This window comes from Halomonas terrestris, from assembly GCF_049166755.1.
In the GTDB taxonomy this organism is placed as follows: domain Bacteria; phylum Pseudomonadota; class Gammaproteobacteria; order Pseudomonadales; family Halomonadaceae; genus Halomonas.
Map to the genome: position 1 here is coordinate 56,993 of NZ_JBMHFZ010000012.1, position 53,527 is coordinate 110,519.

Here is a 53,527-nt window from a genome sequence, read left to right on the forward strand (position 1 = left end):
TGCCCTACTGCCTGCGGGTCACCGAGGAGATCAACATCTACAAGAAGCTCCTCGAGCACTCCTCGCTGGCCGAGGCCCCCTGTGCGCCGGACACCCTGCGCATGCTGGCGCAGTTCTCGGTGCTCTCGCGGCTCAAGGAGCCGGAGAACTCCAGCATCTACTCCAAGATGCGGGTCTACGACGGCGAGAACCTCAAGGACACCGATCCCAAGGCGAAGTCGATCCAGGAGTATCGTGACGCCGCCGGGGTCGACGAGGGCATGGACGGGCTGTCGACGCGTTTCGCCTTCAAGATCCTCTCCAAGGTGTTCAACTTCGACAATCACGAGATCGCCGCCAACCCGGTGCACCTGCTCTACGTGCTCGAGCAGCGCCTGGAGCAGGAGCAGCTGCCCAAGGAGACCTTCGAGCGTTACCTGCGATTCATCAAGGAGTTCCTGGCGCCGCGCTACGTGGACTTCATCGGCAAGGAGATCCAGACCGCCTACCTGGAGTCCTATTCCGAATACGGCCAGAACATCTTCGACCGCTACGTGACCTATGCCGACTTCTGGATCCAGGACCAGGAGTACCGCGACCCCGAGACCGGCGAATTCCTCAATCGCCAGTCCCTCAACGAGGAGCTGGAGAAGATCGAGAAGCCGGCCGGCATCTCCAATCCCAAGGACTTCCGCCACGAGGTGGTCAACTTCGTGCTGCGGGCCCGGGCACAGAACAACGGCATGAACCCGAGCTGGCAGTCCTACGAGAAGCTCAAGGGGGTGATCGAGCAGAAGATGTTCGCCAACACCGAGGAGCTGCTGCCGGTGATCTCCTTCAACGCCAAGGCGTCGACGGCAGACCAGAAGAAGCACGAGGACTTCGTGGCACGCATGGTCGACCGCGGGTACACCGAGAAGCAGGTGCGCCTGCTCTCCGAGTGGTACCTGCGGGTGCGCAAGTCGCAGTAGGCGCGAGCGCCTGGCGCTCCGCCAGGCGAGCCATGGGTCGCACGGGGGCCGGCGCCCCCGGCGGCCGCGACCCGCGTCAAAGAGGAGGTCATCATGACCTATTTCATCGATCGACGGGCCAACGCCAAGCACAAGAGCGCGGTCAACCGGCAGCGCTTCCTCGATCGCTACCGCACCCATATCAAGCGCTCGGTGGAGGAGGCGGTGAACCGCCGCTCCATCACCGACATGGAGCGTGGCGAGAAGGTGTCGATCCCCGCTCGTGACATCTCCGAGCCGGTGTTCCAGCACGGTCCCGGGGGCAAGCGTACCATCGTCACCCCCGGCAACAAGGAGTTCGTCGAGGGCGATCGTCTGCGGCGCCCCGGTGGCGGTGGCGGCGGCGGTACCGGCGAGGGGGGTGCCTCGAACCAGGGCGAGGGGATGGACGAGTTCGCCTTCACGCTCTCCCGCGAGGAGTTCCTCGACTTCGTCTTCGACGGCCTGGAGCTTCCCCACCTGGAACGCAAGTCGCTGGTGGACCTCGACGAGGTGCGCCCGGTGCGGGCCGGGGTGTCGAAGGAGGGGGTGCCGGCGCGCATCAACATCGTGCGCTCCATGCGCGAGGCGCATGCCCGGCGCATCGCCATGCGGGCGCCTATCCGGCGTGCCCTGCGTGAGGCCCGGGAGGCGCTGGAGGAGGAGGAGACCAAGGACCCGGTACTGCGCAACCCGGCGCGGATCAATGAACTCAAGACCGAGATCGAGCGCCTCGAGAAGCGGCTGGAGTCGGTGCCCTTCATCGATACCTACGACCTGCGCTACAACAACCTGATCAACCAGCCGCAGCCCTCGAGCAAGGCGGTGATGTTCTGTGTGATGGACGTCTCGGGCTCCATGACCCAGGCCCACAAGGACATCGCCAAGCGCTTCTTCCTGCTGCTCTACCTGTTCCTCGAGCGTAACTACGAGAAGGTCGAGCTGGTCTTCGTTCGCCACCATACCGCGGCCAAGGAGGTCGACGAGGAGGAGTTCTTCTACTCCCGCGAGACCGGCGGCACCATCGTCTCCAGTGCCCTGACCCTGGTCGACGAGATCATTACCCGGCGCTACCCGCCGGGGCAGTGGAACCTCTACGTCGCCCAGGCCTCGGACGGCGACAACTGGGACGACGACTCGGTCACCTGCAGCGACCTGCTGATGAAGACCCTGATGCCGCGGCTGCAGTACTTCACCTATGTCGAGATCACGCCGCACGCCCACCAGGCGCTGTGGGAGGAGTACGAGTATGTGGCCGCGGAATTCCCCGAGCGCTTCGCCATGCGCCAGATCGTCGAGGCCGGCGACATCTATCCCGTGTTCCGTGAGCTGTTTCGGCGCCGTGTCGTTCAGTGAGACGTTCCAGGAGGCATCATGATCCGACGCAAGCCGATCGCCACCGGCTCCGACTGGAGCTTCGACATTCTCACCGAATTCGAGAGCGAGATCGCGCGTCTCGCCGACGAATATCGCCTGGACACCTACCCGAACCAGATCGAGATCATCACCACCGAGCAGATGATGGACGCCTACGCCAGCGTGGGCATGCCGGTGGGCTACCACCACTGGTCGTTCGGCAAGCAGTTCCTCGCCGTGGAGCAGGCCTACCGCCGGGGCCAGATGGGCCTGGCCTACGAACTGGTCATCAACTCCGACCCCTGCATCGCCTACCTGATGGAGGAGAACACCCTGATGATGCAGGTGCTGGTGATGGCCCATGCCTGCTACGGGCACAACTCCTTCTTCAAGGGCAACTACCTGTTCCGCACCTGGACCGATGCCAGCTCGATCATCGACTACCTGGTGTTTGCCAGGAAGTACATCGCCGAATGCGAGGAGCGCCACGGCGTCACGGCGGTGGAGCAGCTGCTCGACGCCTGCCACGCGCTGCAGAACTACGGGGTCGATCGCTACAAGCGGCCCTCGCCCATTTCCGCCGCCGAGGAGGCCCAGCGGCAGAAGGAGCGAGAGGAGTACCTGCAGGCGCAGGTCAATACCCTGTGGCGGACCATTCCCGGGCGCGAGCCCCTCGATACCCTGACCGGCGACGCCGACGAAGAGGATCCCCTGGGGCTGCACGAGGGAGGGCGCTACCCGGCCGAGCCCCAGGAAAACCTGCTCTACTTCATCGAGAAGAATGCCCCGCTGCTGGCACCCTGGCAGCGCGAGGTGGTGCGCATCGTTCGCAAGCTGGCGCAGTACTTCTATCCCCAGCGCCAGACCCAGGTGATGAACGAGGGCTGGGCGACCTTCTGGCACTACACCCTGATGAATCGGCTCTATGAGGAGGGCCTGGTGGACGAGGGGCTGATCCTGGAGTTCCTGCAGTCCCACACCGCGGTGGTCAGCCAGCCTGCCTTCGACAGCCCCTACTACGGGGGGATCAACCCCTATGCGCTGGGCTTTGCCATCTTCACCGATCTCAAGCGGATCTGCGAGGCGCCTACCGCCGAGGATCGCGAGTGGTTCCCCGATACGGCCGGCAGCGACTGGCGGGAGACCCTGGACTTCGCCATGCGCAACTTCAAGGACGAGTCCTTCATCCAGCAGTTCCTGTCGCCGAAGGTGATCCGCGACCTCAAGCTGTTCATGGTGGTGGACGATGACCAGGAGGAGATGCTGGAGGTGGCGGCGATCCACGACGAGCGCGGTTATCGACGCATCCGCGAGTCCCTCGCCACCCAGTATGCGCTCTCGGTGCGCGAGCCCAACATCCAGGTCTATTCCGCGGATATCCGCGGTGATCGCTCACTGACCCTGCGCCACGTGCAGGATAGCCGACGACCGCTGGCGCGCAGCGTCTATCCGGTGATCCGGCACCTCCACCAGTTGTGGGGCTTCCCGGTGAAGCTGGAGTCGGTGGAGGGTGATGAGGTGGTGCGACGCTACCACTGGCCCCTGCCCGACGAGGCGCGGCAGGAGTAGGCGAAAGGCGGTGGCCGAAATGACGGGACCCGCGCCGGTGCGCGGGTCCCGAGCCTGGAGGCCGGGCAGGGCCTCGCGGGGCGGATCAGCCCTGGGCAGTCCAGGACTGGCACCAGCCGGCCGGTTCCACGCTGTTCTGCGGGAAGAGCTGGCAGCCTTCGGTGTCGGCCTGGAAGAACATGCAGTTGTCGCAGCGCTCGCCTTCCTCGTAGGCCGGGTGATCGCTGGCGTCAGCCGCGTCCTCGACATAGTTCAGGGCCTGGGCCTGGTCGGCAGACGGGTCGAGACGGGGCAGGTCCTGGGCGAAAGCGGACTTGGACAGGATCCCGGCGCCCAGAGGCAGGGCGGTGAGCCCCAGCAGGCTGTTGCGCATGAAATCACGACGGCTTTGATTGGCCATGGTATCTCCTTGTCATCACGGTGTGGCGTCTTGTCACGGCAGGGCATGCGAGGATGCCCCTGTCCTTCATCGGGTGGTGGACCACCTCTTCACGGGTGGTGAGCCACCCTTGATCCGACAGAACCTGCGCTGCAGAGTTCGACTGCACCATGGTAGTGAAGTGCCCGACCCGGCGCTAACCCGGACATCGCCAGTGCGGCAATCGGTCGCGCCACCGGCAGACCGCTCAGAGGAGCCCTCCATGACCTTCACCCGCTTCGCCTCCCCCCTCGGTGAGATCCTGATCTGTGGCGACGAGCAGGGCCTGCGACGATTGGTGCTGGCCGCCGAGGAGGTTCCCGATCCCGTGGGGGCGCAGCGCGACGATGACGCCTTCCTCGATGCTCGGCAGCAGGTGCTGGCCTACCTGGATGGGCGGCGCCGCCACTTCAGCCTGACCCTGGCTCCGGGTGGCAGTGCGTTCCAGCGCCAGGTCTGGGCGGCGCTGCTGCGCATTCCCTACGGCGAGACCCGTACCTATGGTGATCTGGCGCGCCGGCTCGATCGCGAGGGCGCGGCTCGCGCCATCGGCGCGGCCAATGGCGCCAACCCCTTGCCCTTGCTGATCCCCTGTCATCGAGTGGTGGCGGCCGATGGCCTGGGTGGCTACAGTGGCGGACCGGCCCTCAAGCGTCGGCTCCTGACACTGGAAGCCGGGGCATGAGGGTTGGCGGATGCCGCCCGGGGGGGTGCCCTGCTATACTCGCGCCAGGTCCGGCGGCATCGCGGTCGACCGGGAAGCCTTTCTTGAGCAGGGGAGTGCCCGATGCAGAATGCCGTGATTCTGATCAACACCGACAAGGGGCAGGTCAAGTCGGTGGCCGAGCGGTTGGCCGATGTCGAGGGGATCAGCGAGGTCTATTCCACCTGCGGGCGCTACGACCTGGTGGCCATCGCCCGTACCCGTGACTTCGAGACGCTGGCCGAGCTGGTCACCGAGCGACTCAATGCCGTAGAGGGCATCCGTGACACCGAGACCCTCAATGCCATGCAGGTGCATTCGCGCCACGATCTGGAGACGATGTTCTCGCTCGGCTGGTAGCGGGGCACTTCCGCCTCGCCTGGCATCGGGTGTTCCCCCCCCCTTTCCATCGACTGGATGCGACACGCTCAAGGATGACACGCCGCCGAGTCCCCGTTCGTTCCCGCTGGCGCCGGCAGGTACGCCGCTTCGGCATCACGGCGCTGTTCGTGGTGGTCGCCGGCGGTCTCTGGTATTCCCAGGAGCGTGACCAGCGCGACAGGCTGGCGTGGATGGGAGTGCCCGAGTGGCAGACCCTCACCCCGACCAGTTTCCACCGCGTGCTGCGCAACGACGGCTTCCTGGTCGGCTGGTCCGACGTGCGGGTCAACCCGCTGTGGGTCAGCTACCTGCTGCACGAGGTGGACGAGCCACGGGCCGGGCAGCGGCCCGACTTTCGCCAGGACTGGCGCACCCTCTGGCCGATCGCCGCCGACAGCTATTTCGGCAGCGGCTACGATCGTGGCCATCTGGCCCCCAACTACGCCATTGCCGTGGTGCATGGGCCCGAGGCTCAGCAGCAGACCTTCCAGATGAGCAACATCTCCCCCCAGCGACCGGATCTCAACCGCCGCCTGTGGCAGCGTCTCGAGGAGGTGGTGATCGATCACTTCGTGCCGCGCTTCGGGGTGGTGCAGGTGATCACCGGGCCGGTGTTTCCCGAGCGCTTCCTCGACAACGTCACCAACCGGGTGGGGCTGGTGGAGATCCCCGCGGCCTTCTACAAGATCATCGTGGTGCCGGCCGAGACGCCCATGGCGCTGGCCTTCATCATGCCCCAGGAGGTGCGCGGTGACGAACCGCTCGACGATTACCTGGTGAGCATCGACGAGGTGGAGGCGCGCACCGGCCTGGACTTCTTTCCGCGGTTGCCCGAGGAGGTGGCCGAGGCCCTGGAGGGGAGTGTGGCGACCGAGGGCTGGGCGCTCGAGGAAGTGGCGCGGCTACCGGGCAGGTTCCAGTAGGCGTCGGGCAGGCACAAAAAAACCGCGATCCCTGTCGCGGTTTCCGCTATCTGGCGCCTGGCCATTCTCGCTCTGCATGACGCGGACACTGAAGTGTGGTGCCCAGGAGAGGACTTGAACCTCCACATCCGTAAGGATACTAGCACCTGAAGCTAGCGCGTCTACCAATTCCGCCACCTGGGCGCATCATGCTGTCGTCGTGTTCGCGGCATCCTCGAGGGATGGTGCCCAGGAGAGGACTTGAACCTCCACGTCCGTAAGGACACTAGCACCTGAAGCTAGCGCGTCTACCAATTCCGCCACCTGGGCGAACACGAGACTGTCGAGCTGACAAAGAGCGTGGGAGCGAACTCCCCGATACCTCGTCGACGTTCGGCGGGATATCGTTGGTGCCCAGAAGAGGACTTGAACCTCCACGTCCGTAAGGACACTAGCACCTGAAGCTAGCGCGTCTACCAATTCCGCCATCTGGGCAGGCGAGGCGTATGGTACCGAATTCTACGGCCAATGCAAGAGTGCCTGGACCATCGAAACGATTTAATGCTGGCAGGGCGCTGCTCGAATGCGTGCCCGAGGTTGGGTCGTGTCGCTGCCGGCGCTATACTGCGGCCATGACAATAGACCTCACCAGCAAGACCCCACGCCCGCGGCGCTGCTCAAGTGCCTTCACGAGGACGCTGCTCCCGATGCTGTCAAGGATGCCCTTCGCATGACCCACTGGACGCTCAGCGACGACCCCCACGCCAGCCGCGAGGCCCACAAGTACGACAACCCCGCTCCCAGTCGAGAGTATCTGCTGGCCCGGCTGGAGGAGGCCGGCAAGCCGATCACCCACGAGGCCATGAGCCGAATGCTGGGCCTGGAGGACGAGGAGCTGCAGGAGGCCGTGCGGCGACGGCTGGCGGCCATGGAGCGCGACGGCCAGGTGCTGCGTAACCGCCGGAGTGCCTATGCGCTGATCGACAAGCTCGACCTGGTCAAGGGCAAGGTGCTGGGCCATCGCGACGGCTTCGGCTTCCTGCTGCGCGAGGACGGCAAGAAGCCGGACCTGGTGCTGCCGCCGCGACAGATGCGGCGCGTCTTCCACGGCGACTACGTGCTGGCGCGCATCAGCGGCCGCGACCGCCGAGGTCGTGACGAGGCGACCATCGCCGAGGTGCTCTCCCACAACACCCAGACCATCGTCGGCGTCTACCGCGAGAACACCCCCGAGTTCGGGGTGCTGATCCCCGAGAATCCGCGCATCACCCAGGAGGTGATCATCCCGCACAGCGCCTGCGGCGGGGCGAAGGATGGCCAGGTGATCTCGGCGAAGATCGTCCAGCAGCCCGAGACCCGGGTACAGCCGGTGGGCGAGGTGGTCGAGGTGCTGGGCGAACGCATGGATCCCGGGATGGAGATCGATATCGCCATCCGCAGCTACGAGATCCCCGCCGAGTTTCCGCCGGAGGTCCACGACCAGATCGCCGGCATGTCCGCCGCGGTGGCCGAGGACGACAAGCACCGTCGCATCGACCTGCGCGACGTGCCGCTGGTGACCATCGACGACGAGAGCGCCAAGGACTTCGACGATGCGGTCTGTGCCTGGAAGACCCGGTCCGGCAGCTGGAAGCTGCTGGTGGCCATCGCCGACGTCTCCCACTACGTGCGGCCGGGCAGTGCCCTGGACCAGGAGGCGATCCGCCGCGGCAACTCGGTCTACTTCCCCGGGCAGGTGGTGCCGATGCTGCCGGAGCTGCTCTCCAACGGGCTCTGCTCCCTGAACCCGGCCGTCGACCGGCTGGCCCTGGTCTGCGAGATGAACATCTCCCAGAGTGGCGCCATCAGCCGCTACCGCTTCTACGAGGCGGTGTTCCAGTCCCATGCGCGCCTCACCTACAACAAGGTGGCGGCGATCCTCGACGAGGACGACCCGGCCGGCGATGCGCTGCGCGAGGAGCATCGCGAGCTGGTGCCCTCGTTGAAGAACCTGCATGCCCTCTATCGGGTGCTGCGCGAGGCTCGGGAGGCGCGTGGCGCCATCGACTTCGAGACCACCGAGACCGCCATCGTCTTCAACGACGAGCGCAAGATCGAGCAGATCGTCCCGCGCAGCCGCAACGATGCCCACAAGATCATCGAGGAGTGCATGCTGGCGGCCAACGTCGCCACGGCTCGCTTCCTCGACAAGCACGACCTGCCGGCGCTCTACCGGATCCACGAGCGACCCTCGCCGGAGCGGCTGGACAAGCTGCGGCTGTTCCTGGCCGAACTGGGCCTGTCGGTGGGCGGCGGAGACGAGCCCACCCCCCAGCACTACCAGGAACTGGCCGAGGTGATCCGCGACCGTCCGGACGCCGACGTCATCCAGACGGTGATGCTGCGCTCCATGAGCCAGGCAGTCTACTCGCCCCATAACGAGGGCCACTTCGGCCTGGCCTATCCGGCCTACGCCCACTTCACCTCGCCGATCCGCCGCTATCCGGACCTGCTGGTGCACCGCGCCATCCGCTCGGTGATTCGCGGACCGCGCAAGACCAATACCGTGCTGCGCGCCGACGACGCCAAGGTGGAGCCGCCCAGCAAGTGGTGCCCCTACACCTTCGAGCAGATGCTCGAGCTCGGCGAGCACTGCTCGATGACCGAGCGGCGTGCCGACGACGCCACCCGCGACGTGGAGGACTGGCTCAAGTGCGAGTTCATGTCCGACAAGCTGGGCGAGGTCTATGACGGCTCCATCGCCTCGGTGACCCAGTTCGGCATCTTCGTGCGCCTCGACGAGGTCTATGTGGAAGGGCTGGTGCATGTCACCTCGCTGCCCTCCGACTACTACCACTACGAGCCGGAGAAGCACCGCCTCAAGGGCGAGCGCTCGGGCATGAGCTACCGGCTGGGGGATGGCGTCACCGTCCAGGTGGCCCGCGTCGACCTCAATGACCGCAAGATCGATTTCGAACTGGCCGACGACAAGCCGCGCCCGAAGCGCCAGCCCCGCAAGCGCCGCGCTGCCGGCGAGGGTGCCTCCGCCTCCCCGGAGGTCGCCGGTGCCGGCAAGGATGACAAGGGGGGCAAGGGCAGCAGGCGTCGCCGCGGGTCGCGCAAGCCCCGTGCCCGCAGCCGATGACGACGGGACGCAAGGGGCGGCATCGTGACATGAAGCGGGGGGCGGCTCGCCGCTCCCCGTCGGTGCCGGGTGGTCTCGAGGCCGTGTTCGGCGTGCATGCAGTGCGCGCCCTGATGGACCGTGGCGAGATGCCGCGGACGCTGTGGGTCCAGGAGGGGGACGCCGGCCAGCGCCTGGCCGAGCTGGTCGAGGCGGCGCGCCGGGGCGGTGCCCGTGTTCAGGTGCTGCCCCGCGACGAGCTTGACCGGCTGGCCCAGGGGGCGGCCCATCAGGGGGTCGTCGCCTTCTGCCCGCCGCTCTCGCCCGAGGGTGAGGCATCGCTGTGGCTGAAGCTCGAGGCCTGGCCCGGTGACGCCTCGCCGCCGCTGCTGCTGGTGCTCGACGGGGTCACCGACGTGCACAACTTCGGCGCCTGCCTGCGCTCCGCCGATGCCGCCGGCGCCCACGGGGTGATCGTGCCCCGGGACAAGGCCGCGCCCCTCAATGCCACGGTGCGCAAGGTGGCCTGCGGGGCCGCCGAGAGCATGCCCGTCTACCAGGTCACCAACCTGGCCCGCGCCATGGCCAGGCTCAAGGCGCTCGGTGTCTGGATCACCGGTACCGCCGGCGAGGCCGAGGCGATGCTCTACGAGGCCGACCTCACCGGCCCCACGGCACTGGTCATGGGCGCCGAGGGCAAGGGCATGCGCCGCCTGACCCGCGAGGCCTGCGACCAGCTGGTCAAGCTGCCCATGGCCGGCAGCGTCTCCAGCCTCAATGTCTCGGTGGCGACCGGCATCTGCCTGTTCGAGGCGGTGCGGCAGCGCCGCGGCTGAGGCGCTTGCCAGGTGCGCTGCTAATCTATAACATGTCCGCGCCCGTTCGTCCGTCGAGCGGGCATCGGCTGTTGCAGTCGATACCCTGTGTGGTCAAGAGTCTTTGACAATCACTCCTTGCTTCCCCGGAGCTCAGGCCTCCCGCGGAAGCTGCCAAACCGCAAGGAGATCCCATGCGTCACTACGAAATCGTGTTCATGGTCCACCCGGACCAGAGCGAGCAGGTACCGGCGATGGTCGAGCGCTACACCAGCCTCGTCACCGAGAACGGTGGTACCGTGCATCGCCTCGAGGATTGGGGCCGCCGCCACCTGGCCTACCCGATCAACAAGATCCACAAGGCTCACTACGTGCTGATGAACGTCGAGTGCGCGGGCGAGACCCTCGATGAGATCGAGAACATCTTCCGCTTCAACGACGCCATCATTCGCAGCCTGGTGGTGCGTTGCAAGGAAGCTGTCACCGAGGCTTCGCCGATGATGAAGCCGGCGGAAGAGAAGCGTGCCCGTCGCGACGAAAAGCCGCGCAGCGCCGAAACCGCCTGAGCCCACCCATCGCACGTTTGAAGGAGTCTTTCCATGGCACGCTTTTTCCGTCGCCGCAAGTTCTGCCGTTTCACCGCTGAAGGCGTGAAGCAGATCGATTACAAGGACCTGGACACGCTCAAGGCCTATATCACCGAGACCGGCAAGATCGTTCCCAGCCGTATCACCGGGACCAAGGCCCGTTACCAGCGCCAGCTGTCCACCGCCATCAAGCGGGCCCGCTACCTGGCGCTGCTGCCCTACACCGACAGCCACCAGTAAGAACGCGACGTGATGCTGCCGATCGCCCGCTGGATGATGCGGGGCACACCCCATGCCGTTGGCGGGGCGGCCCTGGCGTCATTCATCCCCTGGCTGTTCTGGCTGGGGGCCGCCATCGCGGCACTGGTCACCCTGCGGCGCGGCCTGGCTCCGGCCATGCCGGTGATCGTCGCCGCCGCGGTTCCGGCCGGCTGGTGGTGGACCCAGGGTGACGCCATTCCGCTGGCCAGCATCCTGCTGGTCACCCTGATGGCGGTGGTGCTGCGCTCCCGCATGCGCTGGAGCGAGGCATTGATCGCTGGCGTGCTGGCCGGGGCGGCCATGATCCAGCTGGGCGTCTTCCTGCCGCCCGGCGGGGCCGGCCCCATGCTGGAACAACTGCGCCAGGGCTCGGCCGAGGTCGATGGCCTGCTTCGCGAACTCGCCGCCCAGGGGTTCGACACCGACCAGCTGGCGGCACTGCTGATCAGCGGTGTCACCGGCCTGGTCGTGCTGCTGGCGGCCGTGGCATGCCTGGCGCTGGCACGCGGCTGGCAGGCGGGGCTCTACAACCCCGGCGGTTTTCGCGAGGAGTTCCACGGCCTGCGCCTGGCGACCCGGGAGCTCGCCATACTGGTGGTGCTCGGGGTGGTGGGCATGGTGCTGGGAATCCCGGCGCTGGGCCTGCTGGCCTGGGTGCCGCTGCTGGTGACAGGCATCGCGCTGGTTCACGGTTTCATCGGATTGAAGGGAATGAACGGGCTGTGGCTGGTAGCCTTCTATGTGCTGCTGATCACTACCTGGCCCATGATTCTCATCGTGCTGCTGCTGGCCTTCATCGATACGTTCGCGGATTTCCGCGCACGACTGGCCAGAAGCGACTGACAAGAGGTTAACGAGATGGAAGTCATTCTGCTCGACAAGATTGGCAAGCTGGGCGGTCTGGGTGACAAGGTCACCGTCAAGCCCGGTTATGGCCGCAACTACCTGGTGCCCTACGGCCTGGCCGTGCCGGCCACCAGGGACAACGTGGCGGCCTTCGAGGCCCAGCGTTCCGAGCTCGAGGCCCAGGCCGCCGAGCGCAAGGCCGTCGCCGAGGCTCGCGCCGCCCAGCTGGGCGAGATCGAGCTGTCGCTGGTGGCCAAGGCCGGTGACGAGGGCAAGCTGTTCGGCTCCATCGGCCCGCGTGATCTGGCCGAGGCCATCGCCTCCGCCGGCATCGACGTCGCCAAGAGCGAAGTCCGCATGCCGGAAGGCCCGATCCGCGCCACCGGCGAGTACGACATCGATCTGCACCTGCATGCCGAAGTCGACGCCACCGTGCGCGTGGTGGTCGTGGCCGAGTAAGCCTGCCTCCATCACCAGCACCCCCGGGGGCGCGAGGGAATCTTCCTCGCGCCCCTTTTTGATGGGCGCGGCGCTGGACTCGCGGTCCGGAGGGGGCAACCACGAGCCTGGCCGGCCAGTTAGACATTGGTAGTAATATTACATTTTCTTTTTTGCATCATCGGACTTAAACGATTAAGTTTGCGTCATGGCCTGTCGCACGTCCCGGAGCGACGGGTCGGTCGAGAGGGTTGCGGGTGGTGTGTGCCGCCAGGAAACTTAAACGATACAGTTTCCGGCTCCCCCCCTTTCCCTGCGAAAACAACCATAAAAGGATTCGCTTCGATGAAGACTGCCATGCTCAGATCCCCCCTCGTCGCCGCCGTCGCCGTGGCCAGCCTCGGCATGACTGGAGTCGCCGGCGCCGACACCCACCTCGGCCTGGAGGAGCGTCTGGCCGAGCTGGAAACCCGCATTGCCGCCGCCGAGCGGCGCGCCGATAACGCCGAACAGCGAGCGGAACTGGCCGAGGCCCAGGCCGAGGGGCGGCTGTCCGCCGACGAGGTCGAGGCGCGCCTCGCCAGGGTCGAGCGCCAGGCCAGCGGCGAGGAGGGCTTCTCCTTCAACGCTTATGCCCGCTCGGGGCTGCTGCTGGGCGAGGATGGCAAGAGTATTTCCGGCGGCCCCTACGTCACTCCCGCCGGCTCGCTGGGCGGCGCCGTGGGACGCCTGGGCAACGAGGGGGACACCTATGTCGAGGGCATCTTCAACTACCGGATGCGCTACGACAACGGCGCCCGGGCCCACTACCGGATGATGCTGGCCGACTCCGTCAGTACCAGCAACGACTGGACCGCCGACGAGTCGAACCTCAACGTGCGCCAGGTCTATGCCGAGTTCAGCGACCTGCCGAGCTTCACCGGGGCCTTCGAGAACGCCTCGATCTGGGCCGGCAAGCGCTTCGATCGCGACAACTTCGACATCCACTGGATCGACAGCGACTTCACCTTCCTGGCCGGTACCGGCGCGGGCATCTACGACATGCAGCTGGCCGATAACTGGACCTCCAACCTGTCGCTCTACGGCCGCAGCTTCAGCGACTTCGACATCGTCGGCAGCGAGGACCCGGGCAGTACCGACAGCCTGATCCTCACCTCGAACAACTACGTCGGCAACTGGCAGTTCATGGTCAGCGGCCTCTCCGCCGCCGACAACGACGAGCGTGCGCTCGAGAGCGGCGACAGTGCCGCCGACAGCGGCTTCCATACCATGGTGGCCTACCACGGCGACAGCTTCTTCGGCCTGGGTGAGGGCAACTTCAAGGCGGCACTGATCCACGGCCAGGGCCTGGGTGCCGAGGCCAAGGTGCTGGGTGCCGACGGCAGCCTCACCGAGGACGCCCAGGCGACCCGCCTCGGTATCTACGGCACCACCTACCTGGCACCCAGCTGGCGCGTGGCGCCCTCGATCCTCGCCGAGGCGAGCAAGGACCGCTACGTCGCCGGCGACGACTACAAGTGGGCCGGCCTCAACGTGCGCCTGGCCAACGAGCTGACCCGGAACTTCGAGATGCAGTACGAGGCCAGCTACCAGTTCATGGACCTCGACCCCCAGGGCTTCGACGGCCGCAATGCCGTCAGCGGTGACTTCGGCAAGCTGACCGTGGCGCCCACCTTCAAGCCCCAGGTCGGCGGCTTCTGGCAGCGCCCCGAGGTCCGCCTCTTCGCCTCCTATACGGACTGGTCGGACGAGCTCAACGACTATGGCGCCAGCTCCTTCGGCAGCGATGGCTTCATGGGCGGGCAGTGGAGTTTCGGCGTCCAGACCGAAGTCTGGTTCTGACGGCACCGGCCCGGCGCCTGCCGGGCCGCTGCCGGGCCTGCTGTTTCGATCCTTTCCCGCGCCCGATCACGGGCGCGGGCTTTTGCCGACCTGCGGGAGTGGGGTGGACCCCGCCCTTCGGGTAGAATGGCTTCGCCCGTTCCCCTGCAGGTTGCCAAGTGATGACCGACACCCTCGAGCTCGACAAGGAAACCGCCGCCCTCAAGGTGCCACCCCACTCCCTGGAGGCCGAGCAGTCGGTGCTCGGTGGCCTGATGCTCGACAACGCCGCCTGGGACAACGTTGCCGACCGCCTGGTATCGGATGACTTCTACCGCTACGAGCACCGCCTGATCTTCAACGTCATGGCGGGGCTCGCCGAGGGGGCGCGTCCACTGGACGTGGTGACGCTCTCCGAGGCGCTGGAGGGGCGCGACCAGCTCGATACCGTGGGCGGGCTGGCCTACCTGGCCGAGCTGGCCCGCAACACCCCCTCGGCGAGCAACATCCGCGCCTACGCCGATATCGTTCGCGAGCGGGCCACGCTGCGCAAGTTGATCCGCGCCGCCAGCCAGATCGCCGACGGCGCCTTCAGCCCCCAGGGGCGGCCGGCCGACGAGCTGGTCGACGAGGCCGAGCGGCTGGTCTTCCAGATCAGCGAGGAGCGCCCCAAGTCGGGCGGCCCCATCGGCATGAGCGAGCTGCTGGCCAAGGCGGTGGACCGCATCGACGAGCTGTTCAACATGCAGGGGGAGTTCACCGGTCTCTCCACCGGCTTCCGCGACCTGGACGAGATGACCTCCGGCCTGCAGCCCTCGGACCTGGTGATCATTGCCGGGCGCCCCTCCATGGGCAAGACCACCTTCGCCATGAACCTGGTGGAGCATGCGGTGATCGCCAGTGACAAGCCGGTGATCGTCTTCTCCATGGAGATGCCCGCCGATGCGCTGATGCTGCGCATGCTCTCCTCGCTGGGGCGCATCGACCAGACCCGGGTGCGTACCGGCCAGCTGGAGGACGAGGACTGGCCGCGTCTCACCTCGGCGGTCAACCTGCTCAAGGACAAGCAGCTGTTCATCGACGACACCGCGGCGCTGTCGCCCAACGAGATGCGCTCGCGGGTCCGGCGGCTGGTCCGCGAGCACGGCAACGTCGGCCTGATCATGATCGACTACCTGCAGCTGATGCAGATTCCGGGGTTCTCGGAGAACCGCACCGGCGAGATCTCCGAGATCTCGCGCTCGATGAAGGGGCTGGCCAAGGAGTTCGGCTGTCCGGTGATCTGTCTTTCCCAGCTCAACCGCTCCCTGGAGCAGCGCCCCAACAAGCGCCCGGTGATGTCTGACCTGCGCGAGTCCGGCGCCATCGAGCAGGATGCCGACGTGATCGCCTTCGTCTATCGCGACGAGGTCTACAATCCGGATAACCCGGACAACCAGGGGCTGGCCGAGCTGATCATCGGCAAGCAGCGTAACGGTCCCATCGGCACCGTGCACATGGCCTTCATCGGCAAGTACACGCGCTTCGAGGACCTGGCGCCGGACAGCTACGGCGGCGGCTTCGGCGAGTAGGCGCGCCCTTGAGTCCGGCCGCCGGCCCCGTATAATGCCCACCCCCCCGACACAGCAGCTTGACCCACAGGAAGGAGGCAGCATGGCAGGCGGATTCCGACGCGGCAATCGCCGTCGTACCCCGAAACTCGAGGCCCGCGGCGAGCTCCAGGCCCTGGAGCGCGAAGGCCCCTTCAAGGAGTGGCTGGGCATGCCGGACCTCTACCGTTACCACCTCGTGGTGGACGGCGAGAGCTACAGCTACCAGACCGAGGATGCCGAGTTGCCGGTGCAGGTCGGTGACCGGGTGGTGTTCCGCTACAAGGAGACCAAGGCCGGTAACTGGGTCGACCGCAATTCCCTGGGCAAGGCCATCGATCCCGCCGATTACCAGTGAGTCCGGAACCTGACGCATCGGTCAGGGTCACAGTACGATAACGTCGGGTACGCGACACCGTCATCGGGCGCAGCCATGCTGTGCCCTGTTCGTATCCTGTATCCGTCACCGTGATGCGACGTCCGAGCACGTCGCCTGTGACCCTGGAGGGAACCATGGATTTCAACGACCTCAAGGCCTTCGTGGCCAGCCGTGACAACTTCGAGATCCGCGTGATCGGCCACGCCGGCAGCCATGTCTACCAGGTGGAACTGGAGGACGTGGAGGGGGGCCGCCATATGCTGACCCGTTCCGGCAAGCCGGTGCTGTTCCGCAACCTCGAGGATGTCTACCTGGAGCTCAAGCGGGCCGGCATTCACCGCGCCTACCTGGTTCAGCAGGTGCCCCATGACGAGGTGATCGGCCGCGAGGCCCACTATCAGGACCCGCTGACCTCGCGCATGCCGCTGGTGTTCTGAAGCGGCGCCCTCGTCCCTCATCCCTTCCGCCGCCTCTCGAGCCAGCGCCCCAGGCGCAGCCGGCGGCGGGCGAACCATCCATAGCCCGCATCCATCAGCGGCGCGATCCCCGGCAGGCAGCTCAGCCACACCAGCCGACGATGGCCGAGCACGGCATAGAGCGCGCGGCTGGCGTCCATGCCGATGAACCAGCGCCCATCGGCGTCGCTCAGGTGCAGCCGGCCCATCATCCCCTCGAAGGTCTTCCCCAGCGCCTCGGCATCGAAGCCGGGCGCCTGGATATCCACCAGCACGACCCGCTCACGGCGCGGATGGCGTGACAGCCAGGCCACTTCCCGCCGGCAGAGGGGGCAGTGGCCGTCGTGGTAGAGGGTCACGGGCGCCCTGGCGCCCAGGGTGTCACGTCGGTTCATGCGCTGTTCTCCTGTCGATACCCGGCCAGATGGCGGGCCCTCTCCTCGTCGGCCTGCCAGGCGCTCGGCCTCGGGGATCAGCGCCTGGGTGTTGTCGGGATCATCCAGGGCGCTGTAGTGGACACGCAGGCCTCGCTCGCGCCGTTCCTCGGCGAAGTGGCGCATGGCCGACAGCATCATGGCGATCTTCTGGGGGTGGTGGGGCACGTAGCGACCCTCGGCGGCCACCTCGCAGAGGGCCACCATGCTGCCGTCGGGAAGGTCGGCGAGGCTGGCCAGGTCGTGGCTGAGCTGGTCGCCGAGTACCAGCACGAGGGGAGTGGTCATGGTTCGCCTCAAGTTGTACAAATTATCCTGATAGTACAACTTAATCCGGCTTCCCGGCGAGACTCCTGATAGACTGTCGATCCATTGCCCGTCATCGACCCGGAGGAGCCTCGCGCAATGACCTCACCCAACGTGGAGCCGCAACCGACCGACCTGGATACGCCCGGCAGCGGGCGCCTGGCCCATGCGCCGGCCGACCATCCCCCGGTGGCCAGGCCGAAGGTGGGCGTGCTGCTGGCCAACCTGGGCACGCCGGATGCCACCGATTACTGGTCGATGCGACGCTACCTGAGCGAGTTCCTCTCCGACAAGCGGGTGGTCGACTACCCGAGCTGGAAGTGGCAGCCGCTGCTGCAGCTGATCATCCTCTCCCGGCGGCCCTTCAAGTCCGGCGCGGCCTATCGCGGTATCTGGAACACCGAGAAGGACGAGAGCCCGCTGTTGACCATCACCCGGGAGCAGACCCGCAAGGTGGCCGAGGGGCTCCATGCGCTTTACGGCGACCAGGTGGTGGTGGACTTCTGCATGCGCTATGGCAACCCTTCCACCGACAGCGTGCTGCGCGGCATGCAGGCGGCGGGGTGCGAGCGGATCCTGTTCTTCCCGCTCTACCCCCAGTACGCCTCGCCGACCACCGCCACGGCCAACGACCAGGCCTTCCGCACCCTGATGAAGCTCAAGTGGCAGCCCGCCGTGCGCACGGTGCCGTCCTACTTCGACCATCCCGACTACATCGCCGCCCTGGCCAGCTCGGTGCGCGAGGCCTGCGATACGGCGGACACGCCCCCGGAGGTGCTGGTGGCCTCCTACCACGGCGTGCCCAAGCGCTTCTTGATGGAGGGCGACCCCTATCACTGCCAGTGCCAGAAGACCACGCGACTGCTGAGGGAGGCGCTGGGCTGGGCTCCGGACGAGGTGCAGACGGCCTTCCAGTCCAAGTTCGGGCCCGAGGAGTGGGTGGGGCCGGCCACCGTGGAGCATGTCGCCGAACTGGCCCGCCAGGGGAAGAAGCACATCGCGGTGATCTCGCCGGCCTTTGCCTCGGACTGCGTGGAGACCCTGGAGGAGATCGAAGAGGAGATCCGCGAGGCCTACCTCGAGGCCGGCGGCGAGACCTTCACCTACATTCCCTGCCTCAACGACCGCGACGACCATATCGCCGCCTTGCTGGCGGTGATCCGCAACGAGCTCTCGGGGTGGTGCCCGGCCCGGTGATCGCCGGGCTCAGCTCGGCAGCCTGGGGCGCTTGCGCTGGCGGCGCGTCCTCCAGGGGTGGCGGGCCTTGGCGGGGCGCGCTACCCGGCTCTGGCCGACATCCTCGTCACGGAACTCCGGGGTGGAGCCCCGGGTGCCGGTGATGAAGCGCAGGTGCATGTGCAGGCCGGTCTTGGCCAGCATGTGGCCGGTCACCGGGGCCGAGATGAACAGGAACAGGGTGATCAGCAGCTCCTGGACGTGGAACTCGCGCAGGGTGATGGTGAAGTAGAGCATCGAGGCGATCAGCACGCAGCCGATGCCCAGGGTGGTGCCCTTGGTGGGGCCGTGGAGGCGCATGAAGAAGTCCTTGAACTGCAGCATGCCCAGCGAACCGGTGAAGGCGAAGATGCCGCCGGCCACCAGCAGGAAGGCGATCACGCCCTCGGCGATAACGTAGAACGTCATGTCGGGCTCCTCACTCGATGATATCGCCGCGCAGCAGGTAACGGCAGATGGCCATGGTGCTGACGAAGCCGAGCATGGCGATCAGCATCGCCGCCTCGAAGTAGGTCTTGGTGTTGAGCCACAGCCCGAGCAGCACGATCAGCGCGATGGAGTTCACGTAGAGGGTGTCCAGGGCGAGCAGGCGGTCGGGAATGTCAGGACCGATCGCCAGGCGGTAGATGTTCATCGCCATGGCCAGCACGATCAGCATCAGGCTGATCAGCAGTGCGGTGTCTAGCATTCGAAGATCTCCTTGAGCGGCCGCTCGTAGTGGTCGCGGATCTCGCGGATGATGGCCTGCTCGTCGTGCATGTCCAGCACATGGATCAGCAGCGAGGAGCCGTCCAGGCGCAGATTGGTGGAGACGGTGCCGGGGGTCATGGTGATGGTGTTGGCCAGCAGGGTGATGGTCAGCCTGTCCTTGACCTCCAGCGGGTACTCGATGAAGCCGGGGTGTGGCTCGCGGCGGGGCGTGAGGATCAGCAGGCTGACATGGATATTGGCCTTGACGATATCCCACAGCACCAGCAGCACGAAGCGCACCAGCTTGATGGGGTGCCTCACACGCGGCAGTGGCTCCCAGAAGCCGCGGGTCAACAGCGGGATGCCCACGGCGAGGAGGGTGCCGAGCAGCAGCTGCCCCGGTTCGATGCTGCGCACCATCAGCAGCCAGACCGTCAGCAATACCAGCGACAGGGTGGGGGTGGGCACCAGGCGGGAGAGCGTGCTCATCGGGCGTCTTCCTCCAGCTGCTGGAACTGCGCCATGTGGCGTACGGCCTCGTCACCGAACAGCTGGGCCACCGGGGCGGCCGGGTCGGCGAGCTGGGCCGCGGTGGCGCGGGTGTAGTCGCTCACCGGACCGCCGAAGCCCACCAGCAGCGGGGCACTGGCCAGCAGCCAGAGCACCCCGGCGAGCTGGGCACGGCTGACACGGCCGGCGGCCACCTCGCCCTTGTAGCTGGCCCAGAAGAACACCGAGCCGGCTCGCGACATGGCGATCAGTGCGCAGAGCCCCGCCAGCAGCAGCAGCGGCCAGAGCCATGCCCGGGCACTGCCCTCGACGGCCTGCATCAGCAGGAGCTTGCCCAGCGCCCCGGCCAGGGGCGGCAGGCCGGCCACCGCCACGGCGGCGATCAGGAACAGGCCGCCCAGCAGGTGGCGCTGGTGCAGGCGGCGGGCGCGCACCAGGCGGGTCCCGGCCTTGCCCCGCTGCTGGCCGATCAACTCGGCGATCAGGTAGAGGGCGCCGCAGATCAGGGTGGTATGGGGCAGGTAGTAGAGCAGGGCGGTGGTGACTTCCGGTGTGGCGAGGGCGGTGCCGGCCAGCAGGGTGCCCACCGAGACCAGCACCAGGTAGGCGACCAGGGGGCGCAGGTCGCGGGCGGCCAGCACGCCGACCCCGGCCAGCAGGATGGTGGCGAGGCCCGACCACCAGAGCCAGGCGGCGATCGGCTCGGCGGCCGGGCTGTCGGCGAAGATCAGCGACTGTACCCGCAGGATGGCATAGAGCCCGACCTTGGTCATGATGGCGAACAGGGCCGCCACCGGGGCGGGGGCCGACGAGTAGGTGCGCGGCAGCCAGAAGTAGAGCGGCAGCAGTGCCGCCTTGAGGCTGAAGACCACGACCAGCAGCAGGGCGCCGGCGGTGACCAGCGCCACCTCGTCACCGGACATGGCGGCGATGCGACGGGCCATGTCGGCCATGTTGAGGGTGCCGGTGGCACCGTAGAGCACCCCCAGCGCCACCAGGAACAGTGCCGAGCCGGCCAGGTTGAGGATCACGTAGTGCAGGCCGGCGCCGACCCGTGCCTTGCCGCCGCCATGCATCAGCAGCGCATAGGAGGCCAGCAGCAGGATCTCGAAGAAGACGAAGAGATTGAACAGGTCCCCGGTGAGGAAGGCGCCATTGAGGCCCATCAGCTGCAGCTGGAAGAGGCCGTGGAAGTGGCTGCCGCGGGCGTCGTCGCCGGCGCAGGCGAACAGCACGCAGCCCAGTGCCAGCACCGAGGTCAGGGTCAGCATCATCGCCGAGAGGCGGTCGAGCATCAGCACGATACCGAAGGGGGCCTGCCAGTTGCCCAGGGCATAGAAGGTCAGCTCGCCGCTGCCCGCCCGCGTCAGCAGCCAGGCGCTGAGCGCCACCAGGGTGGCGGTCAGCATCACGCTGGCGCGGCGCTGGGTATCGTCGCTGGCCCTGCCGGACAGCAGCAGGCCCATGGCGCCGATCAGCGGCAGCAGGATCGGCAAGACGAGCAGGTGCTGGCTCATCGGCTGTCTCCCGCTTCGCCCTGCTGGCCATCGACGTGGTCACTGCCCAGCTCGCTGCGGGCGCGAATGGCCAGGATCACCACGAAGGCGGTCATGGCGAAACCGATGACGATGGCGGTGAGGACCAGTGCCTGGGGCAACGGGTCGGAGGGCGTGAGTGACTCGCCGATCACCGCGGCGGCATCGGTGTTCAGGCCGCCGGTGGAGAACAGGAAGAGGTTGACGGCATAGGAGAGCAGCGTCAGGCCGACGATCACCGGGAAGGTGCGGCCGCGCAGCAGCAGGTAGATGCCACTGGCGGTCAATACGCCGACGACCAGCGAGAAGAGGGCTTCCATCAGCGTTCCTCCAGGCTTGGGCGGTGAATGGTGGTCACCCGGCCCAGGTTGATCAGGATCATCAGGGTGGCGCCGACCACGGCCAGGTAGACCCCGACATCGAAGAGCATCGCCGAGGCCAGCTCGATCTCGCCGATCAGCGGGATGTCGAAATGGCCGAAGGCCGAGGTCAGGAAGGGGTAGCCGAACAGCCAGCTGCCCATGCCGGTGGCCGTGGCGATGGCCAGCCCCGACACGGCCACCACCGGATAGGAGATCGGCAGGCGTTCACGGGTCCAGTCATGGCCCCTGGCCATGTACTGCAGGATCAGCGCCACGGCGGTGATCAGCCCGGCGATGAAGCCTCCCCCGGGCTGGTTGTGGCCGCGCAGGAAGACGTAGACCGAGACGAGCAGCGCCAGCGGCAACAGGATCTGCGCCACCACGGCGAGGATCATCGGATAGCGGTGGCGCGACCAGCGGATACCCTCGAGGTTGCCCGCCGGCATGAACAGCTTGAGGCGGTTGAGCAGCTTGAAGGTGGCCAGGCCGGCCAGCGTCAGCACGGTGATCTCGCCCAGGGTATCGAAGCCACGGAAGTCCACCAGGATGACGTTGACCACGTTGGTGCCGCCGCCACCGGGCAGGCTCTCGCGCAGGAAGAAATCGGCAATGGTCAGGGTCTCGCGGGTCAGCAGCGCATAGTTGAGCATCGCCACCACCAGCCCCAGGGAGGCGGCCAGCAGCAGGTCACGCAGGATGCGTCTGCTGGACACCATCAGCGGAGGACGCTGGGGCAGGAAGAACAGCGCCAGGATCAGCAGGATCATCGACACCACCTCCACCGAGAGCTGGGTCAGCGCCAGGTCGGGGGCGGAGAAGCGTACAAAGGTCAAGGAGACGGTCAGGCCCACCACCGAGAGCATCAACAGCGACACCAGCCGCCAGCGGTGGCTCAGCGCGCTGCCGATGGCCCCGAAGACGATCAGCCCGGCCCCCAGCACCAGCATGCCGTCCAGGGGTTGCAGGCCGCGTTCGCCGGTGAGGGCGTCGAGCCGGGTCAGGCCGATGCTCGCCATGGCCAGGGCACAGAGGATCAGCAGCGCCTGGTAGCGCTGCAGCGAGCCGTTCTCCAGGCGCAGGGTCAGCCACAAGGCCGCCTTGATGACACGCTGCACGACGGCCTCGAACATCAGCCCCGCATCACGGGTCGGGAAGAGGGCGGCGATGCCGGCGAAGCGCCTGTGGTGGCGCAGCACCAGGACCCCGCCCGCCACCGCGACTGCGCTCATTGCCAGCGGCAGGTTGAGGCCGTGCCACAGTGCCAGGGTGAACAGGGGGGAGGTCTCGCCCTGCACCGCCAGGCTGGCGGCGTTGACCAGCGGGGCGGCCAGCGTCATCGGGAAGAGGCCGACCAGCAGGCTCATGGCGGCCAGGAACAGGCCCGGTGCGAGCATGCCCCTGGGCGGGTCATGGGCCTTCAGGGGTGGCTGGGCCTTCTGCTCCCGGGTGAGCTTGGGGGCGGCGAAGAACAGGCTCCAGATCAGGCGCAGCGAGTAGGCCACCGAGAGCATGGCACCCACCACTACCAGCAGCGGGATGATGCCGCTCAGTGCGCCGAGCAGGTTGTTGATCAGGCTCTGCTCGAACAGCATCTCCTTGGAGAGGAAACCATTGAAGGGCGGGAAGCCGGCCATGGCGGCCCCGGCGAGTATCGTCAGGGTGCCGGTGAGCGGCATCATCGACCACAGGGCGCCGAGGCGGTCGATGTCCCGGGTGCCGGTCTCGTGGTCGATGATGCCCACGCTCATGAACAGCGCCGCCTTGAAGGTGGCGTGGTTGAGGATATGGAATACGGCGGCAACGAGGGCCAGCGGGCTGCCCAGGCCCAGCAGCAGGGTGATCAGGCCGAGATGGCTGATCGTGGAGAAGGCCAGGATTCCCTTGAGGTCGCGCTCGAGCAGGGCGAACCAGGCGGCATAGAGCAGGGTGGCCAGGCCCACCAGTGACAGGGAGACGGCCCACGGGACGGTGTCACCCAGCGCCGGGTTGAAGCGGGCCAGCAGGAAGACCCCGGCCTTGACCATGGTGGCCGAATGCAGGAAGGCCGAGACCGGGGTCGGGGCCGCCATGGCGTGGGGCAGCCAGAAGTGGAAGGGGAACTGGGCCGACTTGGTGAAGGCACCGAACAGCACCAGGGCCAGGATCAGCGGGTAGAGATCCGAGGCGCGGATCGCATCGCCGGCGGCCAGCACCTCGGCCAGGGCGAAGCTGCCCACCACCTGGCCGATCAGCAGCAGGCCGGCGAGCAGGGCCAGGCCGCCGGCGCCGGTCACGGCCAGCGCCATGCGCGCACCGCGGCGGGCGTCGCTGCGATGTCCCCAGAAGCCGATCAGCAGGAAGGAGGAGATGCTGGTGAGTTCCCAGAACAGCCACAGCAGCAGCAGGTTGTCGGCCATGACGATGCCGAGCATGGCGCTCATGAACAGCATCATGTAGGCCAGGAAGCGCCCGTCATCCTCGTCAGGCGAGAGATAGTACCCGGCATAGAGGAGTATCAGGCTGCCGATGCCGAGGATCAGCAGCGCGAACAGCAGGGTCAGGCCATCGATTCGCAGTGCCAGGTCGAGGCCCAGCAGCGGTATCCAGGGGAGCGACTGGCTGACGACCTCACCGCCGATCACCACCGGGGCATGCAGAAATATCAGGACCAGGGCCAGCAGGGGGGCGACCAGTGTGGCGGCGACGCAGATCCCGCGGCCATGGCGTGAGGTGAATACCGGTACCAGGGTGCCCAGGAGAGTGAGGATGGGTATCCACAGCAATGCCATCTGTCTGCTCGTCCACGCTGTGGCGGGGAAGCGCAATCGGCCAGGCCGGGCACCGGGACAATGGGGTGCGCTGTGGCCCAGGCAGCCGCGTCACCGCCTGGCTGGTCTTTCCCCGACGGTCGTGTCACCGTCGAAGCGCTGGCGTGCGACAAAGGGACGCTCAAGAAATGGCAGAATAATCATTCACTAATGATAAGATGCCGCCTTTCGTTTAAGGTGGGGAAACGCCCTTTCTTGCCACTCGTCGGCGAGAGTCTATAGGCTTTCACTATTGATAAAAAGACTGGCGGGTGGTGCACCGCATCATTCATTAGGCGAATGCTGACCCAGATCAGTCCTTGCCGATGTGTCCGCTGTCCACCTGTGGACGATCCAGACCAGGAGAGCTTCGTGTGATGCAACTCGCTGTGCTGTCGGGTTTCGTGCTGGCTGCCTTCGCGCCCCTGCTGCATCGCTGGTGCGGAGCCCGGACCAGCTTCGTGCTGGCGGCCTATCCGGCGGCCCTGGCGCTGTGGTTCCTCGGCCGCTTGCCGGCCGTGATGGAGGGGGAGGTGCTCACCCTGGTCCTCGAGTGGGTCCCGGCGCTGGGCATGAGCCTGACCTTCGTCATCGATGGCCTGTCGCTGCTGTTTGCGCTGCTGATCACGGTGATCGGTACCTTCGTGCTGATCTACGCCGGCGGTTACCTGAAGGGGCACCCGGACCTGGTGCGCTTCCATGTGGTGATCCTCGCCTTCATGGTATCGATGCTGGGCCTGGTGCTGGCCGATGGCCTGATCACCCTGTTCGTCTTCTGGGAGCTGACCAGCATCACCTCCTACCTGCTGATCGGCTTCAACCATGCCGACCTGGAGGCGCGCAAGTCGGCCCGCCAGGGGCTCTTCGTCACCGTGGCCGGTGGCCTGGCGCTGATGGCCGGCCTGGTGATGCTGGGTATCGCCGGCGGCAGCTGGTCGCTGGCCGAGCTCAACGCCATGGACGACCTGCTGCGCGAGCACGAGCTCTACACGCCGCTGCTGGTCTGCCTGCTGCTCGGCGCCTTCACCAAGTCGGCCCAGTTCCCCTTCCACTTCTGGCTGCCCAACGCCATGGCCGCACCCACGCCGGTGTCGGCCTACCTGCACTCGGCGACCATGGTCAAGGCGGGTATCTACCTGCTGGCTCGCCTGCAGCCCGGCCTCGGCGGCACCGAGCTGTGGGTGGTGACGCTCTCGGTGGTGGGGTCGCTGACCATGTTCACCGGGGCCTTCCTGGCGATCCGCCACACCAACATCAAGAAGCTGCTGGCCTACTCCACGGTGATGGCGCTGGGGGCGCTGACCATGCTGCTGGGCATCGGCACCGAGGGGGCGCTGATCGCCTTCGTCACCTTCCTGCTGGCCCACTCCCTCTACAAGGGGGCGTTGTTCATGGTGGCCGGCATCCTCGACCACGAGACGGGCACCAAGGACGTCACCGCCATGGGCGGGCTGCGGCTGCTGATGCCGGTCACCGCGGTGGTGGCGCTGATCGCCGCCCTGTCCCTGGCCGGGGTGCCACCGCTGTTCGGCTTCATCGCCAAGGAGCTGATGTTCGAGTCGGTGCTCCAGGCGAGTGCCTATCGCTGGCTGATCGTGCTGCTCGCCTTCTCCGCGGCGATCCTGACCATCGCGGTGGCCGCCATCGTGGCCCTGCGCCCGTTCTACGGCCAGCACCGCCAGACGCCGCGGGTCGCCCACGAGGCGCCCGCCTCCATGCTGCTGGGACCGGCAGTGCTGGCGCTCCTCTCGCTGCTGCTGGGCCTGGTCCCGGCGCTGGCCGGCACCCGGCTGCTCGCCGCGGCTGCCTCGGCGGTGGTGGGCGAGCCGATCTCGGTGTCCTTGTCGCTGTGGCATGGCATCAACCTGCCTCTGCTGATGTCGCTGGTCAGCCTGGCGCTGGGCTACCTGCTGTTCCGCCGCTGGGACCGGGTGAGGGCGCGCCTGGCCCGCCTCGACCCGTTGCTCTCCCGCGGCCCGGAGGCCGGCTATGACGCCTTCATGGACAAGGTGACGGTGGTCTCCGAATGGCAGACCCGGGTGCTGCAGAACGGCTACATGCGCAACTACATCCTGGTGATGATCCTCACGCTGATCGTGCTGGTGGGCAACTCGCTGCTGCTGCGTCATGCTCCCGAGATCGCCTTCCACCTGGACGTGCGCTTCCACGAGGCCATCGTGGCCGGGATGATGGTGATGGGGGCGCTGTTCGCCAGCATTTCCCGCTCGCGCCTCGGCGCCGTGGTGTCGGTGGGCATCATGGGCTTCTCCATCGCCCTGACCTTCATCCTGTTCAGTGCCCCCGACCTGGGCATCACCCAGCTGCTGGTGGAGACCCTCACCGTGATCCTGCTGGTGCTGGTGCTGTTCCGCCTGCCGCGCTTCGCCACCCTGTCGACGCCCCTGGAGCGGGTGCGCGATGTCGCGGTGGCCGGCAGCATGGGGATCCTGATCACGCTGCTGGTGCTCACCGCCTGGGGCATCGACCAGTTCGTGCCGATTTCCGGCTACATGGTCGAGAACAGTGCGCCGCTGGGCCATGGCCGCAATATCGTCAACGTCATCCTCGTCGACTATCGTGCCCTGGATACCCTGGGCGAGATCTTCGTGCTGGCCCTGGCCGCCATCGGCGTCTTCGCCATGCTCAAGCTGCGCGCCCCGGAAAAGCCGAGGAAGAGTGCGTCGGTCAAGGAGAATGCCGATGGTTAAGTCAGGCACCATCATCCTCAACACCGCCGCGCGGCTGCTGATGCCGCTGCAACTGCTCTTCTCGATCTTCCTGCTGCTGCGCGGCCATGACGAGCCGGGGGGCGGCTTCATCGCCGGCCTGGTGGCGGCGGGTGCCTTCACCCTCTACCTGTTCGCCTTCGGGGTCAGCGCCACCAAGGAAGTGCTGCGCATGGTGGACCCCCGGGACCTGATCGGCATGGGCCTGCTGCTGGGCATGATCTCGGTGTTCCCGGCCTGGTTCATGGACCAGCCCTTCCTCACCGCCCAGTGGTGGACGATCCCCGGCATCGACTTCAAGGCCTCGACGCCGCTGATCTTCGACATCGGCGTCTACCTGGCGGTGCTGGGCTCGGTGCTGACCATGGTCATGACGCTGATGGAGGTGGACAAGGATGAGCCCTGAACACGTGACCGCTCTCCCGGTCGATGCCCCCATGACCCTCGGAGGTGCGCTATGGAACCGGTAATGGCCGTGGCCATCGGCCTGCTCTATGCCTCGGCGATCTTTCTGATGCTGCGTCGCTCCATCGTCAAGCTGGTGATCGGGCTGATGCTGCTCTCCAACGCCGCCAACCTGCTCATCTTCACCTCGGCGGGGATGACCCGCGGTGCCCCCCCGCTGATTCCCGAGGGCATGCTCGCGCCGGTGGGGGAGGTGGCCGACCCGCTGCCCCAGGCGGTGGTGCTCACCGCCATCGTGATCGCCTTCGGCGTGCTGGCCTTCGCCGTGGTGCTGATTCGCCGCGCCTACGAGATCGTCAAGGCCGATGACCTGGACAAGATGAAGGATACCGACACGTGAGGCCCGAAGTCGCACTTCCCGTCCTCCTCCCGCTTCTGTCGGGCGCCATCTCGCTGCTGTTCTGGCGCTCCCGGCCCATGCAGCGCTTCACCGCCGTGGCCGGCAACCTGGCCCTGCTGGTGGTGGCGCTGTGGCTGATGGCCTCGGTGCACGCCGAGGACTACGTGGTGATCCAGATGGGGGGGTGGAAGGCGCCCTACGGCATCTCCCTGGTGGCCGACATGCTCAGTGCGGTGATGATCGTGCTGACCGCGCTCATCGGCCTGGTGCTGTCGGTCTACTCGCTGGCCTCCACCGGGCCGGACCACGAGAGGTTCGGCTTCTACCCGCTGATGCACCTGCTGCTGGCCGGGGTGGCCGGCGCCTTCCTCACCGGCGATATCTTCAACCTCTATGTGTGGTTCGAGGTGATGCTGGTGGCCTCCTTCGCGCTGCTGATCCTCGGCGGCGAGAAGGCGCAGATGGAGGGGGCCATCAAGTACGTGACCCTCAACCTGCTGGCCTCGGTGATCTTCCTCACCGCCATCGGCCTGCTCTACGGCATGGTCGGCACCCTCAACATGGCCGATATCGCCCTGCGCCTGCACGAGGCGGAGCACCAGGGCATGGTGGAGGTGCTGGCGGTGATGTTCATGGTCGCCTTCGGCATCAAGGCGGCGGCCTTCCCGCTGTTCTTCTGGCTGCCGGCCTCCTACCATACCCCGCCGGTGGCGGTCTCGGCGCTGTTCGCCGGCCTGCTGACCAAGGTGGGCGTCTATTCGCTGTACCGCGTGTTCACCCTGATGTTCGACCAGACCATGGACTACACTCAGGACCTGCTGATCTGGGGGGCGGCCCTGACCATGGTCACCGGGGTGCTCGGGGCAGCCGCCCAGTACGAGTTCCGACGGATCCTGTCGTTCCACATCGTCAGCCAGATCGGCTACATGATCCTGGGCCTGGCGCTGTACACGCCACTGGCCATTGCCGGCGGCATCTTCGCGGTGATGCACAATATCGTGGTCAAGACCAACCTCTTCCTGATCAGCGGCATCACCCGGCGCCTGCAGGGCACCTACCAGCTCAGGAAGATGGGCGGGCTCTACAAAGAGCGCCCCTGGCTCGCCGTGGCCTTCTTCCTCTCGGCCTTCTCGCTGGCCGGGGTGCCGCCGCTGTCGGGCTTCTTCGCCAAGTTCGTGATCGTGCGGGCCGGCATCGAGGCCGAGGCCTATGTGGTCACCGGCATCGCCCTGGCCGTGGGTCTGATGACCCTCTACTCCATGGTCAAGATCTGGCACGAGGTGTTCTGGAAGGCCCTGCCGGAGGATAACCTGGTGCCCGAGCAGGAGACCGTGGTGGGTGACGACAGCCGCATGGTCAGGCCGAGCCTGTGGCTGATGACCCTGCCGGTCGGCGCGCTGGCGGCGATGGCGGTGCTGATCGGCGTCTTCGCCCAGCCGCTGATGGTGATGATGAACACCATCGGGGACCAGCTGATGCACCCGCAGGGCTACATCGACGCCGTGCTGGGGCAGGGGGCCGACGCCACCGAGGCCCTGCTGGAGATGCCGCACGAGGAGGTGAGCCCATGACCGGTGCCATCTGGAACCTGCTGCTGGCCCTGGCCTGGGTGGTGCTGAGCGGCGACTTCACCGGCCTCAACCTGGTGGTGGGCCTGGTCTTCGGCTACATCGCCCTGGTGCTGATCGAGCCCCAGGTGGAAGCCCTGCAGGGCTACCCTGCCAGGGTGCCGCGTATCCTGCGCTTCCTCGGGTTCTTCATCAAGGAGCTGCTGATGGCCAACCTCAAGGTGGCCTTCGACATCCTCACCCCGCCCTGGCACATGAGGCCGGGGGTGATCGCCATGCCGCTGGAGGCGAGGACGGAACTCGAGATCACCATGGTGGCCAACCTGATATCGCTGACACCGGGGACCCTGAGCCTGGACGTCTCCGACGACCGCAAGGTGCTCTACATTCACGCCATGTTCCTCGATGACGAGGAGGAGCTGCGCCACAACCTCAAGGAAATGGAATGCCGTGCCCTGGAACTGTTTCGCTGAGCGTGCTGACGAGGTGCTGACGTGGAGATCGTGATCCTGATCAGCCAGGTGCTGATGGGCCTGGCCCTGATCCTGGCCTTCGTGCGCGTCGTGCGGGGCCCCAGCCTGCCCGACAGGGTGGTGGCCCTGGAACTCTTCGCCAGCATCGTGGTGGGGCTGGTGGGGGTTCATGCGATCTCGACGGAGGTGTCGAGCTTCCTCGATGCCGCCATCGTCATCGCCCTGATGGGGTTCCTGGCCGCCATCGGCTTCGCCCGCTTCCTGGAACGTGGAGGTCCCCGCGATGATTGAGTTTATCAAGGGCGCCTTCATCCTCTCGGGGGCGCTGTTCATGCTGCTGGCCGCGCTGGGGATCCTGCGCCTGCCCGACCTGCTGACCCGCATGCATGCGACCACCAAGGCCGCGGCCCTGGGGGTGATCCTGATCATGCTCTCCGTGGCGCTGCACTTCGGCGCGGTCGACGTGGTGGCCCGTGCCCTGGCGATCATCGTCTTCATCCTGATGACCGCCCCGGTGGCGGCCCATGTGATCGGTCGCGCCGGCTACTTCGTGGGCTCCAAGCTGTGGAGCGGCACCGTCAAGGACGAGCTGCGACCCAACTACGACCCCCTGACCCACGAGCTCAAGAGCGGGATGGAGACCGAGGCCAACGCCAAGCGTCAGCCCCGGGAGACCGACCCTTCCTGAACGGTCGGGCGAGCACGACGAGAAGGCCACCTCCGGGTGGCCTTCTGCGTGATGCGGTCCGAAGGGGAGGCAGGATCGGATATTTCATGTACAATAATTGTACTTATAATTTTATCTGTCCATGATCTGTCTCGTCGAGGTGCCCCGATGCGTCCCTGGATCGATCTGCCCCGCCACTCCTGCGCTCACGGTGGGCGCTCCTCCCGGTGCCGGCGTGGCGCTCCCGGCTGGAAGGGGGGGCATCACGGCCGCGGGCGATGCGGCCTCGTCGGCTCCGTTGCCGACGGGTCGGCATGAGCCTCGAGATCGCCTTGCTGCGCCATGACCTGCGCGTGGGGGACAACCCCCTGCTGTGCGGGCCATTGTCCGACCATCTGCTCTGCGTGCACGTGCTTGACCGGGCCTGGCTCGAGCCGCTGGCGGGGCCCGGGGTGCCGCGCATCGGTCCTGCACGGCTGAAGTTCCTGTGGGAGAGCCTGATCGAGCTGCGCGGCGAGCTGCTCAGGCGCGGCAGCGACCTGCTGGTGCGCATCGGCGACCCCGTCGAGGTGGTGGCCGACCTGGCCCTGCATCATGGGGCGACTCGGTTGCGGGTGCGACGGGAGGCCGGCAGTGACGAGACCGAGACGGTGTGCACGCTCGGGCGTCGGCTTCGCGGCCGCTGCGCCGTCGTCCAGGTGGATGGCGGGATGCTGTTCGAGGAGGCCTCGCTGCCGATCCCCGTCGCGGCGCTGCCGGCCACGTTCTCGGCCTTTCGCCGCCGGGTCGAGCGGACAGGGCAGGTTCCCCGTGCCCGACCGTCACCCCTGACCCTGCCGCCCTGGCCGCGTGGTGCCGCTCGCGGCCTGCCAGCGTTGCACGCCTTGTGCGCCCGGGCCGCCGGCTGGCAAGCGGACCCGCGAGGGGCCTTTCGCTTCGTCGGCGGCGAGAAGGCCGGGCTCGCGCGCCTCGACCACTACCTCTGGCAGAGCGACGGCGTGGCCCGCTACAAGCAGACCCGCAACGGCCTGCTGGGGGCGGACTTCTCCACGCGACTCTCCCCATGGCTGGCCCTGGGCTGCCTCTCGGCGCGCCAGGTCCACGACGCGGTGCGAACCTGGGAGGCGGAGCATGGCGCCAGTGCGTCCAGTGGCTGGGTGATCTTCGAGCTGCTGTGGCGGGACTACTTCCACTGGGCGGGGCGGCAGGAGGGCAGGGCGCTGTTCGGTGCCCGCTCGCTGCCGGTGCCGGGGACGGCCTTCCGGGCCTGGGCGGCCGGCGAGACCGGCACTCCCTTCATCGATGCCGCCATGCGCGAGCTGGCTGCCACCGGCTGGCTCTCCAACCGGGCGCGACAGAATGTCGCCAGCTACCTGGTGCGGGAGCTCGGCGTCGACTGGCGACTCGGAGCGGCCTGGTTCGAGCACTGCCTGATCGACTTCGATGCGGCCAGCAACTGGGGGAACTGGCGCTACGTTGCCGGTGTCGGTCGCGACCCCCGGGATCGCGGGTTCCATGTGCTCCGCCAGGCCGAGCGGTACGATGCCCGAGGCGACTACGTGGCCCACTGGCTGCCGGAACTGGCCTCCCTGCCGCCCGGTGCGGGACGCCACCGGCCCTGGCGGGTGGCGCCCCGGCGCTTCCCGCGGCCGCTGGCGGTGCCGGCGCCGCGGGAGGACGGGGAGTGGCCGCCCGCCGGTCCCGAGGCGTGACGTGGGGGAGGCAATCCGGTGTCGATGCCTCTGGTCTGGGCGCGGGTTCTGCGCGATGATCACCCTGCCCCCGATTTTTGCCAAGGAATGCAGGAGTGACGATGCGCCGGATTCTTTCCACTTCCATGCTGCTGGCGCTGCTCGCCGGCTGCCAGAGCAGCCCGCCCAGCGAGGCCAGCGTCGCGAACGCCGCTGCCGAGGGCGCCGAGGCCCCGGCCGCCCACGCGGGCGACGGCTCCCGCGAGCACGCCGCCGAGGCGCCGCCCGCGGATTTCTCCGCCTGGCTGGCCGGCTTCCGGCGTGAGGCGCGTGCCGAGGGCATCAGCGAGGCGACCCTGGCCCGGGCCCTGGACGCCGTACGCTACCGTCCGCGGGTGATCGAGCTCGATCGCTCCCAGCCGGAGTTCGTGCGGCCGATCTGGCAGTACCTCGACAGCGCCGTCTCCGCCCGGCGGGTGACCCAGGGGCGGGAGAAGCTGGCGGCGCACCGCGACACGGCCCGTCGCATGGAGCAGCGCTACGGCGTTCCGGCCGAGGTGATCGTCGCCATCTGGGGGATCGAGAGCAACTACGGCGGCAACTTCGGCGACTTCGCGACCCTCGATGCGCTGGCCACCCTGGCCTATGACGGGCGGCGTCGAGACTTCGCCCGCGGCGAACTGCTCGCGGCCCTGCGCATTCTCGACCAGGGCGACATCGCCCCCGAGCGCATGATCGGCTCCTGGGCCGGTGCCATGGGACATACCCAGTTCATTCCCTCGAGCTTCGAGAGCTACGCCGTCGACGGCGATGGCGACGGGCGCCGTGACATCTGGGGCAGCATTCCGGACGTGATGGCCTCCACCGCCAACTACCTGGCGCGGGCCGGCTGGCGGTCCGGCGAGACCTGGGGGGTGGAGGTGCGCCTGCCGGAGGGGTTCGACCATGCCCAGACCGAACTCGCCACGCGTCGCTCGAGTCGCGAGTGGGCCGCCCAGGGCGTCCGCACGGCAAGCGGTGAGCCGCTGCCCGGCTTCGAGCAGGCCTCGGTGATCGCGCCGGCCGGGGCCCGCGGGCCGGCCTTCCTGGTCGGGCCCAACTACCGGGCCATCCTGCGCTACAACAATGCCACCAGCTATGCGCTGGCGGTGGGCTCCCTGGCCGACGAGATTGCCGGGCGCGATGGCGTGGTCCAGGGCTGGCCGCGGGACGAGCAGCCCCTCGCACGCAGCCAGGTCCGCGAGATGCAGCAGGCGCTGAATGCCCGCGGCTACGACGTGGGCAACCCGGATGGCATCATGGGGCCCAATACGCGCCGTGGCCTGCGTGCCTTCCAGCAGGCCATCGGCGTCACGCCGGATGGCTTCGCCACCCTCCGCCTGCTGGAGCGGCTGCAGCGCTGAGGTGCGAGGCAGCCCTCACCGGGACATCTCCTCGAGGGCATCGCTGATGGCCTGGCCGGCCCGTTCGGCGCCCTCCCGGGTGCGCTCCCAGGCACGCTCGGCACTCTCGCCGACGCGTTCCGCCCCGCGGCGAGTGCGCTGCCAGGCGCTGTCGGCGCCCTCCTGGGTGTCCTGCCAGGCCTGGCGCGAGCGCTCGCGTGCCTGCTGCCACCAGTCGCGGTCGTAATGGGGCAGGGCGGCGAACTCCTCCTCGCTGGCCTCGACCATCACCCGATGCCGGGTGGTGCCGTCCTCGTCGGCCCACGAGTCCAGCCGGTAGAGGGCGTTGGTGACCACGACCTCCCGGCCCCCCAGGCCCAGGGTGGCACCGCTCTGTACCACCAGGGCGTGAACCGCCATGTCGTCACCGAGCAGGATGTCATCGACCCGGCCGACGCGGGTGTCGGGGGCGGTGTCGAGGTGTACGTCGGCGTCGAGGATCGCGCGGGCCGAATAGAGGCCCTGGGGACCCTCGGCGGCCGGCTGGGCCAGGGCCAGGCCGGCCATCAGCAGTCCCAGGGAGGCGGGAAGCAGCGTCCGTGTCATGAGGTGTCGAGTGGTCATGGGCTCTTCTCCTGTCGGGTGCGGCGCGCGGTGGTGTTCACAGCATTTGCGAGCCGCGCCGGGGCGTCAAGCGGGGAACCTCCCGTGCCCGGCGAGGTCCATCTGCACGTTTTTTGCCTTTTCCACGTCACCGACAAGCTTGCATGAAGAGGAGGTCACCGATGATTGCCACTCCGCCACCCCTGGCCCCGAGTCGCCGGCAGCGCCGCGGGCTCGCCGTGCTGATGTCGCTGCTGCTGGCCGTCGGGATGTCCCCGGCCCTTGCCGACGAGAAGGTCTTCGGCTGGGTCGAGAAGGCGACGCTGGAGCCCTGGGGGGTGGAGGTGAAGGCGAAGCTCGACAGCGGCGCGCTGACCTCCTCTCTCGATGCCCGTGACATCGAGCGCTTCGAGCAGGAGGGGGACGAGTGGGTGCGCTTCCGCCTCGAGCTCGAGGACGAGGCGACCGGAGAACACTTCACCCATGAGATGGAGTTGCCGGTGTATCGCAACATTCGCCTGCGCGGTGCCGGCGGTAGCGACCGGCGTGCGGTGGTGCTGATGAAGGTGTGCATGGGCGACACCGTCTACGAGGAGCAGTTCAGCCTGCGCGATCGCGAGGAGATGTTCTATCCGCTGCTGCTGGGGCGGCGCACCATCGGCCATCTCGGAGTGCTGGACGTGCGCGAGACCTTCCTGAACGCCCCGCAATGTGACGAGGATTCACCGCTGGTCGCCCATGAGCCGGAGAAGGACTGAGACGCGGCTCAGAACAGTCGGGCGAGCAGGGCAACCACCGCGGTCTCCACCCGCAGGATGCGCGGGCCCAGGTGGATCCCCTCGCAGCCGGCGGCGAGGATCTGCTCCACCTCCCAGGGAATGAACCCCCCTTCCGGGCCCACCAGCAGCAGGGTGGGGTCGGTCACGCCGCGTGGGCAGGCCCGGGCCATGCCCGGGTGCGCCAGCAGGCCGCGACGCCCTTCCAGCAGCCCCGGCAGCACGTCCTCGACGAAGGGCCGGAAGCCCTTCGCCAGTGTCACCTCCGGCATTACCGTGTCGCGTGCCTGCTCCAGGCCCAGCACCAGGTGGGCGCGGATCTTCTCCGCGGCCAGTTCCGGCGACTGCCAGTAGCTCTTTTCAACGCGGCGGCTGTGCAGCAGGGTGATATGCTTCACGCCGAGTGCCGTGACGTGCTCCAGGCTGCGTGCCAGCATGCGCGGACGTGGCAGTGCCAGCACCAGGTGCAGTGGCAGCGTCGGGGGGGGAGGCTGGTCCAGGGCATCGATGGCGAAGCGCGCCTCGTGCTCGTCGAGGGCCAGCAGTTCTCCCCGACCGATGCCGCCCCCCTCGACACCCAGGGTCAGGCGGTCTCCGGGCCGGGCGCGATGTACCGTGCGCAGGTGGGCCAGGCGGCGCGGATCGCGGACCCGGGCGAGGCGGTCGTCCTCGAGGTCGGCGGGCGAGAGCAGGATCAGGTTCATTGGGCCTCGTGTGCCATAACGGCTTGCATGGACGGTGTCGCGGTGCACAATACCAGCATGGGGGCGATCGCCCCGACTCACGACAAGGAGCAGCGCCGTGCGCGTGATACGCAAGTATGCCAACCGCAGACTCTATGATACCGAACAGAGTCGCTACGTGACCCTCGAGGATCTGCGTGGCCTGATCCTCGATGAGGTCCCCTTCCGGGTCGAGGATGCCAAGACCGGCGAGGACCTGACCCGCACCATCCTGCTGTCGATCATCATCGAGCAGGAACAGGCCGACGGCGAGGCGGAGGTCTTCTCCAACGACCTGCTCGAGCAGCTGATCCGTGTCTATGCCATGTCCCAGCCATTGCCGCTGGCACGCTATCTCGAACAGGGCACCCGGCTGATGCTGGAACAGCAGAAGCATGTGCAGGACCAGTGGCAGCAGGCCATGCGGCACTCGCCGATGGAGCTGATGCGCGAGCTGGCCGAGGAGAACATGCGCTTCTGGCAGAAGACCATCGGCCAGGCCGGCACTAAGGACGACGACGAGCAGGCGTGAGGCCGGGCGCTCGGGAGGGCGATGGCGGCGACTTTCTGACATAATGCCGCGACGTTTCGAGATGCCAAAAGGTTGAACGGATGAAGGTTCTGATCATCGGCGGCGGTGGCCGCGAACACGCCCTGGCCTGGAAGGTCGCCCGGTCGCCCCGGGTGGAGGCCGTCTTCGTCGCGCCCGGCAACGCTGGCACAGCCCGCGAGCCGGGCCTTGAGAACGTCGACATCGCCGTCTCCGACCTCGACGGGCTGGTGGCCTTTGCCCGCGACGCGGGCATCGGGCTGACGATTGTCGGTCCCGAAGCACCGCTGGTCGAGGGCGTGGTCGATCGTTTCCGCGACGCGGGGCTGGCCATCTTCGGCCCGACACGGGCCGCCGCCCAGCTCGAGGGCTCCAAGTCCTTCACCAAGGACTTTCTGGCTCGGCACGCCATTCCCACCGCCGACTACCGGACGTTCACCGAGGTGGCGTCGGCGCTCGAGTACCTGGCCGAGAAGGGCGCGCCCATCGTGATCAAGGCCGACGGCCTGGCCGCCGGCAAGGGCGTGATCGTGGCCATGACCGAACAGGAGGCCGAGGCGGCGATCCGCGACATGCTCGAGGCCAACGCCTTCGGCGATGCCGGCGCCCGGGTCGTGGTCGAGGAGTTCCTCAAGGGCGAGGAGGCGAGCTTCATCGTCATGGTCGATGGCGAGACGGTGCTGCCCATGGCCACCAGCCAGGACCACAAGCGCGTCGGTGAGGGCGACAGCGGGCCCAACACCGGCGGCATGGGGGCCTACTCGCCGGCACCGGTGGTCGATGGCCAGGTGCATGAGCGGATCATGGAGCGGGTCATCCTGCCCACGGTGCGAGGCATGGCCGAGGAGGGCCACCCCTACACCGGTTTCCTCTATGCGGGCCTGATGATCGATCCCCGGGGCAACCCCAGGGTGATCGAGTACAACTGCCGCTTCGGCGACCCCGAGACCCAGCCGATCATGCTGCGCCTGCAGTCGGACCTGGCCGAGCTGTGCCTGGCCGGCGCGCGGGGCGAGCTTGCCGGGCGGCGCTGTGACTGGGATCCGCGTGCCGCCGTGGGCGTGGTGCTGGCCGCCGGTGGCTACCCGGGCCGCTATCGCAAGGGGGACGTGATCGAGGGCCTCGAGGCCGCAGAAGCCATCGGCTGCAAGGTCTTCCACGCCGGCACCCGGGAGCAGGACGGCCAGCTGGTCACCGCCGGCGGGCGCGTGCTCTGCGTCACCGCCCTGGGCGAGGGGGTGTCGGCGGCGCGCGACCTGGCCTATCGGGGCGTCGATGCCATCCGCTGGGAGGGCGTGCTGTGCCGTCGCGACATCGCCTTCCGGGCCATCGCCCGGGAGCGCGGCGAGGCCTGAGCCCCTCCGGCCTCGATCCATAACAAGATCAACATGAGGAGGCGAGCATGGAACGCGTCAGGCTAGAGTTTCCCGCAGCCGACATCGTGCACCGTCATCCCCTGACGGTGCGCGTCACCGACATGAACTACGGGCGCCACCTGGGTCATGACACCCTGGTGTCGCTCCTCCACGAGGCGCGCATCCAGGCCTTCGGCGCGCTGGGGCTCACCGAGTGGGACATGGGCGGCTACCCCAGCCTGGTGGCGGACCTGGCCGTCCAGTACCAGTCCGAGGCGCGCTGGCCCGATGCCCTGGTGGTGGAGACCGCGATCCCCCCTCCCGAGGGGCGGGTGATCAGCGTCTACCATCGCGTGCGGCATGCCGAGGGTGGTCGTCCGGTAGCGACGGCGAGGCTCAACGTGATGCTCGTCGACCCCGACGCAGGCCGCCCGGTGGCGATTCCCGAGGACGTGCGCCAGGCCATCGCCCGGACGGGAGGCACCTGATGTCCCGCGAGTATCCCATCATCGCCGTGACCGGCTCGTCCGGGGCCGGTACCACCACGGTCAAGCGTACCTTCGAGCGCATGTTCGCCCGGGAGGACGTGCACGCCGCCTTCGTCGACGGCGACGCCTTCCACCGCTATACCCGGGAGGAGCTGGCGCGCATCTTCCGCGAGGAGCCCGAGCGCAAGGGCGAGCTCTCCCACTTCGCGGTGGAGGCCAACCTGCTCGACCGCCTCGAGGCACTGTTCCAGGAGTACGGCGAATTCGGTACCGGTACCTTCCGCCACTACATCCATGCCGAAGACAAGCAGATGATCGAGGCCGGCTACCGGGTGGGAACCTTCACCGAGTGGCAGTCGTTGCCCTGCGGCACCGACCTGCTGTTCTACGAGGGGTTGCACGGTGGCCTGGTCACCGCCGAACACGACATCGCCCGCCATGTCGACCTGCTGGTGGGCGTGGCGCCGACCATGAACCTGGAGTGGATCCAGAAGATCGATCGTGACATCAAGCGGCGCGGCTACTCCCAGGAGGCCGTGATCGACACCATCCTGGGACGCATGGATGACTATGTGCGCTATATCCAGCCACAGTTCTCGCGCACCCATATCAATTTCCAGCGGGTCCCCACGGTGGATACCTCCAACCCCTTCGAGGTGCAGGACATCCCCACCGACGCCGAGTCCTTCGTGGTGATCCGCTTCCGCGATCCCTCGACGGTCGACTTCCCCTATCTGCTGGCGATGATCCAGGATGCCTTCATGAGCCGCCCCCACACCCTGGTGGTGCCGGGCTCGCGGCTGTCGCTGGCCATGGAACTGATCCTGGCGCCGCTGGTGCGCCACCTGCTGGCCCAGCGCCGCTTTCGCTGAACCCTGCCCCTTCCAGCATGAGCACAACGACAAGGAGCCAGTGATGGATTGCCTGTTCTGCAAGATCATCAACCGCGAGATTCCCGCCGATATCGTCCACGAGGACGAGCATGTGCTGGCCTTCAACGACATCAATCCCCAGGCCCCGACCCATGTACTGATCGTGCCCAAGCAGCATATCGCCACCCTCAACGACATCGAGGAGGGCGACCTGGCGCTCGTCGGCCGGTTGCAGTACACCGCGGCCAGGCTGGCAGAGGAGCGTGGCTTCGCCGACGACGGCTATCGGGTGGTGATGAACTGCAATGACCAGGGTGGCCAGACGGTCTATCATATCCACATGCACCTGATGGGCGGTCGACGCTTCACCTGGCCGGCTGGGTAGTCGGCGCGCTGCGGGCAACCGCACGAGATTCGGTGTTCGGCGCATCAGGTGCATCCTTCGACGCCACCTTCGGGTGGCGTCCTGCGCGGGTGTCGCGTCCGCTTCGCTCGGTTACAATGGGGGCGTTTCCCTGGCTCGCGCCGCGACGAGGTCATCATGAACCGCAAGCTCTCCCGTGCCGACAACCTGATTCACCAGTTCGATACCGTGCTGCGTACCCTGGTGCCCCACGCCGCCAGGGCGACTCGTCCCTCACCGGCCACCGAGGACGTCCGCGACGAGCCGCTGAGCGAGGAGGAGCGGCGTCACGCCGCCGGACTGATGCGTATCAACCATACCGGCGAGGTCTGTGCCCAGGCGCTCTACCAGGGGCAGGGGATGACCGCGAGGCTGCCGGAGGTGCGTGGCCAGATGGAGGAGGCCGCCCAGGAGGAGATCGATCACCTCGCCTGGTGCGACGAACGCCTCCAGGAGCTGCATGACCATACCAGCCGACTCAACCCGTTCTTCTACGCCGCTTCCTTCGGCATCGGTGCCGCGGCCGGGGCGATCGGCGACAACATCAGCCTGGGCTTCGTCGCCGCCACCGAGGAGCAGGTGGGCAAGCACCTGGACGACCACATGGTGCGCCTGCCGCCGGGCGATCATCGCTCCCGGGCCGTGCTGCGGCAGATGGCCATCGACGAGGCCCATCACGCCCAGCTGGCGCTGGAGGCCGGCGGCGCCCGCTTCCCCGCCCCGGTGAAGTTCGGCATGTCGCTGATGTCGAAGGTGATGACCAAGAGCGTCTATCGCATCTGAGCCCGGCGCCCCATGTCCGAGGAGATCCACCGCCGTTTCGTCGAGATCGCCGAGGGGCTGAGCCCCGTCCTGGCCGATGCCCTGAGGCGAGCCGGGCCGGTGGCCTTGCGCGCCGACGCGAGCCAGCCCCTGGCCGAGCGCCTGTGCCGGTCGGTGGCGGGCCAGCAGCTGTCGGTGAAGGCCGCGCGCTCCATCTGGAACCGCGTGCTCGTCGCGGCAGACGGGAGGCCCTTGACGGAGTTCCTCGTCGACACGAACGGTGACGCGATCCGTGGCTGCGGCCTGTCCGCGGCCAAGACGCGCGCGATGTGTGCCATCGCCCGGGAGGCGCGAGCCGGCGGGCTCGATGCAGAGGCGTTGCGCCGCCTCGATCATGCGGCGAGGTCACGCCGTCTCACCGCGCTCTGGGGCGTGGGCCAGTGGACGGCGGACATGACTCGATCTTCTACTTCGGCGACGAGGACGTCTGGCCCGACGGGGATGTCGCCGCCCGCAAGACCCTGATCCGGCTCACCAGCCCCAGACGCAAGACCGTGCGCACGGCCGCTCGCTTCACGCCGCACCGCTCCCACCTCGCCCTTTACATGTGGCGCCACGCGGATGCGCCGCCGGCGTGAGGGGCCTCGCCCTCAGCCGTCGACGATGGTGAAGGAGTGCGTGATCTCGACGCCGCCCTTCACCAGCATGATCGAGGCGCTGCAGTACTTCTCGGCGGAGAGCTCCACGGCCCGCTTGACCTGGTTCTCCTTCAGCCCCTGGCCGGAGACGGTGAAGTGCACATGGATCCGGGTGAAGACGCTGGGTACCTCGTCGGCCCGCTCGGCATCCACGGACGCCACGCAGTCGGTGACGTCGGCGCGGGCCTTCTCCAGGATGTTGAGGATGTCGAAGGAGGTGCAGGCACCCAGGCCCATCAGCAGCATCTCCATGGGGCGGGGCCCGGTGTTGCGTCCGCCGTGGTCGGGCGGGCCGTCGATGACCACGCTGTGACCGCTGCCCGATTCGGCAACGAACTGACGACCGTCGATCCATTTCACGCTGGCTTTCATGATTCGGGATTCCTTCTCGGTTATCGGAAAACCGCGGCAGCATAGCAGTCGTTGCCAAGCCCCGCAGCTTACCGGCAGCATCGCTCAAGGCTGTTCCGGCGACAGGCCCCGGAGCGCCGGACCGTCGATGGGGCGCTGTGAATACCTCCCTGTACGCTACGCCCTGCTTCGCTCTCGCGTCCCGCTCCGCTTGCAGGTCCGGTGCTGGCCAGCCCGTTCGGAGCAGTGCTCCTCACCCCTGGCGCAGGACCCCCTCTACGACCTGTCCCCGGCGCCTCTCGCTCTAGGAGGTATGCCTATAGCGCAGGCGGCGGTCGAGCTCGGCCAGCCGCTCCGGGGTGCCCACATCGACCCACCGGCCGCGGTGGTGCTGGCCGCCCACGCGGCCCTCGCCCATGGCGTCACGCAGCAGTGGTGCCAGGGCGAAGGCACCGGGGGGACGGTCCGCCACCAGGGCCGGGGCGACCAGGCTGATGCCGGCGAAGGTGAGGCGCGGCTCGCCCCGGGCATGGACGCGTCCGTGGTCATCCAGGTGGAAGTCGCCCCGGGGATGGTGGACGGGGTTGTCCACCAGTACCAGGTGGGCGAGGTCGTCGCCCGGCGACGGCAGGTCGGCCGGGTCCAGGTCGCACCACACATCGCCGTTGACCAGCAGGAAGGGCGCCTCCCCGAGCAGGGGCAGCGCCTGACGGATGCCGCCGCCGGTCTCCAGCGGCGTCGCCTCGCGGCTCCAGGCGATGCGCACGCCGAAGTCGCTGCCATCCCCCAGTGCCGCGATGATCTGCTCGGCCCGGTAGCTGACGTTGATCACCACCTCGTTGATGCCCCCCGCGGCCAGCCGCTCCAGGTGGTGGACGATCAGCGGCTTGCCGCCCACCGGCAGCAGCGGCTTGGGGCAGTGGTCGGTGAGGGGTCGCATGCGGGTGCCGAGCCCGGCGGCCAGGATCATCGCCTTCATGCGCCTGCCTCCAGCCGCTCGGCCAGGGCCGGGCGAAACGCCTCGGCGAGCCAGTGTCGGAAGGCCTCATGATCGGGCAGGCTCGCCAGGCTGTCGTCGAGGTGGTCGAGGAAGTGCGGCAGTCGCTCGAGGTAGCCGTCGCGGCCGTCGCGCAGGGTCAGGCGGCAGAAGATGCCCAGTACCTTGAGGGCGCGTTGGGCGGCCATGGCCTGCACCTGGCGATGGAAGGTCACCGGGTCGACATCGGCCGGCAGGCGTCCCTCCTCGATGGCGCGCCGGCGGAAGGCCTCGACCCAGGCGTCGAAGCGCGCCGGCGGGAAACGGCAGTAGCGTCCGCGCAACAGCGAGATCAGGTCGTAGCTGAGCGGGCCCGCCACGGCGTCCTGGAAGTCGATCAGGGTGAGGGCGCCGTCATGGACCATCAGGTTCATGGCGTCGAAGTCGCGATGCACCGTGACCACCGGCTGCGCCAGCGCGGCGTCGATCAGGGCCTCGCGCAGGGCCGACCAGCCCGGCGGCGGGGACATGCCGAGCCACTCGCCCAGGCACCAGTCGGGGAAGAGGTCGAGCTCGCGGCCCAGCAGCGCCGCGTCGTAGGCGGGCAGCCCCGCGGGGGCGGCACGGTTCTGCAGTTCGTGGAGCAGCATGAGGGCGCGTTCGTGCCAGGCCAGGGTGTCCGGATGGGTGTCGCCATGGAAGCGCGCCTGCAGCGGGGTGTCACCCAGGTCGTCGAGCTCGAGGAAGCCGGCGGCCAGGTCCACGCCATGGAGGTGTGGCACCGGCAGGCCGGCGGCACGCCAGCGGCGGGCGATGGTCACGAAGGGCTGGCTGTCCTCCTGCTCGGGAGGGGCATCCATCAGCATGCGCGTGGTGCCATCGGGGAGGTACAGCCGGAAGTAGCGGCGGAAGCTGGCATCGCCGGCGGCCAGGCGCAGGTCGAGGGTCTCGGGCGCCATGCCGTGGCATCGGGCGGCCCAGTGGCGCAGTCGTTCGCTTCGCGTGGCGGGGGCGGCCTGGGACATGCTGGCTCCTGGTTCGCGGGTCGGGCTGGATGGTCAGGCCCGGTTGACGGGTCCGTGGCGTGACCGCATGCTGAGCCCACCATCGCCGGCCCCTTCAGGATGCCGGCGGGACAGGCCCCGTGCGGTCTGTATAATACCGGTTCATCCCGCCAAGGACATCGAGGAACATGGGCAAGCGACTCACATGGACGGCCCTGGCCGGCCTGGCGACTTCCGGCCTGCTCAGCGCGCCGCTCTCGGCGGCGCCTCCCGAGCCGCTGCCGGCCGAGTCGCTGGACTGGCAGGCCTGGGGAGACGACCGTCCCGCGGATGCCCTGTGCCGGGGAGCCTACGTGATGCCCGGCTACCGGCTGCCGGCCCCCGAGGGGGAGCGGGTGAGCAGCGAGTCGGACAGCGCCCACTACGGCGCGGACGGCGAAACCATCCTCGGTGGCGAGGTGATCCTGAGGCGCGGCACCTCCCAGCTCGAGGCGCCGCGGGTGCGGGTGCCGGGCTCGCGGGAGAGCGCCTTCGCCGAGGGCCCCCTGGCGCTGCGCGACCAGAACCTCCTGGTGCGGGGGCAGGCTGGCGAGTTTTCGCTGACCAGTGACGCGGCGAGCATCGACAGCGCCCACTACGTGGTCCATGACCGCCACCTGCGTGGCGATGCCGTGCGGCTGGAGCGTCTCGCGGATGGCCGCTACCGCCTCTCGGAGGCGAGCTTCACCAGCTGCGACCCGGGCAGCGAGCTGTGGCGCTTGATCGGCAACGACGTGGTGCTCGACCGCGAGAGCGGCTTCGGCACGGCGCGCCATGCCCGCCTGGAAATGGGGCGGGTACCGGTCTTCTACTGGCCCTGGGTACGCTTTCCCATCGATGACCGCCGCCACACCGGCTTCCTCTGGCCGGCGCTCGGGCTCTCCAGCGATGCCCTGGACTATGCCCAGCCGTTCTACTGGAACATCGCCCCCAACCGTGACGCCACCATCACCCCGCGCTGGATCACCGACCGGGGCCTGCTGCTGGGCGGCGAGTACCGCTACCTCTTCCCGAGCGACGCCGGCCAGATCGAGGGGGCCTTCCTCTCCAGCGACGACGGCGGCTCCAGCGACAACCCCGACGATGCCTCGCGGCGCCACGAGGGCGAGGACCGCTGGTACGTCGATTACCGCCATGCCGGCCGCTTCGATGCCCGTACCCGTTACCGGCTGCGCTACGGGGCGGCCAGCGACGGGCGCTACTTCGAGGACTTCGGTCGCGACTTCGGCGAGCAGGGCACCTCGAACATGCCGCGGCTGGCGCAGCTCGACTACCGCGGTGACGTCTGGCAGCTCGACGCCCGGGCCCAGGGCTACCAGAAGCTCGACGACCCGCTGGCCGACCGCGACAAGCCCTTCTACCGCCTGCCCAGCCTCACGGCCAATGCCCGCTGGTCCCAGGGCGGCGGCTTCTATCAGCAGTGGCGTTCCAACGCCACCCACTTCTGGCGGGACGTGGACGAGACCCGGGTGCCCCTGCGCGAGTCGGCCACCGGCAGCCGGCTGCACCTCTCGCCGGCCACCGGCTGGCGCTTCGACAGGAGCTGGGGGCATCTCGAGCCGCGCGTGGAGTGGCTCGCCACCGCCTACGAGCTGGACTATGGCGAGCGCGACACCGAACGCGACACCAGCCTGACCCGCAACGTGCCGGTGAGCTCCATCGATGGCGGGCTGGTGTTCGAGCGCGAGCTCGACCTCGGCAGCCGCGGCTACCGCCAGACCCTCGAGCCACGGCTCAACTACGCCTACGTGCCGGCGCGGGACCAGAGCGAGTTTCCCGAATTCGACACCCGCGAGCGGGCCTTCTCATGGAACCAGCTCTGGTCGCCTCACCGCTTCTCGGGGGCTGACCGGGTGGGCGATCTCAACCGGCTGTCGGCCGGTACCGAGACGCGCCTGCTGGAGGACGCGGGCGGCCGTGAGCGCCTCTCGCTGGGCGTCGGCCAGGCATTCTACTTCGATGACCGCACCATCGACATGAACGGGGACCCCGATACCCTGCCGACGAATTTCGAGCGCCGCTACAATGCCACCCGGGACCGTTCGCCGGTGGTCACCCGGCTCGACTGGCGCATCAACGACCAGTGGCGCTCGCGTTGGCAGTGGTTCTACGACGACCGCCGGGATCTCACCGAGCGGGCCTCCGTCGACCTGCAGTATCGGGCCTCGGCCGGCCATGTAGTGAACCTTGGCTACCGTTGGGAACTCGAAGGCTTCGACCCCTCGGTGGAGCCGGGCGACGACGACTTCCGCAACTTCAACCGCGAGGAGTACGATCTGTCGTTTGCCTGGAAGGCGAGCCCCCGGGTCGACATGATCGGTCGCTTCCTCTATGACCACACCAACAGCCGGGCGCTGGAGCAACTGGCGGGTGTGCAGTGGAACGACTGTTGCTATGGTCTGCAGCTGGTCTGGCGCGAATGGATCGACGACAACGACACGGCCCGCATCGATGATGACTTCACCGAACGCGGTATCTTCCTGCGTTTCGTGTTCAAGGGCCTGGGCGGCGTGGGTCAGGAAGCCGACAGCTATTTCGAGGAGGCCATTCCGGGCTACCGTTCCACCGCCTTCTGACCCGGAGGCCACCAATGAGAGAATCGATGAGAGGAAAGAACGTTATGCGCAGTCGACGTACCGCCATCCTGGGCGCCGGCCTGGCCCTGGCCCTGTCTCTCGGGGGGCTGCCGCTGGTCAGCCAGGCCCAGAGCTTCCAGCCGACGGAACGTCAGGCACTGGATCGCATCGTGGCGGTCGTCAACGAGGGGGCGATCATGGAGAGCGAGCTGGCCGAGCGTGTCGCCCAGACCCGCAGCCAGCTCGCCGGGCGTGGCATCCAGATGCCGTCCGAGCGGGTCCTGCGCGAGCAGGTACTCGACCGCATGATCGTCGAGGAGATCCAGCTGCAGATGGCCCGCGATGCGGGACTCTCCGTCGACGACACCGAGCTCAACCGGCAGGTGCGTGCCATCGCCGAGAGCAACGGCATGACCCTGGAGCAGTTCGCCGATGCCCTGGAGGCCGATGGCCTGACCCTGGCGGCGGTGCGCGAGGAGGTGCGCCGCGAGATGGTGATGCGCGAACTGCAGCAGCGCCGGGTGGCCAACCGGGTCAACGTCAGTGATCGCGAAGTCGAGCGTTTCCTCGAGCAGCAGGGCGGCGGCAACGGCCAGGTGGCGCTCGAGGAGCATCGTGCCCGCCATATCCTGATCGACCTCGGGGCGGACCGCGATGATGACCAGGCACTCGAACTGGCCGAGCAGGTGCGCAGTCGCCTCGAGGCCGGCGAGAGCTTCGCCGCGCTGGCCCAGGAGTTCAGCAGCGACCGCGGCAGTGCCATGAACGGCGGGGAGCTCGGCTGGGTGCGTCCCGGCCAGACCGTCCCGCCCTTCGAGGAGGCCCTGGAAGGGCTCGAGATCGGTGAGGTCTCGGCGCCGGTGCGCTCCCAGTACGGCTACCACCTGATCCAGGTGGAGGAGCGCCGGCAGCTGGACGTCAGCGGTGAGGCGCGGCGCGACCAGGTACGCCAGGCACTGTTCCAGCGCAAGGCCAACGAGGAGCTCGAGGTGTGGCTGCAGGAGATCCGTTCCCAGGCCTTCGTCGACAACCGGCTCGACAGTCGCTGATGGCATCGGCCCCGGTGCTGGCCCTGACCACCGGCGAACCCGCCGGCATCGGGCCCGAGCTGGCGGTGATGCTGGCGGCCGAGGGCGTTCCGGCGGCGCAGCTGGTGGCGGTGGGCGACCGCGCCCTGCTGGCCGAGCGGGCCGCCCGTATCGGTCGTGACATCGAACTCGTCGAGCTCGCACCGGGCGATCCCATGCCGGCGCCTCGCCCCGGCCTGCTGCCGGTGTGGCCGGTGGCCCTGCGCGTACCCGCGACCCCCGGCGTACTCGATCCGGCCAATGCCGCCTACGTGCTCGAGACCCTGGACGTGGCCATCCATGCCTGCCGCCACGGCCGTGCCGACGGCATGGTCACCGCGCCGCTGCACAAGGGCGTGATCCTCGATGCCGGCCACGTCGGCTTCAGCGGCCACACCGAATACCTTCGCGATGCCTGCGGGCTCGACGAGGTGGTGATGCTGCTGGCCACCGACAGTGCCCTGCACGCCAGCCGGCCCGACTGGCGGGGCGGTGGTGCGCTGCGGGTGGCGCTGGCCACCACCCACCTGCCGCTGCGCGAGGTGAGCGATGCCATCACCGGGCCCCGCCTGGTACGGCTGCTGCGCATCCTCGATGCCGACCTGCGGCGCTGGTTCGGCATCGCGGCGCCGCGCATCGCCGTCTGCGGGCTCAACCCCCACGCGGGGGAGGGCGGCCACCTGGGGCGGGAGGAGCTGGACGTCATCATCCCGGCCCTCGAGACGCTGCGCGCCGAGGGCATCGCCCTTGACGGCCCGCTCCCCGCCGATACCCTGTTCACGCCGCGCCACCTCGAGGGCGTCGATGCGGTGCTGGCCATGTATCATGACCAGGGGCTGCCGGTGCTCAAGTACGCCGGCTTCGGTCGTGCCGCCAACATCACCCTGGGACTGCCGCTGGTGCGCACGTCGGTGGACCATGGCACGGCGCTGGACCTGGCCGGCCGCGGTGTCGCCGACCCGGGCAGCCTGCGGGTGGCCGTGGCCCTGGCCGCCGAGATGGCAAGCCGCGGCGGTGGCAGCTAAGCCAGCATTCGGGCCGTAAGGGGGCGCCGGGGATAGATCGAAGCGGAGGTCCGATTCCAGGGAAGGAATCGGTAGCGTACATGGAGGTATTCACAGCGCCTCCGCGAATGGTCTATCGCCGGAACAGCCCCGAATCAGCGGTCATGCATAGTTAGAATATCCAGCATAGAAGGACACCCCTGAATGGCATCCCGCCCCCCGGTTCACCGGGCCCGCAAGCGTTTCGGCCAGAACTTCCTGCGCGATCCCGGCATCATCTCGCGCATCGTGCGCGCCATCGGGCCGCGCCCCGGCGACCGCCTGGTGGAGATCGGCCCCGGCCAGGGCGCGTTGACCGAGCCGCTGCTGGAGGCGGCCGGTGGTCGACTCGAGGTGATCGAGCTGGACCGCGACCTGATTCCCGGGCTGCGGGTCCAGTTCTTCAACCACCCCGGCTTCGTGATCCACGAGGGCGATGCCCTGAAGTTCGACTTCCGCGCGCTGCGGGGCGAGGGAGAGCCGCTGCGGGTGGTGGGCAACCTGCCCTATAACATCTCCACACCGCTGATCATGCACCTGCTGCAGGCCGGTGATGCGGTCGCCGACATGCATTTCATGCTGCAGAAGGAGGTGGTCGACCGCCTGGCGGCCGAACCGGGAGGGGCCGACTGGGGTCGCCTGTCGGTGATGGCCCAGTACCACTGCCGGGTCGATGCCCTGTTCGTGGTGCCGCCGGAGGCCTTCGTGCCGAGGCCCCGGGTCGACTCGGCCATCGTGCGCCTCACGCCCCATGCCGAGCCGCCATGCCGTGCGCAGGACGAGACCCTGCTGTTCGAGGTGGTGCGCCAGGCCTTCGGCCAGCGGCGCAAGACCCTGCGCAACAACCTCAAGGGGCGCATCGATGCCGCCGACCTCGAGGCGCTGGGGATCGATCCCGGTCGACGTCCCCAGACCCTGACGGTGGCGGAGTTCGTGCGCATCGCCAATCACCTGGCCGATGCCGGGAAAGGAGCAGCCTCATGACGCTGACAACCCCCGAGGAGCTCGACAGCGCCGTGCGCGTCGACGTCGAGCCGGCCTTCCGTGTCGAGGAATCGGCACCCGACGAGCAGCGCTTCGTCTTCAGCTACACGGTCACGGTGCACAACCACTCCGGGCGCAGCGTGCAGCTGCTGGCCCGTTACTGGAAGATCACCCAGGGCAGTGGCAAGGTGCAGGAAGTGCGCGGCAAGGGGGTGGTGGGCCAGCAGCCGCTGATCGGCCCGGGCCAGACCTTCCGCTACACCAGCCGGGCGATCCTCGATGGCCCGGTGGGCGTGATGGAGGGGGCCTACACCTGCGTCGACACCGCCAGCCAGCGTCCCTTCGAGGTGGCCATCCCGCCCTTCCGGCTGGCCGGCCCCAACCAGGTGCACTGAGTGCCCATGACACGCGAACCAGGGGAGCGAAGATGACCACCTATGCCATCGGCGACCTGCAGGGCTGTCACCGCGAATTCCTCGAGCTGCTCGAACGGCTCGACTTCGAGCCGCGCCGCGATCGGCTGTGGCTGGTCGGCGACCTGGTCAATCGTGGTCCCGATTCGCTCGCCTGCCTGCGTGAGGTAATGGCCCTGGGCGAGGCGGCCGTCACGGTGCTCGGCAACCACGACCTGCACCTGCTGGCGGTGGCGCGTGGCGGGGAAAGCGAGAAGCGTGGCGATACCCTCTCGGCGATCCTCGAGGCCCCGGACCGCGAGCGGCTGCTCGATTGGCTGCAGTCCCGGCCCCTGCTGGTGCGTGCCGCTGCCGGGCCCGGCGGCGCGGGGCGAGGGGGGGAGACGGTGATGACCCATGCCGGGCTGCCGCCCCGGTGGTCGGTGGCCTTCGCCGCCGACCTGGCCGGAGAGCTGGAGTCGCGGCTGCGCGGAGAGCACGCCGGTGCCTTCCTCGAGCGGATGTACGGCAACGAGCCGTCCCGCTGGCGGGACGACCTCGAAGGCGTCGATCGGCTGAGGATGATCGTCAACACCTTCACCCGGATGCGCTTCATCGACGCCGAGGGGCGGCTCGATTTCACCGCCAAGGAAGGGCTCGACAGTGCCCCTGCCGGCTTTGCTCCCTGGTTCCAGTACCCGCGTGCCGACGACCCCTGGCTGCTGTTCGGCCACTGGGCTGCCCTGCAGGGGCGGCTGCCCGGTGGCCGGGTCCGTGCCGAGGCACTGGACACCGGCTGCGTCTGGGGCGGCCGCCTGACGGCCCTGAACCTGGCGAACGGCGAGCGCATCAGTGTGCCTGGCCGCCAGGATCACCCCTGACATTCCCCCTTGCGACGATCCGGAGCCCGAGATGAGTGAGTCCGCCTTTCGACACCTGGACATTCCTACCCTGGGCGAGTGGCTCGCCGGAGATACGGCATTCACCCTGGTCGATATCCGCGATCCCGTGAGCTTCGCCCAGGGCCGTATTCCCGGCAGCCGTCACCTGGACAACGGCAGTATCCCGGCACTGTTCGCGGAAGCCTCCCGGGACCGCCCCCTGGTGGTGGTCTGCTATCACGGCCATTCCAGCCAGCAGGCGGCCGCCTGGCTGGCAGGCCAGGGCTTCAGCGAGGTCTACAGCCTCGACGGTGGCTTCACCGACTGGCAGCTGCGGCATCCCGAGCGGGTGGAACGCTGAGTCATGGGCGTGCCACGGGATCCGCGCCTGCAGGGGCTCGAGGTCTATCGGGTCGGTGGAGCGGTGCGCGATGCCCGGCTCGGCTGGCCGGTCTACGACAACGACTGGGTGGTGGTCGGCGCCACCCCGGAGGCGATGACCCGCCGAGGCTTCAAGCCGGTGGGGCGCGACTTTCCGGTCTTCCTGCACCCCGAGACCCATGAGGAGTACGCCCTGGCCCGTACCGAACGCAAGTCGGGCCATGGCTACACCGGCTTCACGGTCCATGCCAGCCCGGAGGTCACCCTGGAGGAGGACCTGGCACGCCGTGACCTGACCATCAACGCCATGGCCGAGACCCCGGGGGGCGAGCTGATCGACCCCCACGGCGGCCTGGCCGATCTGGAGGCCAGGGTGCTGCGCCATGTGTCACCCGCCTTCGTCGAGGACCCGCTGCGGGTGCTGCGTACGGCACGTTTCCTGGCGCGCTATGCCGGGCTGGGTTTCGTCATCGCCGAGGAAACCCGGGCATTGATGGCCGAGCTGGTGGACAGCGGCGAACTGGCCCACCTGGTGGCCGAGCGTGTCTGGGCCGAGACCGAGAAGGCCCTCGGCGAACCCTGGCCGGAGGTCTACTTCCAGGCCCTGGACGAGTGCGGCGCCCTGGCGCCGTTGCTGCCGGAACTGGTGGTGGACCGGGCGGCCCTGGACGAGGCACTGGGACGCCTGCACCGACTGCCCGAGGACATCGAGGCCGAGCAGGAGATCCGCTGGCGCTGGGCGCGGCTGGTGGAACACCTGGATGAGGCGCCGCGGGCGGCCTTGGCGGAACGGCTGCGCCTGCCCAGAGCCCACGCCTCCCTGGCGCGCCAGGCCGCGCTGACCCGGGCGCTGAGGCAGGAGGCGGGGCACGGGGCGCTGAGCGGCGCACGGATACTGGCCTGGCTCGACGCCGTCGATGCCTGGCGTCGCAGCGAGCGGATGGCCCCCCTGATCAGCCTGGTCAGCCTCGACGCCCCCGAACTGGCCGAGGACCTGGCACTGGCCTGGCGGCTGGCCGCCCAGGTCCTGCCGCGGATGCTGGTGGAGGAGGGGTTCCAGGGGAGGGAACTGGGCGAAGAGCTCGCCCGACGGCGTCGGGCCGCCATCGATGCGGCACTGGGGGGCGAGTCGGAAACCCGCTGAGTCGTGCGCTTCCGGCCCGCTTGCCAGCCGGCCTCAGCCTGGCGTCGAGATCAGTCGCCCCGCCCAGCGGAACGCCACCGGCCAGAGCCGCTGGTCGCTGGCCGCGAAGCTGGCCCAGAGGGCGCGATAGGTCTCGCCGTTGAGCGGATGGCGCGCCTCCGGCAGCAGTTCGGCCAACGGCAGCAGCACGAAGGCGTGACGCAGGATCTCGTCCCGCGGCAGTTCGACACCCTGGTGGACGCCGGTGAGGTCGCCCACCGTCAGCAGATCGACGTCCAGGGTGCGGGGGCTGAACTTGGGGCTGTCCTTGCGCCGCCCGTTGGCGAACTCCAGCTGCTTGCACCAGGCCTGCAGATCCCCCACCGTCCAGTCACTGTCGAAGGCCACCACCAGGTTGTAGAAGTTGCGGCCGTCCTCGAAGCCCACCGGCTCGCTCTCGAAGACCCGCGAGACCTCAAGCTCGCCGAAGGTGGCCGCGAGGGCATCCAGGCAGGTGCGCACATGACGGTCGCGGTCGATGTTGCTGCCGATGCTGACGCTGACCCGGGCCATCAGCTGACCTCCGGCGGGCTGCCGCGCTCGATGCGCACGCCCACCGCCTCGGCGGCGGCCACGGCGCCGGGCTTGCGCACGGTCAGCCGCAGCCAGCCGATGGCGAACTCCTGGCGCAGGGTGGTCGCGAGCCGCTCGGCGAAGGTCTCCACCAGGGCGAAGTCGTGCTCCCCGGCGAAGGCCTCGATGCGTTCGCTGATGGCGGCATAGTCCAGGGTCAGGGCGATGTCGTCATCCCTCGCGGCGGGGCGGATGTCGGTGGCGAGTTCCAGGTCGAGCAGCAGGCGCTGGGTGATGGTGCGTTCCCAGTCGTAGACGCCGATCACGGTGTCCACTCCGAGCGACTCGATCAGCACAAGGTCCATATCAGCGGCTTTTCCGGGGGTAGATGTGGCGGCGATTGTACGCGAGCTGGCCGCCGGACGACACCGCGAGGACGACGTCCGGCTGTCCTGTTGCGCTCGTGGCTGGCAGAATCCGTTGTCGGACAACCACAAGAGGCCGATCCGTGTCGGTTCAACCCGAACTCCTCCTCCCGCTGGTGGCGCTTGGCTACCTCAGCGGCACCTGGCTGGGGGCGCTGACCGTATGCCGGCTCGCCGGCAAGCGGGACCCGCGCCTGTCCGGCTCCTGCAACCCCGGCTTCTCCAATGTGCTGCGCCTCCATGGTCGGCGCCTGGCCCTGGCGACCCTGCTGGTGGATGCGGTCAAGGGCATGCCGGTGCTGTGGCTGGCCATGGCCATGGGGATGCCGCCCTGGGCCCAGGGCCTGGTCGGCCTCGGCGTGCTGCTGGGCCACAGCTATCCGGCGTGGTACCGCTTCCGTGGCGGCAAGGCGGTGGCCAGTGCCTTCGGCGTCATGCTGGTGCTGACCCCCTGGGTGGCGCTGGTCTGCGCGGCGTGCTGGTCGCTGCTGGCCTGGCGGGTGCGCACCGCCGCCATCGCCTCCCTGGCCAGTGCCGCCGTCGCCCCCCTGGCCAGCCTCTGGCTGGCGCCCGACCATGTCATCGTGGTGATCGGCTTCACCCTGCTGGTGCTGGCGCGCCATGTGTTCAATATCCGCCGTCTGAGCCGGGGTGACGAGCCGGGGCTCTAGCCCGTAACTGCCGGACGATGGCTCAGCCCTGGCTTGGTGCTTCCAGGCTA

Annotated in this window: 59 protein-coding genes and 3 tRNA genes (2 of these 62 cut by a window edge); 43 read left to right on the forward strand and 19 right to left on the reverse strand. The window is 68.1% G+C overall.

All coding sequences use genetic code 11. From position 1 onward, the window contains the following. The 3 genes from ACOMD9_RS12655 to ACOMD9_RS12665 form a co-directional block, all read left to right on the forward strand. Positions 1–950 carry the final stretch of a PrkA family serine protein kinase gene (locus tag ACOMD9_RS12655; RefSeq protein WP_421415408.1) on the forward strand. 973 nt of this gene lie to the left of the window's left edge, so the window shows 950 of its 1,923 coding nt (coding positions 974–1,923); the start codon falls outside the window, past its left edge; it ends in the stop codon at positions 948–950. A gap of 93 nt (positions 951–1,043) precedes the next feature. Continuing rightward, positions 1,044–2,324, forward strand: a complete 1,281-nt coding sequence (locus ACOMD9_RS12660; RefSeq protein WP_421415410.1) for a YeaH/YhbH family protein — start codon at positions 1,044–1,046, stop codon at positions 2,322–2,324. Between the two features lie 18 nt (positions 2,325–2,342). After that, the gene (locus ACOMD9_RS12665; protein ID WP_421415413.1) at positions 2,343–3,893 is read left to right on the forward strand and encodes a SpoVR family protein; all 1,551 of its coding nucleotides are present in this window, start codon (positions 2,343–2,345) and stop codon (positions 3,891–3,893) included. Between the two features lie 85 nt (positions 3,894–3,978). On the opposite strand, the gene ACOMD9_RS12670 is transcribed toward ACOMD9_RS12665, so the two are convergent. Continuing rightward, complete coding sequence (locus ACOMD9_RS12670; RefSeq protein ID WP_421415415.1) at positions 3,979–4,293, reverse strand: high-potential iron-sulfur protein; 315 nt, start codon at positions 4,291–4,293, stop codon at positions 3,979–3,981. Between the two features lie 241 nt (positions 4,294–4,534). Between ACOMD9_RS12670 and ACOMD9_RS12675 the strand changes: the two genes are divergently transcribed. From ACOMD9_RS12675 to ACOMD9_RS12685, 3 genes are all read left to right on the forward strand, one after another. Continuing rightward, a complete protein-coding gene (locus ACOMD9_RS12675) occupies positions 4,535–4,996 on the forward strand; it encodes a methylated-DNA--[protein]-cysteine S-methyltransferase (RefSeq protein ID WP_421415417.1) in 462 nt (153 codons plus the stop codon). Between the two features lie 102 nt (positions 4,997–5,098). Then, complete coding sequence (locus ACOMD9_RS12680; RefSeq protein ID WP_421415419.1) at positions 5,099–5,374, forward strand: Lrp/AsnC family transcriptional regulator; 276 nt, start codon at positions 5,099–5,101, stop codon at positions 5,372–5,374. 74 nt (positions 5,375–5,448) lie between these two features. Continuing rightward, positions 5,449–6,318: a DNA/RNA non-specific endonuclease gene (locus tag ACOMD9_RS12685; RefSeq protein WP_421415421.1), complete on the forward strand. Its 870-nt coding sequence runs from the start codon at positions 5,449–5,451 to the stop codon at positions 6,316–6,318. A 96-nt stretch (positions 6,319–6,414) separates the two neighbouring features. Here ACOMD9_RS12685 and ACOMD9_RS12690 read toward each other — a convergent pair. The 3 genes from ACOMD9_RS12690 to ACOMD9_RS12700 form a co-directional block, all read right to left on the reverse strand. Further along, a tRNA-Leu gene (locus tag ACOMD9_RS12690) sits at positions 6,415–6,501 on the reverse strand. A 39-nt stretch (positions 6,502–6,540) separates the two neighbouring features. Then, a tRNA-Leu gene (locus ACOMD9_RS12695) sits at positions 6,541–6,627 on the reverse strand. Positions 6,628–6,705: 78 nt separating this feature from the next. Next, positions 6,706–6,792: transfer RNA gene (locus ACOMD9_RS12700), tRNA-Leu, on the reverse strand. Positions 6,793–7,027: 235 nt separating this feature from the next. Here ACOMD9_RS12700 and rnr point away from each other — a divergent pair. The 10 genes from rnr to ACOMD9_RS12750 all read left to right on the forward strand — a co-directional run bounded on the left by rnr (position 7,028) and on the right by ACOMD9_RS12750 (position 16,573). Continuing rightward, entirely contained in the window at positions 7,028–9,421 is a 2,394-nt protein-coding gene (gene rnr, locus ACOMD9_RS12705) for a ribonuclease R (RefSeq protein WP_421415423.1), read from the forward strand. Positions 9,422–9,450: 29 nt separating this feature from the next. Beyond that, positions 9,451–10,236, forward strand: coding sequence for a 23S rRNA (guanosine(2251)-2'-O)-methyltransferase RlmB (rlmB, locus tag ACOMD9_RS12710; RefSeq protein WP_421415554.1), 786 nt, complete (start codon positions 9,451–9,453; stop codon positions 10,234–10,236). 173 nt (positions 10,237–10,409) lie between these two features. Beyond that, positions 10,410–10,781 carry a 30S ribosomal protein S6 gene (gene rpsF, locus ACOMD9_RS12715; RefSeq protein ID WP_421415424.1) on the forward strand — a complete coding sequence of 124 codons (372 nt, stop codon included), beginning with the start codon at positions 10,410–10,412 and terminating at the stop codon, positions 10,779–10,781. Between the two features lie 33 nt (positions 10,782–10,814). Further along, complete coding sequence (rpsR, locus tag ACOMD9_RS12720) at positions 10,815–11,042, forward strand: 30S ribosomal protein S18 (protein WP_016853668.1); 228 nt, start codon at positions 10,815–10,817, stop codon at positions 11,040–11,042. Positions 11,043–11,054: 12 nt separating this feature from the next. Then, the gene (locus ACOMD9_RS12725; RefSeq protein WP_421415555.1) at positions 11,055–11,906 is read left to right on the forward strand and encodes a YybS family protein; all 852 of its coding nucleotides are present in this window, start codon (positions 11,055–11,057) and stop codon (positions 11,904–11,906) included. Between the two features lie 15 nt (positions 11,907–11,921). Further along, entirely contained in the window at positions 11,922–12,368 is a 447-nt protein-coding gene (gene rplI / locus ACOMD9_RS12730) for a 50S ribosomal protein L9 (RefSeq protein ID WP_421415427.1), read from the forward strand. A 324-nt stretch (positions 12,369–12,692) separates the two neighbouring features. Further along, complete coding sequence (locus tag ACOMD9_RS12735; protein WP_421415430.1) at positions 12,693–14,189, forward strand: carbohydrate porin; 1,497 nt, start codon at positions 12,693–12,695, stop codon at positions 14,187–14,189. Between the two features lie 161 nt (positions 14,190–14,350). Further along, positions 14,351–15,739 carry a replicative DNA helicase gene (gene dnaB, locus ACOMD9_RS12740; RefSeq protein WP_421415432.1) on the forward strand — a complete coding sequence of 463 codons (1,389 nt, stop codon included), beginning with the start codon at positions 14,351–14,353 and terminating at the stop codon, positions 15,737–15,739. An 82-nt stretch (positions 15,740–15,821) separates the two neighbouring features. Next, entirely contained in the window at positions 15,822–16,115 is a 294-nt protein-coding gene (locus tag ACOMD9_RS12745; RefSeq protein WP_421415434.1) for a hypothetical protein, read from the forward strand. Positions 16,116–16,270: 155 nt separating this feature from the next. Beyond that, positions 16,271–16,573, forward strand: a complete 303-nt coding sequence (locus ACOMD9_RS12750; protein WP_421415436.1) for a DUF6482 family protein — start codon at positions 16,271–16,273, stop codon at positions 16,571–16,573. A 17-nt stretch (positions 16,574–16,590) separates the two neighbouring features. Here ACOMD9_RS12750 and ACOMD9_RS12755 read toward each other — a convergent pair whose 3' ends face one another. Continuing rightward, positions 16,591–17,313 (reverse strand): thiol-disulfide oxidoreductase DCC family protein, encoded by a 723-nt coding sequence (locus tag ACOMD9_RS12755; protein ID WP_421415438.1) that lies wholly within the window; start codon positions 17,311–17,313, stop codon positions 16,591–16,593. Positions 17,314–17,430: 117 nt separating this feature from the next. Between ACOMD9_RS12755 and hemH the strand changes: the two genes are divergently transcribed. After that, positions 17,431–18,528, forward strand: a complete 1,098-nt coding sequence (gene hemH / locus ACOMD9_RS12760; protein ID WP_421415441.1) for a ferrochelatase — start codon at positions 17,431–17,433, stop codon at positions 18,526–18,528. Between the two features lie 9 nt (positions 18,529–18,537). On the opposite strand, the gene ACOMD9_RS12765 is transcribed toward hemH, so the two are convergent. The 6 genes from ACOMD9_RS12765 to ACOMD9_RS12790 are packed head-to-tail and all read right to left on the reverse strand — an operon-like array spanning position 18,538 to position 24,432. After that, on the reverse strand, positions 18,538–18,975 hold the full coding sequence (locus ACOMD9_RS12765; protein ID WP_421415443.1) for a Na+/H+ antiporter subunit G: 438 nt from the start codon (positions 18,973–18,975) through the stop codon (positions 18,538–18,540). Between the two features lie 10 nt (positions 18,976–18,985). Further along, positions 18,986–19,255, reverse strand: a complete 270-nt coding sequence (locus tag ACOMD9_RS12770; RefSeq protein WP_421415446.1) for a K+/H+ antiporter subunit F — start codon at positions 19,253–19,255, stop codon at positions 18,986–18,988. Continuing rightward, positions 19,249–19,746: a Na+/H+ antiporter subunit E gene (locus ACOMD9_RS12775; protein ID WP_421415448.1), complete on the reverse strand. Its 498-nt coding sequence runs from the start codon at positions 19,744–19,746 to the stop codon at positions 19,249–19,251. The genes ACOMD9_RS12770 and ACOMD9_RS12775 overlap by 7 nt, the downstream gene beginning before the upstream one ends. Beyond that, the gene (locus tag ACOMD9_RS12780) at positions 19,743–21,284 is read right to left on the reverse strand and encodes a monovalent cation/H+ antiporter subunit D (RefSeq protein WP_421415450.1); all 1,542 of its coding nucleotides are present in this window, start codon (positions 21,282–21,284) and stop codon (positions 19,743–19,745) included. Before ACOMD9_RS12780 ends, ACOMD9_RS12775 begins: the two co-directional genes overlap by 4 nt. After that, positions 21,281–21,622, reverse strand: coding sequence for a Na+/H+ antiporter subunit C (locus ACOMD9_RS12785; protein ID WP_421415453.1), 342 nt, complete (start codon positions 21,620–21,622; stop codon positions 21,281–21,283). Before ACOMD9_RS12785 ends, ACOMD9_RS12780 begins: the two co-directional genes overlap by 4 nt. Next, entirely contained in the window at positions 21,622–24,432 is a 2,811-nt protein-coding gene (locus tag ACOMD9_RS12790) for a monovalent cation/H+ antiporter subunit A (RefSeq protein WP_421415455.1), read from the reverse strand. Before ACOMD9_RS12790 ends, ACOMD9_RS12785 begins: the two co-directional genes overlap by 1 nt. Positions 24,433–24,827: 395 nt before the next feature. Between ACOMD9_RS12790 and ACOMD9_RS12795 the strand changes: the two genes are divergently transcribed. From ACOMD9_RS12795 to ACOMD9_RS12835, 9 genes are all read left to right on the forward strand, one after another. Continuing rightward, entirely contained in the window at positions 24,828–27,158 is a 2,331-nt protein-coding gene (locus ACOMD9_RS12795; protein ID WP_421415557.1) for a putative monovalent cation/H+ antiporter subunit A, read from the forward strand. Beyond that, a complete protein-coding gene (locus ACOMD9_RS12800; RefSeq protein ID WP_421415458.1) occupies positions 27,151–27,582 on the forward strand; it encodes a Na+/H+ antiporter subunit B in 432 nt (143 codons plus the stop codon). The genes ACOMD9_RS12795 and ACOMD9_RS12800 overlap by 8 nt, the downstream gene beginning before the upstream one ends. A gap of 51 nt (positions 27,583–27,633) precedes the next feature. Then, positions 27,634–27,981: a Na+/H+ antiporter subunit C gene (locus tag ACOMD9_RS12805; protein WP_421415460.1), complete on the forward strand. Its 348-nt coding sequence runs from the start codon at positions 27,634–27,636 to the stop codon at positions 27,979–27,981. Further along, positions 27,978–29,552 carry a Na+/H+ antiporter subunit D gene (locus ACOMD9_RS12810; protein WP_421415462.1) on the forward strand — a complete coding sequence of 525 codons (1,575 nt, stop codon included), beginning with the start codon at positions 27,978–27,980 and terminating at the stop codon, positions 29,550–29,552. Before ACOMD9_RS12805 ends, ACOMD9_RS12810 begins: the two co-directional genes overlap by 4 nt. Then, positions 29,549–30,022: a Na+/H+ antiporter subunit E gene (locus tag ACOMD9_RS12815; RefSeq protein ID WP_421415464.1), complete on the forward strand. Its 474-nt coding sequence runs from the start codon at positions 29,549–29,551 to the stop codon at positions 30,020–30,022. Before ACOMD9_RS12810 ends, ACOMD9_RS12815 begins: the two co-directional genes overlap by 4 nt. A gap of 21 nt (positions 30,023–30,043) precedes the next feature. Next, a complete protein-coding gene (locus ACOMD9_RS12820; RefSeq protein ID WP_421415467.1) occupies positions 30,044–30,313 on the forward strand; it encodes an MrpF/PhaF family protein in 270 nt (89 codons plus the stop codon). Beyond that, entirely contained in the window at positions 30,306–30,710 is a 405-nt protein-coding gene (gene mnhG / locus ACOMD9_RS12825) for a monovalent cation/H(+) antiporter subunit G (RefSeq protein WP_421415470.1), read from the forward strand. Before ACOMD9_RS12820 ends, mnhG begins: the two co-directional genes overlap by 8 nt. Positions 30,711–31,003: 293 nt before the next feature. Next, positions 31,004–32,401: a DASH family cryptochrome gene (locus ACOMD9_RS12830; RefSeq protein ID WP_421415473.1), complete on the forward strand. Its 1,398-nt coding sequence runs from the start codon at positions 31,004–31,006 to the stop codon at positions 32,399–32,401. A gap of 101 nt (positions 32,402–32,502) precedes the next feature. After that, the gene (locus tag ACOMD9_RS12835; protein ID WP_421415475.1) at positions 32,503–33,783 is read left to right on the forward strand and encodes a lytic murein transglycosylase; all 1,281 of its coding nucleotides are present in this window, start codon (positions 32,503–32,505) and stop codon (positions 33,781–33,783) included. Positions 33,784–33,798: 15 nt separating this feature from the next. On the opposite strand, the gene ACOMD9_RS12840 is transcribed toward ACOMD9_RS12835, so the two are convergent. Then, positions 33,799–34,386 carry a PRC-barrel domain containing protein gene (locus ACOMD9_RS12840; RefSeq protein ID WP_421415477.1) on the reverse strand — a complete coding sequence of 196 codons (588 nt, stop codon included), beginning with the start codon at positions 34,384–34,386 and terminating at the stop codon, positions 33,799–33,801. 161 nt (positions 34,387–34,547) lie between these two features. Between ACOMD9_RS12840 and rloA3 the strand changes: the two genes are divergently transcribed. Continuing rightward, entirely contained in the window at positions 34,548–35,123 is a 576-nt protein-coding gene (gene rloA3 / locus ACOMD9_RS12845) for a retropepsin-like aspartic peptidase RloA3 (RefSeq protein WP_421415480.1), read from the forward strand. An 8-nt stretch (positions 35,124–35,131) separates the two neighbouring features. Here rloA3 and ACOMD9_RS12850 read toward each other — a convergent pair whose 3' ends face one another. Then, entirely contained in the window at positions 35,132–35,845 is a 714-nt protein-coding gene (locus ACOMD9_RS12850; protein WP_421415483.1) for a 16S rRNA (uracil(1498)-N(3))-methyltransferase, read from the reverse strand. A 97-nt stretch (positions 35,846–35,942) separates the two neighbouring features. Here ACOMD9_RS12850 and phaR point away from each other — a divergent pair, with 97 nt between their 5' ends. From phaR to ACOMD9_RS12885, 7 genes are all read left to right on the forward strand, one after another. Further along, positions 35,943–36,395: a polyhydroxyalkanoate synthesis repressor PhaR gene (gene phaR / locus ACOMD9_RS12855; RefSeq protein ID WP_421415485.1), complete on the forward strand. Its 453-nt coding sequence runs from the start codon at positions 35,943–35,945 to the stop codon at positions 36,393–36,395. 80 nt (positions 36,396–36,475) lie between these two features. After that, positions 36,476–37,768, forward strand: coding sequence for a phosphoribosylamine--glycine ligase (gene purD, locus ACOMD9_RS12860; RefSeq protein WP_421415488.1), 1,293 nt, complete (start codon positions 36,476–36,478; stop codon positions 37,766–37,768). A 47-nt stretch (positions 37,769–37,815) separates the two neighbouring features. Beyond that, a complete protein-coding gene (locus ACOMD9_RS12865; RefSeq protein ID WP_421415490.1) occupies positions 37,816–38,256 on the forward strand; it encodes an acyl-CoA thioesterase in 441 nt (146 codons plus the stop codon). Continuing rightward, entirely contained in the window at positions 38,256–39,128 is an 873-nt protein-coding gene (locus ACOMD9_RS12870) for a phosphoribulokinase (RefSeq protein ID WP_421415492.1), read from the forward strand. Before ACOMD9_RS12865 ends, ACOMD9_RS12870 begins: the two co-directional genes overlap by 1 nt. Before the next feature lie 43 nt (positions 39,129–39,171). Continuing rightward, entirely contained in the window at positions 39,172–39,513 is a 342-nt protein-coding gene (locus ACOMD9_RS12875; protein WP_421415494.1) for a histidine triad nucleotide-binding protein, read from the forward strand. Positions 39,514–39,669: 156 nt separating this feature from the next. Next, a complete protein-coding gene (coq7, locus tag ACOMD9_RS12880; RefSeq protein ID WP_421415497.1) occupies positions 39,670–40,314 on the forward strand; it encodes a 2-polyprenyl-3-methyl-6-methoxy-1,4-benzoquinone monooxygenase in 645 nt (214 codons plus the stop codon). A 12-nt stretch (positions 40,315–40,326) separates the two neighbouring features. Further along, positions 40,327–40,818 carry a DNA-3-methyladenine glycosylase family protein gene (locus ACOMD9_RS12885; protein WP_421415499.1) on the forward strand — a complete coding sequence of 164 codons (492 nt, stop codon included), beginning with the start codon at positions 40,327–40,329 and terminating at the stop codon, positions 40,816–40,818. A 125-nt stretch (positions 40,819–40,943) separates the two neighbouring features. Here ACOMD9_RS12885 and ACOMD9_RS12890 read toward each other — a convergent pair whose 3' ends face one another. From ACOMD9_RS12890 to ACOMD9_RS12900, 3 genes are all read right to left on the reverse strand, one after another. Next, positions 40,944–41,363 carry an OsmC family protein gene (locus ACOMD9_RS12890; RefSeq protein ID WP_421415501.1) on the reverse strand — a complete coding sequence of 140 codons (420 nt, stop codon included), beginning with the start codon at positions 41,361–41,363 and terminating at the stop codon, positions 40,944–40,946. Between the two features lie 283 nt (positions 41,364–41,646). Next, positions 41,647–42,321 carry an N-acetylmuramate alpha-1-phosphate uridylyltransferase MurU gene (gene murU / locus ACOMD9_RS12895; RefSeq protein ID WP_421415503.1) on the reverse strand — a complete coding sequence of 225 codons (675 nt, stop codon included), beginning with the start codon at positions 42,319–42,321 and terminating at the stop codon, positions 41,647–41,649. Next, on the reverse strand, positions 42,318–43,343 hold the full coding sequence (locus ACOMD9_RS12900) for an aminoglycoside phosphotransferase family protein (RefSeq protein ID WP_421415506.1): 1,026 nt from the start codon (positions 43,341–43,343) through the stop codon (positions 42,318–42,320). Before ACOMD9_RS12900 ends, murU begins: the two co-directional genes overlap by 4 nt. Positions 43,344–43,510: 167 nt before the next feature. Between ACOMD9_RS12900 and ACOMD9_RS12905 the strand changes: the two genes are divergently transcribed. The 8 genes from ACOMD9_RS12905 to ACOMD9_RS12940 all read left to right on the forward strand — a co-directional run bounded on the left by ACOMD9_RS12905 (position 43,511) and on the right by ACOMD9_RS12940 (position 51,829). Beyond that, positions 43,511–45,937 carry an LPS-assembly protein LptD gene (locus ACOMD9_RS12905; RefSeq protein ID WP_421415508.1) on the forward strand — a complete coding sequence of 809 codons (2,427 nt, stop codon included), beginning with the start codon at positions 43,511–43,513 and terminating at the stop codon, positions 45,935–45,937. 44 nt (positions 45,938–45,981) lie between these two features. Next, positions 45,982–46,986: a peptidylprolyl isomerase gene (locus ACOMD9_RS12910; protein WP_421415510.1), complete on the forward strand. Its 1,005-nt coding sequence runs from the start codon at positions 45,982–45,984 to the stop codon at positions 46,984–46,986. Next, positions 46,986–48,029, forward strand: coding sequence for a 4-hydroxythreonine-4-phosphate dehydrogenase PdxA (pdxA, locus tag ACOMD9_RS12915; protein ID WP_421415511.1), 1,044 nt, complete (start codon positions 46,986–46,988; stop codon positions 48,027–48,029). Before ACOMD9_RS12910 ends, pdxA begins: the two co-directional genes overlap by 1 nt. Positions 48,030–48,212: 183 nt before the next feature. After that, entirely contained in the window at positions 48,213–49,031 is an 819-nt protein-coding gene (gene rsmA / locus ACOMD9_RS12920; RefSeq protein ID WP_421415513.1) for a 16S rRNA (adenine(1518)-N(6)/adenine(1519)-N(6))-dimethyltransferase RsmA, read from the forward strand. After that, a complete protein-coding gene (gene apaG / locus ACOMD9_RS12925) occupies positions 49,028–49,426 on the forward strand; it encodes a Co2+/Mg2+ efflux protein ApaG (protein ID WP_421415515.1) in 399 nt (132 codons plus the stop codon). Before rsmA ends, apaG begins: the two co-directional genes overlap by 4 nt. 32 nt (positions 49,427–49,458) lie before the next feature. After that, entirely contained in the window at positions 49,459–50,304 is an 846-nt protein-coding gene (locus ACOMD9_RS12930; RefSeq protein ID WP_421415517.1) for a symmetrical bis(5'-nucleosyl)-tetraphosphatase, read from the forward strand. Between the two features lie 31 nt (positions 50,305–50,335). Next, positions 50,336–50,665 (forward strand): thiosulfate sulfurtransferase GlpE, encoded by a 330-nt coding sequence (gene glpE, locus ACOMD9_RS12935; RefSeq protein WP_421415520.1) that lies wholly within the window; start codon positions 50,336–50,338, stop codon positions 50,663–50,665. Between the two features lie 3 nt (positions 50,666–50,668). Beyond that, positions 50,669–51,829, forward strand: a complete 1,161-nt coding sequence (locus ACOMD9_RS12940; protein WP_421415523.1) for a polynucleotide adenylyltransferase — start codon at positions 50,669–50,671, stop codon at positions 51,827–51,829. A 33-nt stretch (positions 51,830–51,862) separates the two neighbouring features. On the opposite strand, the gene folK is transcribed toward ACOMD9_RS12940, so the two are convergent. Both folK and folB read right to left on the reverse strand, forming a co-directional pair. Beyond that, entirely contained in the window at positions 51,863–52,381 is a 519-nt protein-coding gene (gene folK / locus ACOMD9_RS12945; RefSeq protein ID WP_421415525.1) for a 2-amino-4-hydroxy-6-hydroxymethyldihydropteridine diphosphokinase, read from the reverse strand. Further along, positions 52,381–52,746, reverse strand: a complete 366-nt coding sequence (gene folB / locus ACOMD9_RS12950; RefSeq protein ID WP_421415526.1) for a dihydroneopterin aldolase — start codon at positions 52,744–52,746, stop codon at positions 52,381–52,383. Before folB ends, folK begins: the two co-directional genes overlap by 1 nt. Before the next feature lie 143 nt (positions 52,747–52,889). Here folB and plsY point away from each other — a divergent pair, with 143 nt between their 5' ends. After that, positions 52,890–53,477: a glycerol-3-phosphate 1-O-acyltransferase PlsY gene (plsY, locus tag ACOMD9_RS12955; protein ID WP_421415528.1), complete on the forward strand. Its 588-nt coding sequence runs from the start codon at positions 52,890–52,892 to the stop codon at positions 53,475–53,477. A gap of 22 nt (positions 53,478–53,499) precedes the next feature. On the opposite strand, the gene tsaD is transcribed toward plsY, so the two are convergent. Continuing rightward, positions 53,500–53,527, reverse strand: the final stretch of a protein-coding gene (gene tsaD / locus ACOMD9_RS12960; RefSeq protein WP_421415530.1) for a tRNA (adenosine(37)-N6)-threonylcarbamoyltransferase complex transferase subunit TsaD. Its footprint extends 1,010 nt past the window's final position; only the last 28 of its 1,038 coding nucleotides appear in the window; its start codon lies off the right edge, out of view; it ends in the stop codon at positions 53,500–53,502.

Coding starts and splice junctions, on each gene's coding strand:
- ACOMD9_RS12660 (WP_421415410.1), top strand. CDS start 1,044: ATGACCTATTTCATCGATCGACGGGCCAACGCCAAGCACAAGAGCGCG.
- ACOMD9_RS12665 (WP_421415413.1), top strand. CDS start 2,343: ATGATCCGACGCAAGCCGATCGCCACCGGCTCCGACTGGAGCTTCGAC.
- ACOMD9_RS12670 (WP_421415415.1), bottom strand. CDS start 4,293: ATGGCCAATCAAAGCCGTCGTGATTTCATGCGCAACAGCCTGCTGGGG.
- ACOMD9_RS12675 (WP_421415417.1), top strand. CDS start 4,535: ATGACCTTCACCCGCTTCGCCTCCCCCCTCGGTGAGATCCTGATCTGT.
- ACOMD9_RS12680 (WP_421415419.1), top strand. CDS start 5,099: ATGCAGAATGCCGTGATTCTGATCAACACCGACAAGGGGCAGGTCAAG.
- ACOMD9_RS12685 (WP_421415421.1), top strand. CDS start 5,449: ATGACACGCCGCCGAGTCCCCGTTCGTTCCCGCTGGCGCCGGCAGGTA.
- rnr (WP_421415423.1), top strand. CDS start 7,028: ATGACCCACTGGACGCTCAGCGACGACCCCCACGCCAGCCGCGAGGCC.
- rlmB (WP_421415554.1), top strand. CDS start 9,451: ATGAAGCGGGGGGCGGCTCGCCGCTCCCCGTCGGTGCCGGGTGGTCTC.
- rpsF (WP_421415424.1), top strand. CDS start 10,410: ATGCGTCACTACGAAATCGTGTTCATGGTCCACCCGGACCAGAGCGAG.
- rpsR (WP_016853668.1), top strand. CDS start 10,815: ATGGCACGCTTTTTCCGTCGCCGCAAGTTCTGCCGTTTCACCGCTGAA.
- ACOMD9_RS12725 (WP_421415555.1), top strand. CDS start 11,055: ATGCTGCCGATCGCCCGCTGGATGATGCGGGGCACACCCCATGCCGTT.
- rplI (WP_421415427.1), top strand. CDS start 11,922: ATGGAAGTCATTCTGCTCGACAAGATTGGCAAGCTGGGCGGTCTGGGT.
- ACOMD9_RS12735 (WP_421415430.1), top strand. CDS start 12,693: ATGAAGACTGCCATGCTCAGATCCCCCCTCGTCGCCGCCGTCGCCGTG.
- dnaB (WP_421415432.1), top strand. CDS start 14,351: ATGACCGACACCCTCGAGCTCGACAAGGAAACCGCCGCCCTCAAGGTG.
- ACOMD9_RS12745 (WP_421415434.1), top strand. CDS start 15,822: ATGGCAGGCGGATTCCGACGCGGCAATCGCCGTCGTACCCCGAAACTC.
- ACOMD9_RS12750 (WP_421415436.1), top strand. CDS start 16,271: ATGGATTTCAACGACCTCAAGGCCTTCGTGGCCAGCCGTGACAACTTC.
- ACOMD9_RS12755 (WP_421415438.1), bottom strand. CDS start 17,313: ATGACCACTCCCCTCGTGCTGGTACTCGGCGACCAGCTCAGCCACGAC.
- hemH (WP_421415441.1), top strand. CDS start 17,431: ATGACCTCACCCAACGTGGAGCCGCAACCGACCGACCTGGATACGCCC.
- ACOMD9_RS12765 (WP_421415443.1), bottom strand. CDS start 18,975: ATGACGTTCTACGTTATCGCCGAGGGCGTGATCGCCTTCCTGCTGGTG.
- ACOMD9_RS12770 (WP_421415446.1), bottom strand. CDS start 19,255: ATGCTAGACACCGCACTGCTGATCAGCCTGATGCTGATCGTGCTGGCC.
- ACOMD9_RS12775 (WP_421415448.1), bottom strand. CDS start 19,746: ATGAGCACGCTCTCCCGCCTGGTGCCCACCCCCACCCTGTCGCTGGTA.
- ACOMD9_RS12780 (WP_421415450.1), bottom strand. CDS start 21,284: ATGAGCCAGCACCTGCTCGTCTTGCCGATCCTGCTGCCGCTGATCGGC.
- ACOMD9_RS12785 (WP_421415453.1), bottom strand. CDS start 21,622: ATGGAAGCCCTCTTCTCGCTGGTCGTCGGCGTATTGACCGCCAGTGGC.
- ACOMD9_RS12790 (WP_421415455.1), bottom strand. CDS start 24,432: ATGGCATTGCTGTGGATACCCATCCTCACTCTCCTGGGCACCCTGGTA.
- ACOMD9_RS12795 (WP_421415557.1), top strand. CDS start 24,828: ATGCAACTCGCTGTGCTGTCGGGTTTCGTGCTGGCTGCCTTCGCGCCC.
- ACOMD9_RS12800 (WP_421415458.1), top strand. CDS start 27,151: ATGGTTAAGTCAGGCACCATCATCCTCAACACCGCCGCGCGGCTGCTG.
- ACOMD9_RS12805 (WP_421415460.1), top strand. CDS start 27,634: ATGGAACCGGTAATGGCCGTGGCCATCGGCCTGCTCTATGCCTCGGCG.
- ACOMD9_RS12815 (WP_421415464.1), top strand. CDS start 29,549: ATGACCGGTGCCATCTGGAACCTGCTGCTGGCCCTGGCCTGGGTGGTG.
- mnhG (WP_421415470.1), top strand. CDS start 30,306: ATGATTGAGTTTATCAAGGGCGCCTTCATCCTCTCGGGGGCGCTGTTC.
- ACOMD9_RS12830 (WP_421415473.1), top strand. CDS start 31,004: ATGAGCCTCGAGATCGCCTTGCTGCGCCATGACCTGCGCGTGGGGGAC.
- ACOMD9_RS12835 (WP_421415475.1), top strand. CDS start 32,503: ATGCGCCGGATTCTTTCCACTTCCATGCTGCTGGCGCTGCTCGCCGGC.
- ACOMD9_RS12840 (WP_421415477.1), bottom strand. CDS start 34,386: ATGACCACTCGACACCTCATGACACGGACGCTGCTTCCCGCCTCCCTG.
- rloA3 (WP_421415480.1), top strand. CDS start 34,548: ATGATTGCCACTCCGCCACCCCTGGCCCCGAGTCGCCGGCAGCGCCGC.
- ACOMD9_RS12850 (WP_421415483.1), bottom strand. CDS start 35,845: ATGAACCTGATCCTGCTCTCGCCCGCCGACCTCGAGGACGACCGCCTC.
- purD (WP_421415488.1), top strand. CDS start 36,476: ATGAAGGTTCTGATCATCGGCGGCGGTGGCCGCGAACACGCCCTGGCC.
- ACOMD9_RS12865 (WP_421415490.1), top strand. CDS start 37,816: ATGGAACGCGTCAGGCTAGAGTTTCCCGCAGCCGACATCGTGCACCGT.
- ACOMD9_RS12870 (WP_421415492.1), top strand. CDS start 38,256: ATGTCCCGCGAGTATCCCATCATCGCCGTGACCGGCTCGTCCGGGGCC.
- ACOMD9_RS12875 (WP_421415494.1), top strand. CDS start 39,172: ATGGATTGCCTGTTCTGCAAGATCATCAACCGCGAGATTCCCGCCGAT.
- coq7 (WP_421415497.1), top strand. CDS start 39,670: ATGAACCGCAAGCTCTCCCGTGCCGACAACCTGATTCACCAGTTCGAT.
- ACOMD9_RS12885 (WP_421415499.1), top strand. CDS start 40,327: ATGTCCGAGGAGATCCACCGCCGTTTCGTCGAGATCGCCGAGGGGCTG.
- ACOMD9_RS12890 (WP_421415501.1), bottom strand. CDS start 41,363: ATGAAAGCCAGCGTGAAATGGATCGACGGTCGTCAGTTCGTTGCCGAA.
- murU (WP_421415503.1), bottom strand. CDS start 42,321: ATGAAGGCGATGATCCTGGCCGCCGGGCTCGGCACCCGCATGCGACCC.
- ACOMD9_RS12900 (WP_421415506.1), bottom strand. CDS start 43,343: ATGTCCCAGGCCGCCCCCGCCACGCGAAGCGAACGACTGCGCCACTGG.
- ACOMD9_RS12905 (WP_421415508.1), top strand. CDS start 43,511: ATGGGCAAGCGACTCACATGGACGGCCCTGGCCGGCCTGGCGACTTCC.
- ACOMD9_RS12910 (WP_421415510.1), top strand. CDS start 45,982: ATGCGCAGTCGACGTACCGCCATCCTGGGCGCCGGCCTGGCCCTGGCC.
- pdxA (WP_421415511.1), top strand. CDS start 46,986: ATGGCATCGGCCCCGGTGCTGGCCCTGACCACCGGCGAACCCGCCGGC.
- rsmA (WP_421415513.1), top strand. CDS start 48,213: ATGGCATCCCGCCCCCCGGTTCACCGGGCCCGCAAGCGTTTCGGCCAG.
- apaG (WP_421415515.1), top strand. CDS start 49,028: ATGACGCTGACAACCCCCGAGGAGCTCGACAGCGCCGTGCGCGTCGAC.
- ACOMD9_RS12930 (WP_421415517.1), top strand. CDS start 49,459: ATGACCACCTATGCCATCGGCGACCTGCAGGGCTGTCACCGCGAATTC.
- glpE (WP_421415520.1), top strand. CDS start 50,336: ATGAGTGAGTCCGCCTTTCGACACCTGGACATTCCTACCCTGGGCGAG.
- ACOMD9_RS12940 (WP_421415523.1), top strand. CDS start 50,669: ATGGGCGTGCCACGGGATCCGCGCCTGCAGGGGCTCGAGGTCTATCGG.
- folK (WP_421415525.1), bottom strand. CDS start 52,381: ATGGCCCGGGTCAGCGTCAGCATCGGCAGCAACATCGACCGCGACCGT.
- folB (WP_421415526.1), bottom strand. CDS start 52,746: ATGGACCTTGTGCTGATCGAGTCGCTCGGAGTGGACACCGTGATCGGC.